The sequence below is a fragment of the Rhodococcus sp. JCM 9793 genome (assembly GCF_055380405.1).
In genome coordinates this window covers 114467-170911 of sequence record NZ_AP043721.1, presented here as the reverse complement: position 1 = coordinate 170911, position 56445 = coordinate 114467, and the positions used below count along the sequence as shown (strand labels likewise).

Annotated in this window: 53 protein-coding genes, 2 tRNA genes, 2 rRNA genes, 1 other RNA gene, 1 pseudogene and 1 riboswitch (2 of these 60 only partly in view); of the genes and pseudogenes, 37 read left to right on the top strand and 22 right to left on the bottom strand. The window is 64.9% G+C overall.

The genetic code is table 11. The features are described from left to right. Both ACZ46K_RS02930 and rrf read left to right on the top strand, forming a co-directional pair. Nucleotides 1-1999: ribosomal RNA gene (locus ACZ46K_RS02930) — 23S ribosomal RNA — on the top strand; it begins 1138 nt to the left of the window's first position. 68 nt (nt 2000-2067) lie between these two features. Continuing rightward, a 5S ribosomal RNA gene (gene rrf / locus ACZ46K_RS02925) occupies nt 2068-2184 on the top strand. 135 nt (nt 2185-2319) lie between these two features. Here rrf and ACZ46K_RS02920 read toward each other — a convergent pair. Further along, on the bottom strand, nt 2320-3504 hold the full coding sequence (locus tag ACZ46K_RS02920; protein WP_054807726.1) for a hypothetical protein: 1185 nt from the start codon (nt 3502-3504) through the stop codon (nt 2320-2322). A gap of 280 nt (nt 3505-3784) precedes the next feature. Here ACZ46K_RS02920 and ACZ46K_RS02915 point away from each other — a divergent pair, with 280 nt between their 5' ends. After that, nucleotides 3785-4396, top strand: a complete 612-nt coding sequence (locus tag ACZ46K_RS02915) for a putative glycolipid-binding domain-containing protein (protein WP_464746579.1) — start codon at nt 3785-3787, stop codon at nt 4394-4396. Here the strand turns inward: ACZ46K_RS02915 and ACZ46K_RS02910 are convergent. Beyond that, nucleotides 4393-5736, bottom strand: coding sequence for an amidase (locus tag ACZ46K_RS02910; RefSeq protein WP_464746577.1), 1344 nt, complete (start codon nt 5734-5736; stop codon nt 4393-4395). The genes ACZ46K_RS02915 and ACZ46K_RS02910 overlap by 4 nt on opposite strands. After that, nucleotides 5727-6686 carry a prephenate dehydrogenase gene (locus ACZ46K_RS02905; RefSeq protein ID WP_464749220.1) on the bottom strand — a complete coding sequence of 320 codons (960 nt, stop codon included), beginning with the start codon at nt 6684-6686 and terminating at the stop codon, nt 5727-5729. Before ACZ46K_RS02905 ends, ACZ46K_RS02910 begins: the two co-directional genes overlap by 10 nt. A gap of 48 nt (nt 6687-6734) precedes the next feature. On the opposite strand from ACZ46K_RS02905, the gene ACZ46K_RS02900 reads away from it, so the two are divergent. From ACZ46K_RS02900 to ACZ46K_RS02890, 3 genes are all read left to right on the top strand, one after another. Then, nucleotides 6735-7271 (top strand): tRNA adenosine deaminase-associated protein, encoded by a 537-nt coding sequence (locus tag ACZ46K_RS02900; RefSeq protein ID WP_054808013.1) that lies wholly within the window; start codon nt 6735-6737, stop codon nt 7269-7271. Then, a complete protein-coding gene (locus tag ACZ46K_RS02895; protein ID WP_464746575.1) occupies nt 7272-7748 on the top strand; it encodes a nucleoside deaminase in 477 nt (158 codons plus the stop codon). It abuts the gene before it with no gap. A 46-nt stretch (nt 7749-7794) separates the two neighbouring features. Continuing rightward, a tRNA-Ser gene (locus ACZ46K_RS02890) sits at nt 7795-7885 on the top strand. Between the two features lie 141 nt (nt 7886-8026). On the opposite strand, the gene ACZ46K_RS02885 is transcribed toward ACZ46K_RS02890, so the two are convergent. Both ACZ46K_RS02885 and ACZ46K_RS02880 read right to left on the bottom strand, forming a co-directional pair. Then, on the bottom strand, nt 8027-8653 hold the full coding sequence (locus ACZ46K_RS02885; protein ID WP_054805741.1) for a maleylpyruvate isomerase family mycothiol-dependent enzyme: 627 nt from the start codon (nt 8651-8653) through the stop codon (nt 8027-8029). 84 nt (nt 8654-8737) lie between these two features. Beyond that, entirely contained in the window at nt 8738-9277 is a 540-nt protein-coding gene (locus ACZ46K_RS02880) for a TetR family transcriptional regulator (RefSeq protein ID WP_464746573.1), read from the bottom strand. 175 nt (nt 9278-9452) lie between these two features. On the opposite strand from ACZ46K_RS02880, the gene ACZ46K_RS02875 reads away from it, so the two are divergent. Further along, a complete protein-coding gene (locus ACZ46K_RS02875; protein ID WP_464749219.1) occupies nt 9453-10943 on the top strand; it encodes an MFS transporter in 1491 nt (496 codons plus the stop codon). A gap of 11 nt (nt 10944-10954) precedes the next feature. On the opposite strand, the gene ACZ46K_RS02870 is transcribed toward ACZ46K_RS02875, so the two are convergent. Together ACZ46K_RS02870 and ACZ46K_RS02865 are read right to left on the bottom strand one after the other, a co-directional pair. Then, nucleotides 10955-12112, bottom strand: a complete 1158-nt coding sequence (locus tag ACZ46K_RS02870; protein ID WP_054805749.1) for a hypothetical protein — start codon at nt 12110-12112, stop codon at nt 10955-10957. After that, the gene (locus tag ACZ46K_RS02865) at nt 12112-13047 is read right to left on the bottom strand and encodes a metal-dependent hydrolase (protein WP_464746571.1); all 936 of its coding nucleotides are present in this window, start codon (nt 13045-13047) and stop codon (nt 12112-12114) included. The genes ACZ46K_RS02870 and ACZ46K_RS02865 overlap by 1 nt, the downstream gene beginning before the upstream one ends. Before the next feature lie 175 nt (nt 13048-13222). Between ACZ46K_RS02865 and ACZ46K_RS02860 the strand changes: the two are divergent. The 6 genes and pseudogenes from ACZ46K_RS02860 to ACZ46K_RS02835 form a co-directional block, all read left to right on the top strand. Then, nucleotides 13223-13840: pseudogene (locus ACZ46K_RS02860) on the top strand (TetR/AcrR family transcriptional regulator); the annotation flags it as partial. 25 nt (nt 13841-13865) lie between these two features. Next, nucleotides 13866-14044: riboswitch (cobalamin riboswitch) on the top strand. Nucleotides 14045-14199: 155 nt separating this feature from the next. Further along, nucleotides 14200-15282 (top strand): FecCD family ABC transporter permease, encoded by a 1083-nt coding sequence (locus ACZ46K_RS02855; protein WP_464746569.1) that lies wholly within the window; start codon nt 14200-14202, stop codon nt 15280-15282. Further along, nucleotides 15282-16082 (top strand): ABC transporter ATP-binding protein, encoded by an 801-nt coding sequence (locus tag ACZ46K_RS02850; protein WP_054805742.1) that lies wholly within the window; start codon nt 15282-15284, stop codon nt 16080-16082. The genes ACZ46K_RS02855 and ACZ46K_RS02850 overlap by 1 nt, the downstream gene beginning before the upstream one ends. Continuing rightward, nucleotides 16075-17151 carry an ABC transporter substrate-binding protein gene (locus ACZ46K_RS02845; protein ID WP_054809976.1) on the top strand — a complete coding sequence of 359 codons (1077 nt, stop codon included), beginning with the start codon at nt 16075-16077 and terminating at the stop codon, nt 17149-17151. The genes ACZ46K_RS02850 and ACZ46K_RS02845 overlap by 8 nt, the downstream gene beginning before the upstream one ends. Before the next feature lie 15 nt (nt 17152-17166). Next, complete coding sequence (locus tag ACZ46K_RS02840; protein WP_464746567.1) at nt 17167-18021, top strand: (2Fe-2S)-binding protein; 855 nt, start codon at nt 17167-17169, stop codon at nt 18019-18021. An 82-nt stretch (nt 18022-18103) separates the two neighbouring features. Further along, nucleotides 18104-18793 carry a YceI family protein gene (locus ACZ46K_RS02835; RefSeq protein WP_464746565.1) on the top strand — a complete coding sequence of 230 codons (690 nt, stop codon included), beginning with the start codon at nt 18104-18106 and terminating at the stop codon, nt 18791-18793. Here the strand turns inward: ACZ46K_RS02835 and ACZ46K_RS02830 are convergent. Next, nucleotides 18771-19706, bottom strand: coding sequence for a sterol desaturase family protein (locus ACZ46K_RS02830; RefSeq protein WP_054809978.1), 936 nt, complete (start codon nt 19704-19706; stop codon nt 18771-18773). The genes ACZ46K_RS02835 and ACZ46K_RS02830 overlap by 23 nt on opposite strands. 142 nt (nt 19707-19848) lie before the next feature. Between ACZ46K_RS02830 and ACZ46K_RS02825 the strand changes: the two genes are divergently transcribed. The 5 genes from ACZ46K_RS02825 to ACZ46K_RS02805 all read left to right on the top strand — a co-directional run bounded on the left by ACZ46K_RS02825 (nt 19849) and on the right by ACZ46K_RS02805 (nt 27090). Next, nucleotides 19849-20310, top strand: a complete 462-nt coding sequence (locus ACZ46K_RS02825; protein WP_054805745.1) for an RrF2 family transcriptional regulator — start codon at nt 19849-19851, stop codon at nt 20308-20310. Nucleotides 20311-20406: 96 nt separating this feature from the next. Then, nucleotides 20407-21012 (top strand): TetR/AcrR family transcriptional regulator, encoded by a 606-nt coding sequence (locus tag ACZ46K_RS02820; protein WP_054805746.1) that lies wholly within the window; start codon nt 20407-20409, stop codon nt 21010-21012. Between the two features lie 64 nt (nt 21013-21076). Then, nucleotides 21077-23422 carry an MMPL family transporter gene (locus ACZ46K_RS02815; RefSeq protein WP_464746563.1) on the top strand — a complete coding sequence of 782 codons (2346 nt, stop codon included), beginning with the start codon at nt 21077-21079 and terminating at the stop codon, nt 23420-23422. 42 nt (nt 23423-23464) lie between these two features. Further along, on the top strand, nt 23465-25192 hold the full coding sequence (locus ACZ46K_RS02810) for an ABC transporter ATP-binding protein (RefSeq protein ID WP_464746561.1): 1728 nt from the start codon (nt 23465-23467) through the stop codon (nt 25190-25192). Next, nucleotides 25189-27090: an ABC transporter ATP-binding protein gene (locus ACZ46K_RS02805; protein WP_464746559.1), complete on the top strand. Its 1902-nt coding sequence runs from the start codon at nt 25189-25191 to the stop codon at nt 27088-27090. The genes ACZ46K_RS02810 and ACZ46K_RS02805 overlap by 4 nt, the downstream gene beginning before the upstream one ends. A 4-nt stretch (nt 27091-27094) precedes the next feature. On the opposite strand, the gene ACZ46K_RS02800 is transcribed toward ACZ46K_RS02805, so the two are convergent. After that, nucleotides 27095-27682: a DUF1707 SHOCT-like domain-containing protein gene (locus ACZ46K_RS02800; RefSeq protein ID WP_464746556.1), complete on the bottom strand. Its 588-nt coding sequence runs from the start codon at nt 27680-27682 to the stop codon at nt 27095-27097. Between the two features lie 36 nt (nt 27683-27718). After that, nucleotides 27719-28606 (bottom strand): LysR family transcriptional regulator ArgP, encoded by an 888-nt coding sequence (locus ACZ46K_RS02795; protein ID WP_054805747.1) that lies wholly within the window; start codon nt 28604-28606, stop codon nt 27719-27721. 72 nt (nt 28607-28678) lie between these two features. Between ACZ46K_RS02795 and ACZ46K_RS02790 the strand changes: the two genes are divergently transcribed. Beyond that, nucleotides 28679-29281, top strand: coding sequence for a LysE/ArgO family amino acid transporter (locus ACZ46K_RS02790; RefSeq protein WP_464746554.1), 603 nt, complete (start codon nt 28679-28681; stop codon nt 29279-29281). An 8-nt stretch (nt 29282-29289) separates the two neighbouring features. Here ACZ46K_RS02790 and ACZ46K_RS02785 read toward each other — a convergent pair whose 3' ends face one another. Together ACZ46K_RS02785 and ACZ46K_RS02780 are read right to left on the bottom strand one after the other, a co-directional pair. Continuing rightward, nucleotides 29290-30168 carry a cation diffusion facilitator family transporter gene (locus ACZ46K_RS02785; RefSeq protein WP_054810912.1) on the bottom strand — a complete coding sequence of 293 codons (879 nt, stop codon included), beginning with the start codon at nt 30166-30168 and terminating at the stop codon, nt 29290-29292. Between the two features lie 37 nt (nt 30169-30205). Then, a complete protein-coding gene (locus ACZ46K_RS02780) occupies nt 30206-30625 on the bottom strand; it encodes a pyridoxamine 5'-phosphate oxidase family protein (RefSeq protein ID WP_054807472.1) in 420 nt (139 codons plus the stop codon). A 123-nt stretch (nt 30626-30748) separates the two neighbouring features. Between ACZ46K_RS02780 and ACZ46K_RS02775 the strand changes: the two genes are divergently transcribed. The 5 genes from ACZ46K_RS02775 (at nt 30749) to tgt (ending at nt 37799) form a co-directional block, all read left to right on the top strand. Further along, nucleotides 30749-33481, top strand: coding sequence for a calcium-translocating P-type ATPase, PMCA-type (locus ACZ46K_RS02775; protein WP_464746552.1), 2733 nt, complete (start codon nt 30749-30751; stop codon nt 33479-33481). A 41-nt stretch (nt 33482-33522) separates the two neighbouring features. Next, nucleotides 33523-34425: an amidohydrolase family protein gene (locus ACZ46K_RS02770; RefSeq protein WP_464746550.1), complete on the top strand. Its 903-nt coding sequence runs from the start codon at nt 33523-33525 to the stop codon at nt 34423-34425. A 179-nt stretch (nt 34426-34604) separates the two neighbouring features. Next, nucleotides 34605-35108, top strand: coding sequence for a cysteine dioxygenase (locus tag ACZ46K_RS02765; protein WP_054806530.1), 504 nt, complete (start codon nt 34605-34607; stop codon nt 35106-35108). Nucleotides 35109-35250: 142 nt separating this feature from the next. Continuing rightward, nucleotides 35251-36471: an MFS transporter gene (locus tag ACZ46K_RS02760; RefSeq protein ID WP_464746548.1), complete on the top strand. Its 1221-nt coding sequence runs from the start codon at nt 35251-35253 to the stop codon at nt 36469-36471. A 53-nt stretch (nt 36472-36524) separates the two neighbouring features. Then, nucleotides 36525-37799, top strand: a complete 1275-nt coding sequence (gene tgt / locus ACZ46K_RS02755; protein WP_464746546.1) for a tRNA guanosine(34) transglycosylase Tgt — start codon at nt 36525-36527, stop codon at nt 37797-37799. On the opposite strand, the gene ACZ46K_RS02750 is transcribed toward tgt, so the two are convergent. The 5 genes from ACZ46K_RS02750 to ACZ46K_RS02730 all read right to left on the bottom strand — a co-directional run bounded on the left by ACZ46K_RS02750 (nt 37775) and on the right by ACZ46K_RS02730 (nt 42070). Next, on the bottom strand, nt 37775-38518 hold the full coding sequence (locus ACZ46K_RS02750) for a queuosine precursor transporter (RefSeq protein ID WP_054806535.1): 744 nt from the start codon (nt 38516-38518) through the stop codon (nt 37775-37777). The genes tgt and ACZ46K_RS02750 overlap by 25 nt on opposite strands. A 99-nt stretch (nt 38519-38617) precedes the next feature. Continuing rightward, nucleotides 38618-39439: an RDD family protein gene (locus tag ACZ46K_RS02745; protein WP_464746544.1), complete on the bottom strand. Its 822-nt coding sequence runs from the start codon at nt 39437-39439 to the stop codon at nt 38618-38620. A gap of 99 nt (nt 39440-39538) precedes the next feature. After that, a complete protein-coding gene (locus ACZ46K_RS02740) occupies nt 39539-40456 on the bottom strand; it encodes a DUF2189 domain-containing protein (RefSeq protein ID WP_054806531.1) in 918 nt (305 codons plus the stop codon). Nucleotides 40457-40551: 95 nt separating this feature from the next. Continuing rightward, nucleotides 40552-41463, bottom strand: coding sequence for a tRNA glutamyl-Q(34) synthetase GluQRS (gluQRS, locus tag ACZ46K_RS02735; RefSeq protein WP_054810237.1), 912 nt, complete (start codon nt 41461-41463; stop codon nt 40552-40554). A gap of 28 nt (nt 41464-41491) precedes the next feature. Beyond that, entirely contained in the window at nt 41492-42070 is a 579-nt protein-coding gene (locus tag ACZ46K_RS02730) for a TetR/AcrR family transcriptional regulator (RefSeq protein WP_054810236.1), read from the bottom strand. A gap of 110 nt (nt 42071-42180) precedes the next feature. On the opposite strand from ACZ46K_RS02730, the gene ACZ46K_RS02725 reads away from it, so the two are divergent. From ACZ46K_RS02725 to ACZ46K_RS02710, 4 genes are all read left to right on the top strand, one after another. Further along, nucleotides 42181-42681: a nuclear transport factor 2 family protein gene (locus ACZ46K_RS02725; RefSeq protein ID WP_054810239.1), complete on the top strand. Its 501-nt coding sequence runs from the start codon at nt 42181-42183 to the stop codon at nt 42679-42681. Nucleotides 42682-42785: 104 nt separating this feature from the next. Further along, entirely contained in the window at nt 42786-43217 is a 432-nt protein-coding gene (locus ACZ46K_RS02720; protein ID WP_054810235.1) for a MarR family winged helix-turn-helix transcriptional regulator, read from the top strand. Continuing rightward, entirely contained in the window at nt 43210-44514 is a 1305-nt protein-coding gene (locus tag ACZ46K_RS02715; protein ID WP_464746542.1) for an MFS transporter, read from the top strand. Before ACZ46K_RS02720 ends, ACZ46K_RS02715 begins: the two co-directional genes overlap by 8 nt. 89 nt (nt 44515-44603) lie before the next feature. Beyond that, complete coding sequence (locus ACZ46K_RS02710; protein ID WP_054806532.1) at nt 44604-45500, top strand: alpha/beta fold hydrolase; 897 nt, start codon at nt 44604-44606, stop codon at nt 45498-45500. Here ACZ46K_RS02710 and ACZ46K_RS02705 read toward each other — a convergent pair. Continuing rightward, nucleotides 45488-46138, bottom strand: coding sequence for a YoaK family protein (locus ACZ46K_RS02705; protein WP_054806533.1), 651 nt, complete (start codon nt 46136-46138; stop codon nt 45488-45490). The genes ACZ46K_RS02710 and ACZ46K_RS02705 overlap by 13 nt on opposite strands. A 116-nt stretch (nt 46139-46254) precedes the next feature. Here ACZ46K_RS02705 and ACZ46K_RS02700 point away from each other — a divergent pair, with 116 nt between their 5' ends. Continuing rightward, nucleotides 46255-47370 (top strand): GmrSD restriction endonuclease domain-containing protein, encoded by a 1116-nt coding sequence (locus ACZ46K_RS02700; RefSeq protein WP_464746540.1) that lies wholly within the window; start codon nt 46255-46257, stop codon nt 47368-47370. A 3-nt stretch (nt 47371-47373) separates the two neighbouring features. Here ACZ46K_RS02700 and ACZ46K_RS02695 read toward each other — a convergent pair whose 3' ends face one another. Beyond that, nucleotides 47374-48147 (bottom strand): TetR/AcrR family transcriptional regulator, encoded by a 774-nt coding sequence (locus tag ACZ46K_RS02695; protein WP_464746538.1) that lies wholly within the window; start codon nt 48145-48147, stop codon nt 47374-47376. A gap of 89 nt (nt 48148-48236) precedes the next feature. On the opposite strand from ACZ46K_RS02695, the gene ACZ46K_RS02690 reads away from it, so the two are divergent. Both ACZ46K_RS02690 and ACZ46K_RS02685 read left to right on the top strand, forming a co-directional pair. After that, complete coding sequence (locus tag ACZ46K_RS02690; protein WP_464746536.1) at nt 48237-49226, top strand: ABC transporter ATP-binding protein; 990 nt, start codon at nt 48237-48239, stop codon at nt 49224-49226. Continuing rightward, a complete protein-coding gene (locus ACZ46K_RS02685) occupies nt 49226-50053 on the top strand; it encodes an ABC transporter permease (protein WP_464749218.1) in 828 nt (275 codons plus the stop codon). The genes ACZ46K_RS02690 and ACZ46K_RS02685 overlap by 1 nt, the downstream gene beginning before the upstream one ends. A gap of 7 nt (nt 50054-50060) precedes the next feature. On the opposite strand, the gene ACZ46K_RS02680 is transcribed toward ACZ46K_RS02685, so the two are convergent. Further along, the gene (locus tag ACZ46K_RS02680) at nt 50061-50315 is read right to left on the bottom strand and encodes a hypothetical protein (protein WP_054806455.1); all 255 of its coding nucleotides are present in this window, start codon (nt 50313-50315) and stop codon (nt 50061-50063) included. Between the two features lie 205 nt (nt 50316-50520). Further along, a tRNA-Ser gene (locus tag ACZ46K_RS02675) sits at nt 50521-50608 on the bottom strand. A 116-nt stretch (nt 50609-50724) separates the two neighbouring features. Between ACZ46K_RS02675 and ffs the strand changes: the two genes are divergently transcribed. From ffs to ACZ46K_RS02650, 5 genes are all read left to right on the top strand, one after another. Further along, nucleotides 50725-50819, top strand: an RNA gene (gene ffs, locus ACZ46K_RS02670) — signal recognition particle sRNA small type. Between the two features lie 48 nt (nt 50820-50867). Next, the gene (locus ACZ46K_RS02665; RefSeq protein WP_054810554.1) at nt 50868-52157 is read left to right on the top strand and encodes an aspartate aminotransferase type Ic; all 1290 of its coding nucleotides are present in this window, start codon (nt 50868-50870) and stop codon (nt 52155-52157) included. 207 nt (nt 52158-52364) lie between these two features. After that, nucleotides 52365-53786: a hypothetical protein gene (locus tag ACZ46K_RS02660; protein ID WP_464746534.1), complete on the top strand. Its 1422-nt coding sequence runs from the start codon at nt 52365-52367 to the stop codon at nt 53784-53786. Nucleotides 53787-53807: 21 nt separating this feature from the next. Then, on the top strand, nt 53808-54389 hold the full coding sequence (locus ACZ46K_RS02655; RefSeq protein WP_054806454.1) for an HhH-GPD-type base excision DNA repair protein: 582 nt from the start codon (nt 53808-53810) through the stop codon (nt 54387-54389). Further along, entirely contained in the window at nt 54386-55129 is a 744-nt protein-coding gene (locus ACZ46K_RS02650; RefSeq protein WP_054806453.1) for a chymotrypsin family serine protease, read from the top strand. The genes ACZ46K_RS02655 and ACZ46K_RS02650 overlap by 4 nt, the downstream gene beginning before the upstream one ends. Before the next feature lie 25 nt (nt 55130-55154). On the opposite strand, the gene ACZ46K_RS02645 is transcribed toward ACZ46K_RS02650, so the two are convergent. Then, nucleotides 55155-55559, bottom strand: coding sequence for a hypothetical protein (locus ACZ46K_RS02645; RefSeq protein ID WP_464746532.1), 405 nt, complete (start codon nt 55557-55559; stop codon nt 55155-55157). A 533-nt stretch (nt 55560-56092) separates the two neighbouring features. Here ACZ46K_RS02645 and ACZ46K_RS02640 point away from each other — a divergent pair. Then, nucleotides 56093-56445: the 5' portion of a LuxR C-terminal-related transcriptional regulator gene (locus ACZ46K_RS02640; RefSeq protein WP_464746530.1), read on the top strand. The gene runs 2326 nt beyond the window's last position; only the first 353 of its 2679 coding nucleotides appear in the window; it begins with the start codon at nt 56093-56095; the stop codon falls past the right edge of the window.

Below are 56445 nucleotides of genomic sequence, written 5' to 3'. Positions count from 1 at the left end.
TGGGATCGCTGAGACAACCAGGAGGTTGGCTTAGAAGCAGCCACCCTTGAAAGAGTGCGTAATAGCTCACTGGTCAAGTGGTCCTGCGCCGACAATGTAGCGGGGCTCAAGTACACCGCCGAAGCCGCGGCATTCGCATAACACACGCATTGTCCTGCGGGATGGTGTGCAGTGGTGTGGATGGGTAGGGGAGCGTCGTGTGGCCGTGGAAGCAGCAGTGTGAACTAGTTGTGGAGGCCACGCGAGTGAGAATGCAGGCATGAGTAGCGAAAGACGAGTGAGAAACTCGTCCGCCGAATGACCAAGGGTTCCTGGGCCAGGTTAATCCGCCCAGGGTGAGTCGGGACCTAAGGCGAGGCCGACAGGCGTAGTCGATGGACAACGGGTTGATATTCCCGTACCCGTGTGAACGCGCCCATGATGAATCACCGGTACTAACTGTCCTGAAGCAGGTCTGTTCCCTTCGGGGGATGGGGTTGTGGATGCATGGGACCTTCGGTGGTAGTAGTCAAGCGATGGGGTGACGCAGGAAGGTAGCTGGGCCGGCTGGTGGAGTAGCCGGTGTAAGCCTGTAGGGCGAGTGGTAGGCAAATCCGCCACTTGTGAAGCCTGAGAGGTGATGCGTAGCCGTTGTGGTGAATTCAGTGATCCTATGCTGCCGAGAAAAGCCTCTAGCGAGCTTTCACATGGCCCGTACCCCAAACCGACACAGGTGGTCAGGTAGAGAATACTAAGGCGATCGAGATAACTGTGGTTAAGGAACTCGGCAAAATGCCCCCGTAACTTCGGGAGAAGGGGGACCTTGTCTGGTGATGAGTCTTGCACTCTGAGCTGGGTGGGGTCGCAGAGACCAGAGAGAAGCGACTGTTTACTAAAAACACAGGTCCGTGCGAAGTCGTAAGACGATGTATACGGACTGACGCCTGCCCGGTGCTGGAAGGTTAAGAGGACCGGTTAGCTGCACTTGTGTGGCGAAGCTGAGAATTTAAGCCCCAGTAAACGGCGGTGGTAACTATAACCATCCTAAGGTAGCGAAATTCCTTGTCGGGTAAGTTCCGACCTGCACGAATGGCGTAACGACTTCTCTGCTGTCTCGACCACAGACTCGGCGAAATTGCATTACGAGTAAAGATGCTCGTTACGCGCGGCAGGACGAAAAGACCCCGGGACCTTCACTATAGCTTGGTATTGGTGTTCGGTTCGGTTTGTGTAGGATAGGTGGGAGACTGTGAAGCGGGCACGCCAGTGTTTGTGGAGTCGTTGTTGAAATACCACTCTGATCGTATTGGATGTCTAACCTCGGACCCTGATCGGGTTCAGGGACAGTGCCTGGTGGGTAGTTTAACTGGGGCGGTTGCCTCCTAAAATGTAACGGAGGCGCCCAAAGGTTCCCTCAGCCTGGTTGGCAATCAGGTGTTGAGTGTAAGTGCACAAGGGAGCTTGACTGTGAGACTGACAGGTCGAGCAGGGACGAAAGTCGGGACTAGTGATCCGGCACCGGCATGTGGAAGCGGTGTCGCTCAACGGATAAAAGGTACCCCGGGGATAACAGGCTGATCTTCCCCAAGAGTCCATATCGACGGGATGGTTTGGCACCTCGATGTCGGCTCGTCGCATCCTGGGGCTGGAGTAGGTCCCAAGGGTTGGGCTGTTCGCCCATTAAAGCGGCACGCGAGCTGGGTTTAGAACGTCGTGAGACAGTTCGGTCTCTATCCGCCGCGCGCGTAAGAAACTTGAGGAAGGCTGTCCCTAGTACGAGAGGACCGGGACGGACGAACCTCTGGTGTGCCAGTTGTCCCGCCAGGGGCATGGCTGGTTGGCTACGTTCGGAAGGGATAACCGCTGAAAGCATCTAAGCGGGAAGCCTGTTCCAAGATGAGGTTTCTCACCCCCTTTGTGGGGGTAAGGCCCCCGGCAGACCACCGGGTTGATAGGCCGGATCTGGAAGCACAGTAATGTGTGGAGGTGACTGGTACTAATAGGCCGAGGACTTACCATGAAGGTGCTACGCGTCCACTGTGCGGTTTCTGAAACAGCACCCGTTTCGTCGGGATAGTTTCATAGAGTTACGGTGGTTATAGCGATAGGGAAACGCCCGGTCCCATTTCGAACCCGGAAGCTAAGCCTGTCTGCGCCGATGGTACTGCACTCGTCAGGGTGTGGGAGAGTAGGTCGCCGCCGAACACCCGTTCCGAAAGGGGACCCACTTGTATGGGTCCCCTTTCGTGTTTTCTATCGGTTTGTAGTTTCGGGTAATGCGATGGGGGTGGGGTCGGGAATTGTCCCGGCCCCGCCCCCATTTCTTTTATCGATTCTGATTTACGACCGGGACGTTTTCGGTCGCTGTGCCGGCTTCGAAATCGGATGGCCACCGGGCTTCGGGAGTGCACGAGTGAGTCGCGGTGCCCAACCACTCGTCGGCCAGCGTTTGAGACCCAGACGATCGGGCGTCAGACGCGTGTTGACGAAGGCCTTTTCGAGCTCGGGGTCGGCTTCTCCGCGGAATCGGTAGAGAATTGTGCCGCCGTTCTCTTCGGTGCGGGCACCCGCTTCCCATCCTGTGGCGCGATACACGCCGCGCACGATGTTGTCGGCGACGACGATGATCGGCAGTCCGTCGATTCCTCGGGCTGCGGTTCCGGCCGGCCAGGGGCGCGATGCGAGTTCGCGCACAGCCTCCGTCGAGGCCTTCTTCGCTTCGTTGATACGCAGAACCACGCACGGCGTGGGCGGTTCGGGCGCCGCCTGCGCCGAGTACTGGCGAACGATCTCCGAGATCGGGATTGCCGTGCGGTCGGCTTCCGACTCCTCATTGGTTCCGGCCAGGTTCGTCAGTACCGGTTCGCCGCGATGTGGTTCGAGTAGACCGAGCGAGCTGATGACTGCTTGCGCGACCTCGCCGGCTGTGTGTTCGGGATCGGCTGCGGGGCGCAGTGCGTCGGCGATGATGAAGTGCTCGACGGAGTAGCCGGAGTCGTATACCGCCTTTATTCGACGGAGTGCCGCCTCGGTCTCGGGCGTCGCGACCGGTGCCTTCTCCTTCGACTCTTCGAGCTTGTGGGTTTCACCGAGCGCAGTCCAGGTGAGTGTGAAGATGCGATTGGCACGACCGGTTCCGACGTAGACGATGCTGCGGTCGCGGGAGTCGACGATCGCGTAGACATATGCACCGAGTTGGTCGATCACGTTCTTCTGGAGAGGTCCGGGTGTCGGTGTCCTGTCGTCGACCTTGGTGACGATGGCGCGTAGAACAGTCAGGCGGAGAGATACGGGAACTGCACCTGCAGAGCCCCCGAACAGTTCGCGGTTCGCGGCGTCGACCGAGCCGAACGTGCGTCCGCTGTTGCGTGCCAGTGCGCTCAGCGCGAGCGTGAATTCGGAGAGTCTCTGCCGCGGATCGTCAGCGGTGTCCGGCAGCTCATTGCTGGTCAGGAACATCTGTATCTCCGGAGATTCCAGCAATGACTGGGCGATGTTCAGAGGAACTGTCCACACGGTGCGCATGAAGCGACTCTAGGCCAATATAGGGCGAAGGAACCGATTCCGAGGCGGCGGCGTCGTACAGTTTTCGATCTTCGTTACACGATCAGCATCCGTACGGACGACGTCGGGATTCGGTGGGTGGACCGATCGGAATAGAAGAGGTATCGATGCAGGTAGAAGTGGTGCAGGTCGTCCTGCTCATGAAAATCGGTACGGCGCTGTGAGACGTCTCCGTACCGGAGGGTCTCCAATACCGGCACCGATGCCCCTCGGCCGTGACTTGTCGCATACGGTATAGATCGTGAGCAGCCCTGACTCTGATGCCGTTCGTCCCGCGGCAACCCCAGCGTCCAACTGGCCCGCGCTCCTGACCTGGCGGTCGCTGGACGCGCCCAGGATGGAATCGGTACGCGTGCAGTTGAGCGGCCAGCGCATCAAGGCGACAGGTCGTATCGTCGGAGCCGAATGTTCCGAGCATCCGGCGTTCAGCGCCTCCTACGACCTCGTGACCGACGAGGACGGAGTCACGCGCCGGCTGTCGGTGCGCACCACCATGGCGGCCGGCGAGCGACACATGTCGATCAGCCGTTCCGGCGAGGGCATCTGGATGGTCGACAGCGGAACCCACCACCAGCGAGCATCTTTCGGTGGGGCGCTCGATGTCGACGTGATCCTCAGTCCGTTCTTCAATGCGCTGCCGATCCGGCGCTACCGTTTGCAGGAAGGTGCCGACGAACTCGAGGTTCCTGTCGTCTACGTCAGCCTGCTGGACCTCACGGTGCAGGAAGCTCTGGTGACGTACAGCAGCGCAGCCGACGGGATCCATGTTCTGTCGCCGGTGTCGTCGTCCTCCGTGACGGTCGACGAAGACGGATTCGTCGTCACCTACCGTGGGTTGGCCGAACGCATCTAGTTGTCGCCGACACCTTCCACTGCCAGCGCGACCGCGAGTGCCGCAGACTCTGCCGGGTGGCTTCCGTGACCCCCGGTACCGGCGGTGAGTCCGACGATCTGAAGCCCGATGCCGACGTCACCGGGTGCGGGCACCGAGATCGCAGGTACGCCGAGCACACTGAACGGGATGCACAGTTGCAGTAGGGGCGCTCGCAGGTCGGCCGGGTCGCTGCCGAGGGGCGCGGATCGGATGCTCGTGGTGGCGGTGAACAGTGCGTCGAGGTTCTCGGTGCGTCGCCACCGCTCGAGGACGTGGTGTCGGAGCTTCTGAGCGGCCCGTAGCGCCCGGAGGTACTCGTGGGCGGGGCGATCCCGCTGTGCCTCCAGGAGCGCCGCAGTGGGCGGCTGGTAGCGAGCAGGGTCGGCCTCGAACCTGTCGCGGTGCGTCTCGTACGCTTCGGATCCGGTGATGATCGGATACACGCCGAGCAGATCGTCGGTTTCGGGCAGTACGACATCGACTACCTCGGCACCGAGATCTGTGAGGGTTCGGCAGGCGAGGTCTGCTGCAGCGTCGAACTCTGTGCCGGTGAGGTCCCAGATCCCGCCGCGGAGCCGGCCGATCCTCAGTCCTTGCACCGGGGAACGCAGATGCGCGACCCCGGGCACCGCACCCCAGGCGAGTGCCGCGTCGAGGCTGTCGGTGGTGAGCAGGCCGATGTGATCGAAGGTCGTGGACAGCGGGAAGACGCCGTCGACGGGCAGTGCTCCGCTGCTCGGCTTGAATCCGGCGATGCCGCACAACGCTGCGGGTGTGCGGATGCTGCAGCCCGTGTCGGTGCCCACCGCGACCGGCACGATGCCCTTCGCGACGAGCACCGCGGAACCGGACGACGAGCCGCCGCTGATGAGAGTGGGATCGTGCGGGTGAGCGGCAGGGCCCGAGGCGTTGACGAGGCCTGTCGGTCCGTACGCGAACTCGTGCAGGTGCGTCTTCGCGACGATGATTCCGCCGGCTTCACGTAGTTTCTCGACGATGCGGGCGTCCCGGTCGGCGGCGGGTGCGTCGGCGAACACGTTGCTTCCGCAGCGGGTGGGTAGGCCCGCGACGTCGATGTTGTCCTTGACCGCGATTGCGACGCCGTGCAGGGGACCGATCCAATTGCCGGCGGCGATCTCGGCGTCGGCGCGCGCTGCGGCCTCGAGGGCCGTAGCGTCGTCGCGGGCAGCCACGATGTTGGACCAGGGCGTGCCGTCGAGCGCATCGAGATCTGCGAGGACCTGGCGGACGTGGGCGGTCGCGGTGAGCTTTCCGGTGGTGAGAGCGGCTGCGGTGTCGCGAAGGTTCGTCACGTCCACACACCTCCTTGCCTTCCGGCATCCCTGAGTCGTTCGATCCAATTGTCGTCGCCGGGGACAATGCCGGTGATCGGATGGCGTCGACGCTGTTCGTAGCGGGTGCGGGCGTCGTGGCCGCTGCGCGTGAGCTCGCCGGTGCTGCCGTCCGCGAGTTGCTCACGTGCCGCACGCAGGACGTCGAGGGTCTCGTCGAGGGCATCGAGTAGCGCGGTCGCGTTGCCCTCGCACATCGCGTCGACGAGGCCGGGCGCGGTTGCCGCGACACGCGTGCCGTCGCGGAATGAACCGGCGGCGAGTCCGAGCGCCAGATCGCCGCCGCCGGCCCCCGAGAGCGCGAGGGCTTCGGCGAGGATGTGCGGCAGATGGGAGATCCGCGCGACCGCGGCATCGTGTTCGCGGGACTCTGCGGGGACGACGACCGAACCGCAGTCGAGGGCGAGCCCGGCGACCTGCTGCCACACGTCGGGGTCGGTGCCGTCGTCGACGGTGACGACCCACACGGCGTCGCGGAAGAGGTCTGCGGATCCGGCATCCCAGCCGGACTCGGCGGTCCCGGCCATCGGATGTCCGCCGACGAAGCGTGCCGACAGGCCGCGTGCTGCGACCGTGTCGGCGATCTGACCTTTCACGCTCACAACATCGGTGAGGGCCACGTTCGGTGCGTGCTCGGTGATCGCCGCCAGAATCGAGTCGACGGCGGGCACCGGCACGGCGAGCACCACCAGGGCTCGAGCTTCTTCCGCACGCGCCAGTGTGGCTGCCAGGTCGGTGGATGCGTCGAACCCGTCTGCGACGGCGGACTCCACCGCGTGCGCGGAGCGGTTGTATCCCCAGGCTCGACGACCCGTCGCTGTCGCGGCCCGGAGGACGGATCCGCCGATCAGGCCGAGACCGAGAACACAGATGGGGGGCGCGGCAGCAGGTGTGGACACCGCTCCAGATTGGCATATTCACCGGTGGGCTTCATTCGTGGGACCGGGCCGACTACCGTTGCGCGCATGGCTGCACAGCGTGTCGGGGACAAGAGCCCCGCGGTGAGTTCGACAGAGGACTTCGAAGGTTTTGCCGTTGCAGTGACGCGCGAGGACGGACGCTGGAAGTGCCGTGCACTGTCGGCATCGGCATTGACGAGCCTCGACGCTGCCGTGACGGAATTGCGGGAGCTCCGGAGTTCCGGAGCAGTGTTCGGTCTGCTCAATGTGGACGACGAGTTCTTCATCATCGTCCGCCCTGCTCCGGCAGGCACTCAACTGTTGTTGTCGGACGCGTCGATGGCGGTGGATTACGACGTCGCGGCCGACGTGCTCGATGCACTGAACGTCGAAATCCCGGACATCGATCCAGATGAGCTCGACGACGTGGAGCCCTGGGAAGAAGGAGACCTCGCGATCCTCGCCGACATGGGATTGCCGGAGCCGGTGCTCGCCGTGATCTTGTCGGAGACGGACCTGTATCCGGACGAGCAGCTCGACGAGATCGCGCAGAGACTCGGATTCGACGACGTGTTGAGCTCGACGCTCGACAAGATGAACTAGATGGGTCTGCGCGACGACGAAAAGCTGATCCGGGTCGCGTTGGACGCAGCGGCCGCCGCACCTGCCGGGGACGTCCCGGTAGGTGCGGTCGTGTTCGCGCCGGACGGCACCGAGCTCGCTCGTGCCGCCAACTCACGTGAGGCGACCGGCGACCCGACTGCTCACGCCGAGGTCCTGGCCCTGCGCGCTGCCGCGCAGGTGTACGGGGACGGGTGGCGACTCGAGGGCACGACCCTCGCGGTCACGCTGGAGCCGTGCACGATGTGTGCGGGGGCGCTCGTGCTCGCCCGGGTCTCGCAGGTGGTGTTCGGTGCGTGGGAGCCCAAGACCGGTGCTGTGGGGTCTCTGTGGGACGTCGTGCGCGACCGTCGGCTCACTCATCGCCCCCAGGTTCGCGGCGGGGTGCTGGAAGCAGAGTGTGCGGCGTTGCTCGAAGAGTTCTTCCGTGACCAGCGAACGCCTTCATCCGGGTCGTGACCAGGCGATTTCGACACAGAGACCCGATCCGGTAAAGTCTTCTAGCGGTGGCGTGTCCGAGCGGCCTAAGGAGCACGCCTCGAAAGCGTGTGACGGGTAACCCCCGTCCGTGGGTTCAAATCCCACCGCCACCGCCAAGAGCGACGCCCTCGAACTTCGGTTCGGGGGCGTCATTCGTCTGTGATGCCTGCCGGGGGTATACGCGAATGAAAACGGTAGCTGCTCGCTGCTGACAACGCGGCTGTCCGTTCAGGATGCATTGCTGCGCCCGTCGGCCTTCACCCCAGTCTCTCGCTGAGGATCGCGGCACCCGGACCCGACAGTTCCTGCGCGACCCCTCGCCGTCCGGCCATGGTCATCAGCACGGCTTCTCCCAGGCCTCGTGCCTCGGGGCCTCGACCGTAGGTCCAGTCGAGGTCGGTCGCGATGAGCCGCACACCTCGCGCCTTCCAGAACCCACGCAGTGGGGGAGCCGTCACGGCGAAGGGCAGCGCGTAGCGAAGGCGCTCAGGTGGGGCCGTGCGTAGGAAACCGAGGGGACGACGGATGTCCTGGTGGTGGATCAGAGCGTCGACGAGTCCGACGCGCCCGCCGAATCGTGCGGTGGCGCCACACGGATCGAGGTGGGCACGCAGGAACTCGAGCAGTGCGGCAGGTTCGAGGTGGGCGTAGTCGGCGAGCGCAACTTCGTTGAGGTGCCACGGCCGGAACCGAGTCCGGACCACCCGTTTCAGCAGGTCCGGAGTGCTGTGCTCCTCGTAGCTGATCATGTGGGCGACTACGTCGCGCACCGTCCATCCCAGGCAGAGGCTCGGCTCCTGCCACTGCTGCGGCGACAGAGTCTCCAGGAAATCGGCGAGGTCGGCCCGTTCGTCGTGGGCCATGGCCATCACGGACCCGCTCATCTTCGTAGGGTACGACGGCGACCACGAGTGGAGAAGGCGCCCGCCCCGCCGACAACAATGTGTGGCTACTCGTGTGGGCGCGTATCAGTGCTCGTCGATCAGGCGCCGCACGACTTCGAGCAGTTCGTCGACGTCGTCGCTCGGTGTATCGCTCGTCTCGCCCGACATCGCGGCGTTGTAGTAGAGGCCGTCGCCCATCAGCATGACGGCGCGTGCGACGGCAGGGTCGCTGATCTCATCGACGAGAACGTCCATCCAGCCTCGATGAATTCTCTGGAGTGCCAGGCGTGCGCGTGGGATCGCGTTCTGGCTCAGGCGGGTCGTGGCGATGATGGCGCGGTCGATCGGGGTGCCCGCGTAGACGGAGGTGCGGATGTAGTACGCGGCCGGTCCCTCGGGGGCATCCCGCATGAGGTCGGCATCCGCCGCGGCGAGTTCTTCGACGTGCTCGGCCAGGCTTTCGACGAGAGCGTCCTTCGAGGGGAAGTGATAGAGCAGGCCGCCCTTCGATACGCCGGCGGCGGCGGCGACGGCGTCGAGGGTTGCGGCGCGTTCTCCTTGCTCGAGCAGGATGGTCACGAAGGCGTCGAGCAGTTTGGCGCGGGCGGCGGGAGGGGGTGGCACGGGCCGATGATACGGCCCTCGTTACTTTACCGTCCAGCTGGTACAGTAACGAGGGTTCGATCCCAACCTTCCCGAAAGCCCGATAAACGTGTCGATCACACCTGTCTCGAATTCGGATGCGAACTCCGCCGTTCCGAAGGCCGGCCCACGCGAATGGGTGGCCCTCGCGGTCCTCATGCTGCCGGTGCTGCTGGTGTCGATCGACAACACCGTGCTCGCCTTCGCGCTCCCCGAGATCTCCGCGTCGCTGCAGCCGAGTGGCGCGCAGCAGCTGTGGATCATCGACATCTACCCGTTGATCCTCGCGGGCCTGCTCGTCTCGATGGGCAGCTTCGGCGACCGGGTCGGACGACGACGACTATTGCTGATCGGCGCGACCGGATTCGCGGCCGTGTCGGTGATCGCTGCGTACGCGCCGTCGGCGGAAGCGTTGATCGCCTCGCGTGCGGCACTGGGCTTCTTCGGGGCCATGCTGATGCCGTCGACACTGTCGCTGCTGCGGAACATCTTCCTCGACGCGGCGCAACGCCGGCTCGCGATCGCGCTGTGGGCGTCGTGCTTCGCGGCGGGTGCTGCGCTCGGGCCCATCGTCGGTGGCTTCCTGCTCGAACACGCGTGGTGGGGTTCGGTGTTCCTGCTCGCAGTGCCGGTGTTGATCCCGCTGCTCTTCCTCGGCCCGATCTTCGTTCCGGAATCCAAGGATCCTGCTCCCGGCCGCATCGACGTGGTGAGCATTGCGCTGTCGATGCTCGCGTTGGCACCGCTGGTGTTCGCGATCAAGAACCTTGCCAACGGTGGCTCTGTGGCCGCTACGGTGATTCCCGCCGGCGTCGGGATCGTGGCGCTCGTGTCTTTCGTGCGCCGCCAACTGCGCCGCCCGGATCCGATGCTCGACGTGCGCCTGTTCCGTGTGCCCACGTTCAGCGGAGCGGTCGCGGTGAACCTTCTCTCGGTGTTCTCACTCGTCGGTTTTCTCTTCTTCGTCTCTCAGCACCTTCAACTGGTGATCGGGCAGAGCCCCATGCAGGCGGGGCTGAGTCTGGTCCCCGGGCTGGGCGTGATGGTGGTGTCGGGGCTGACCGTGGTCACTTTGGTGCGGTGGATACGGCCGTCGACGATCATCGTGTCGGCGCTGTTGCTCTCTGCTCTCGGCTACGCGCTCGTGTTGCTGCTCGCATCGCCGACTGCGGTGACGCCGATCATCGTGGCGTTCGCGGTGCTCGGAGCGGGGATCGGGGCAGCCGAGACATTGTCGAACGATCTGATCGTCTCGAGTGTGCCGACGGAGAAGGCGGGCGCGGCGTCAGCGGTGTCGGAGACTGCGTACGAGATGGGTGCGGTGCTCGGTACCGCGGTGCTCGGCTCGATTCTCACCGCGTCGTACGGTGCGAATCTGCAACTTCCGACCGGGCTCGACCCGGAAGCCGCAGCTGCTGCTCGAGAAACCTTGGGCGGCGCCCACGCTGTCGCGACGAGCCTGCCCGCAGAGCAGGCGAACGTCTTGCTCACGACCGCAGGCGCCGCATTCGACAGCGGCGTGACCATCACGTCGGGCATCGGGATGGTGCTCATGGTCGTGTCCGCGCTGCTGGCGGCGCGGATGCTCACCCGGAGACCGGCCTCGACCGACGCGGTCGAGGCCGTCCTGGAGAAGTCCGGTGCCTGACGAGTCGCTGCTTACTGCGGCGACGTCGTGTGCCGAACCGTGGGCGGCGCGGTCTCGGATGTGGCCCGGGCACGTGGAACGGTGAACGTCGCAACCACACTCAGGATTGCCACGACGAAGCACGCTACGACGTACCAGAGGCTTCCGATGGGGTCGTCGTTGTCGGTGACCCCATCGACCGCCGAGAAGTAGTCGGGCAACGCGGTGATCCAGAGGACGGCCAGCACACCGAGGTACACCAGCGAGAACCGCTGGACGAACACGTTCGTGTAGGCGGGGGCGTCGGAGTCGCCGCGACGCAACCGCGACCACTGGCGAGCGAGCACCCATGCCGCGACGACACACAGGACTGCGAGTTCGAGTGCGTACACGATTCCGCGCACTGTCGTGCTCCCCATTCCCAGAATCGTGGCGGGCAGGGGAAGGACGAACGTACCCACCGAGGCAAGGATGCCGATGACGACTGTGCGCCAAACCAATTGGAGCCCGGTGAACTTCTCGCCCCGGTCGAAGTGGCGACCGACGAAGAACTGTGTGCACAAGGCCAGGGACATCGGCCACAGTGCAGCGAACACCACGACGCTCGGCAACGGGACGGCGTCGAAGAACGGTTGGCTGATCGGATTCTCGAGAGACCATTCCCACCAGCGCAATTGCGGTCCGAGGTGGTCGAAGATCTCGTAGAAGGCGTGATGGACGAATCCCACGCACACTGCGCCGAGGAACACGCCGTACCTGCGGAACACGCCGAGCATCCGCACGATCTCGAACGACAGCGTAGCGAGCAGTGGATAGATCGCCACGATGTAGAGGGGCAGTCTGCCCCACATGAATTCGACCGTGAACACATTGTGCGCGAACATCGTGTCGACGTGCTGTTCGATTCCGAATGCGGCCGGGAAGTACAGGGGTGGCTCGATGATGAACAGATACGCGCACGCGCCGAACCACAGCACCAGATTGGTGGGATCACCGTGTCGGCGCAGTCGGAGAACGGCGTACGCGAGGGCAAGAACAGCGCCGACGACGATGGTCAGTTCGAGGACGGGGAGCGTCCAATTCTCCAAGGCCAGAGGATTGCGGAACTCGAGGAGCCCACCGGCCTCGTCGCAGGAGAAACCGAGCCTCGTCGCGAGGTCGTCGAAGGTGGGCGAACACAGATCCGACATCAATTGACCCCCGGTGCAGCGGTTTCCGCGGTGTACCACTTGGTGACGTCGTAGCCGGCGTCGAAGCGCTCGAACCACACGCCGGCCAGCTCGGGCAGGTCCTCGTGTTCGGGGTTGTGCTTCGGCATCTGGCTACGGATGATGCCCCGCAGTGCGACGAGCTGCTCCTTGAGTCCGAGGTCGTCGAAGGCTCGCGGCATCGGCCCGGAATTCGCGGCCTGCAGGCCCGGAATGAGCTCGAGCAGCTTCTGCTTACGGCGATACGACGCGAACATCGACAGAGCGTCGATCTTGCGGTCTTCGATGGGGACGTGCTTGTTGAAGCCCGCGCACGCGATCCGAATGACGTCGAGTACGTGCTTGAACACCGAGGCCGCCACGCGCATGCGGTAGACGTCGCTACCTACGACGGAGTCGAAGATGATCAGTGCGGAGCTGCGGTGCTCGACCTCTTCGACGAAGTGCCAGATGAACAGGGAGGCAACGCGGTCGTCGCCGGGGCGGAACAGCGACGCGTCGTTGTCGAGCATGAGCTTGAAGACGGGGGTGAAGGTCGCTTCGAGGTCTGCGGTGTAGGCCAGTCGGTACTTCAGCGACGTCTCGGCGGTGAGCTTGTCGTAGGCGCCGATCACCTCGTCGAGGGTTTCCTGGAGGCCCGGGTACCTCTTGATCAGGGCGCGGACGTGCTGGCGATGCGCGGTGGAATGCTGTCCTTCCTGGCGCATGAACGCGTCGGCTTCCTCGGCGACCGTGTCGTCGGCGAACTGCGGCTTCGCCTCGGTGATCATCTGGACGATCATCTTCTCGAATCCGACGGCGAGGAACGAGACGGCGTTGGCCATGCTCGAGAACCCGGGGTTCGCGGGATTCCACAGGAACGGCACGTCGTAGTCCTCGAATGCGAAACGCATCTTGCGGACGTGCAGGTTTGTCATGTCACACCTCGTTCTCGGGTTTGTCCGATGTAGTCAGGGCAGGTGGGGCCTGCAATCGGGCTTTATCATACGTACTTGAAGAGATATGTATGATGACTTTCGTGGAGATGTCCCGGCATACCCACTCCGAGATTGGGTTGCGTGATAATGTCGGCCCCTCATTTCAGGAGGCGGTGTGGCACGTAGGCGAGGGTGGGGCGGGAGTCCGCCCGACAGCGACGAAGAAGCAACTCGGCGCATCGTCGACACCGCGGTCGATCTCATCGCGCGGACCGGCGCGGCGATCAGCATCGCTGAGGTTGCAGAATCATTGGGCGTGATCCGGCAGACGGTCTACCGGTATTTCCCCAGCTCGGATGCGCTGATGACGGCGGCGGCAATCGCGTCGGTCGCCGGATTCCTCGACCGCCTTGCCGACCACGTCGCAGGAGTCGTCGACCCCGTCGACGCGACCGTCGAAGCCGTCGTCTTCACCCTCGCGGAGGTACGCCGCACGCCGCACCTCGGTCTCCTGCTGTCGAACTCGTATGCGAACGTCCACCCCGAGAATATGACGTCCGACGAGGCGCAGGCTTTCGGCATGACGATGATCAGGCGGTTCGACGTCGAGTGGGAGCGATACGGATACGGCGACGCCGCACTCAACGAACTGGTCGAATTTCTCCTGCGGACGATGCAGTCGTTCTTCGTCTCGCCGGGTAATCCACTGCGCACCGACGACGAGATGCGCCGGTACTTGCGTCGCTGGGTGGGTACGGCGGTGGCTGCGCAGTCCGGTGAAGCGGATGATCCGGGCGAATCGACACCTCGCGACTGTGCTAGGTTCACCACGAGCCAGACGCATCCGTATGCAAGGGAATCCGGTGAGACTCCGGAACTGTCGCGCAGCGGTGAAGGTGACTGACAGGGCACGTGCCACTGGACCGGAAACGGTCTGGGAAGGCGCACTGTCGGGTTGATCCTGAGTCCGAAAACCTGCTGGCTCGCCGAATTGCAGACGCGGGCCTCGCGATTGGGCCCCCGATACGAGAGACCGAGCGATGCGTGCCCAGGCCAGCGGCCCAACCATTCCCCTTCGTGTGCACAGACACCTTCGGGCGAAGACCCTTGTACCCCGACCGGGTGGGGAGCTGGAGTCGCCGGGTCGCTGACATGCTCGATGTCGCAAAACCGCGCCGGCGAACCACGAAGCCGCTTGCACAAAAACGAATTCCGGCGAGCCCGCTCCTGGCCGCACTTGTCATAGCGGTTGTCATCAGCGCTTTCCTTTCGCTGACTCTCGGGTCGGAACCGATACCGCTGTCGGCCACATGGGATGTGGTGCGTGCCCGTTTCACCGGGAGTGTCGGACCGGACCCGGTGTACGACACGATCATTTGGAACCTGCGAGCTCCCCGCATCTTGATGGCGCTCATCGTGGGTGCGGGCCTGGCCATGGCCGGCGCCACGATGCAGACCTTGGTGAGAAACCCGCTCGCGGATCCGTACCTTCTGGGAATCTCGGCCGGAGCCGGTGTCGGGGCGACCCTGGTCATCATGTTCGGAGTGCTTGCTTCGCTGGGTATCTGGGCGCTGTCGCTGGGCGCACTGATCGGTGCGATGGTCGCGGGTGCTGCCGTCTTCGGCGTCTCGATGGCGCAAGGGGGTCTGACTCCGCTACGTCTGATCCTCACCGGTGTCGTCATGGCCTCGGCGTTCTCCTCGGTGTCCAGTTTCCTGGTGTTCTTCAGTGACGACCGGGATTCGGTTCGGTCGGTCCTCTACTGGATGCTCGGAAGCGTCGCGGGATCGATGTGGGAGCAGATTCTGCCTGCACTGATCGTCGTGGCCGTGTCTGCCGGCATTCTTTTCGCCCTCCATTCCTGGCTGGATGCGCTGTCGAGCGGACCGGATGTCGCCCGCGCTCTCGGTGTTCCCGTGCGTGGCCTCCGGCTCGGGCTCTTCGCGTTGTCGTCGGTGCTGGTCGGAGTGCTCGTCGCAGTGTCCGGAGGAATCGGGTTCGTCGGCCTGATCATGCCCCACCTCGCCAGGATCTTGGTGGGTGCACGTCACCGCGTCGTCCTTCCGGTGGCGGCGCTCGGCGGCGCACTGTTCCTCTTGTGGATCGACGTTGCGGCCCGAGTGCTGTTGAGTCCGGAGGAACTTCCCCTGGGCGTGATGACAGGTCTCGTCGGGGCCCCGGTGTTCCTGTTCCTGCTCGGGCGGCGTCACTACAGCTTCTCGGATGGTGCCTGATGCATCTTCGGGCGCGTAATGTGCGCTGTCGGATCGCAGGGTCGGACATCCTTTCCGATATCGACCTCGACTTGACCCGCGGATCCATGGTCGCGCTGGTGGGGGTCAACGGAAGCGGGAAGTCGACGCTGCTTCGTACCCTCGCCGGACTCCGTGCACCCGCAGAGGGAACGGTCGAAATCGACGGCAAGGATCTGTACTCGCTGCCGCTCCGTGTGCGAGCGAGGGCGATCGCCTATGTCGGTCAGGAGGAGACTCCGCCGCAGGACCTTCTGCTCGGGGAAATGGTTGCCATGGGCCGAATTCCACACCGTCCGCCCTGGTCGCTGGGCGAGGAATCCGATCGCGCGGTCACGCTCCGGGCCTTGGACACCGTGGAACTGGCACACGCAGTCGACCGACGCTGCGATCAACTGTCGGGCGGTGAACGTCGTCGCGCCATGCTTGCTCGCGGCCTCGCGCAGGAATCGGGACTGCTGATCCTGGACGAGCCGACCAATCATCTCGACATCCGCCACCAGTTCCACCTCCTCGATACGCTGCGCGGTCTCGGATGCACAGTGATCGCGGCGATGCACGATCTCACTTCGGCCGCGTCGTATTTCGACCGGGTCGCAGTACTCCACGACGGCGCCCTCGACACCTTCGCCGACGCGGCCGACGCCCTGTCCCCGGATACGGTGAAGCGCGTCTTTTCCGTACCCGCAACACAACTCACCGATCCTGCGACCGGACGCGCGCACCTCGTGCTCGGCTCGGATTCTGCAGGAACACGAGCCCATTCGGAGAATCATGCCTGACCCCACACCGTCTCGTCCGAACGTCCCGGTTTCGCTGGCCACCGGTCTCCTCGTTGCAACCGCGGCACTGACCGGGTGCAGCAGTGCCGGCAATCAGGAAACAGCGTCGGCGGAGAGCACCGTCACGATCGAGAACTGCGGAGAGCAGCTCAGCTTCCCATCGCCGGCGACGAAGATCTTCGCCAACGACAGCCAGCTCGTCCTGAACCTGCTTGCACTCGATGCCGACGACCAGATCGCCGCGGTGAGCGGAATCCGCAACACCCGACTCGATCAGCTCAGCGACATGTTCGGTGCGGAGCGCATCGACGCGCTACCGGTGAAATCCGAGGCCTCTTTCAATCTCGAGATGATCCAAGCTCAACAGCCGGACGTGGTCATGGCCGGTCACGGGTGGGGATTCAGTGTCGAAAAGAACATCACACCCGAACGGCTGGCTGCCGACTTCGGAATCCCCGCATACACCGTCACCCCGACCTGCTTGACCGCCTCGAACGAGGCGGCGACGCCATGGGACGAGGCCTATGCCGACTTGTCGAACATCGGAGCGATCATCGGTCACGACGATCGTGCGCTGTCGAAGATCGACGAGCTCGAGCAACGTCGCGAACAGTTGGAGTCGGCTCCACAGGCCGAGGACAAGCCGAGCGTCATGTACGTGTCCGTGCTGTCGGACGAGGGAGTCTCCAGCGCCGGCAGGCCACACATGTTCGGGGCCATCATCGACGCTGCCGGGGGACGGAACTCGTTCGACGACGTCGAGCAGAAGACCGCCAAGATGTCCTGGGAGTCGGTGACCGCAGCAAACCCGGACTTCATCGTCCTGACCGACACGGGTGACGGTGCCGGGGCATTCGACACGAAAGTGCAACTGCTGAAGGAGAACCCCGCGACCAGGTCGTTGGACGCCGTAACCCAGGGGCGAATTCTCAATCTCCCCAGTGACATGGGCCGCAGTGGTGCATTGATGGTCGATACCGCTGAACACCTACGAAAGGCATTGGAGGGCGCAGCGCTGCTTCCACAGAGCGACATCGAGCCGCGTATGGATCCGAGCGCGTCGAATTAGTCGACGAAGGGCGGTATGGCAATGGTGAATTCGGGAGTATCGGCAGAATCCGTGCTGTCGGACGTGCTGGGCGCACTTCCGGTCGGTGAACGTGCTGCCCTGGTGCTGGACGGAGGCTCGCAAGAAGTTCCGGCATCGGCGATTCTCGATCCGGAATGGATCGGGGACGAACTGAGGTTGCGCGCCGCGCGATGGCAGGTCGACACACCGTTGATCCTGGGGACAGTGCTGTGGCGGGCGATCAGCAATTCACTCGTCCTACCGACCATTGCAAGCAAGTTCGTCACCGGAACAGCGCTCAGTCCTGCGCTGGCGGACGTCTATCTGCACCGTCGGGCACTGACCGGACGCGACACGGATTTCGTCGAACCGGGACGTGTCTCGACGATGGACGGCACGGCCACACCGAACCGAAAGATGTATGGACGCTTGGTCGGTGCAAGGTCGACCCGAGCCCTCACCGGGTCGGTCGAGGCGGCATTGCTCGAAGCACTGGGTGCCGGGATCGAGTATTTTGCTTCCGTCTGCGGTAAAGGGGAGCGCAGGCTGTGGGCCGTTTCGGTCGACTCGGTCGCCGCCCGTTTCCTCTGGGCAGGACAGGCCACAGGGCGGGTGGGCGAGGCCATGGATACTGCGCGGGCGACTGTGCAGGCGATCTCGGATCAACTGCCGGGTCCTCGATTGCCGGAGCCGCGATTCGTAGAGGTGGCACCCGTTCCACCGAGCTTGCCGCGGACCTTCGTGCACCGGGTCTCGTGTTGCCTGCTGTACAACGGACCGCATGGTGTGAAGTGCTCGACGTGCCCTCGACAGCATCCTGAGGTGCGGCTCGAACGGCTGGTCGAGCGGAGTCGTCGTCTCGGTCCGTAGCGGCAGATCCGCGTACTCGATTCTCAGGAAAAATTCACGTGCACAACCCCATCAGACTTGAAACGTCAACTAATCTCGCCGTATGCGAAAAGTCGTGTGGTCGATCGTTGTTCTGGTGGTTGTTGCGTTGCTGGGCTTCTTCGTTGCGCCATGGGTGTACGGCACGTTCATAGCCGAGGACGACGCACCGGCCGCATCGGTGTCGACGTCCGGTGTCGAGGCCGCAACCGGTGTGCTCGACGGAGAGTTGGCCGTCACCCCGGGCGCCGACCCCAACCGGACCGCAGCGGGATACACCGTGCACGAGATCCTGCGCGGCGCCGACGTCACCGTGGTGGGCAGTACCGATCAGGTGTCCGGTACAGCGACGATTGCCGACGAATCGCTGACCGCAGCCGAAATCACCGTCCAGGTCGAGGGGATCGCCACCGACAGCTCTCAGCGCGACGGCCAGTTCCGCGGCATGGTCATGGACACAGCGAACCACCCGACCGCGACCTTCAGGTTGACCGACCCCGTAGACCTGTCGTCGGTCCCCACCGACGGCACCGTCGCGACCGTGTCCGGGGCCGGCACCCTCACCTTGCGCGGCGAGGAGCGGCCCGTGACGGTGGACGTCGAAGTTCTGCGTAGCGGTGAGAACATCGTGGCGTCGGGAAGTATCCCCGCGACCTGGGCGGACTGGGGGATTCAGCCGCCGAACCTCGGATTCGTCGCTGTTGACGAGACCGGGAGTGTGGACTTCCTGATCACCCTCGAGCCGGTGAAGTGACCGTCTCCGGCTGTGTCGGAGCCCATCCGGGCGGGCCGAAAGAGTAGCCGAGTTTGTGACGCCAGGACGTTGCCGACCGCCAGTCGCGGGCGATCGCCTTGTACTCGTGGGTCTGCAGATCCCAGATGTCGAAGGTGCCGACGGGCGTGGTCAGTCCGTAGACGGGCCGCTGCTCTTCGGCCTTGAACGTGCCGAACATCCGGTCCCAGACAATGAGGATGCCCGCGTAGTTGCGGTCGAGATACTCGGGATCGGACCCGTGGTGAACTCGATGGTGCGATGGCGTGTTGAAGACGAACTCGATCGGTGCGGGAAACTTCCCTACTCGCTCGGTGTGGACGAAGAACTGATAGACGAGACTGAAAGAGAACCCCACGAACACCATCCACGGCGGGATGCCGATGAGGGGCAGCGGAAGCCACATGACGATCTCGCCGCTGTTGTTCCATTTCTGGCGCAACGCGGTCGCGTAGTTGAAGTACTCGCTCGAATGGTGCGCCTGATGCGTCGCCCAGACGAGACGGACCCGATGCGCCATCCGGTGATACCAGTACCAGAGGAAGTCGATCCCCAGCAGCAGGATCACCCACGTGTACCAGGCATCGGCGGGCAGATGCCATGGCGCGACGTAGACCCACAGTGCGGAATATCCGACGAGCGCGAGTATCTTCCAGCCGGCGCTCGTCACGATGGAGATCAGCCCCATGGACAGGCTCGCTCGCGCATCGCGCATCTCGTATCCACCGCGCGGCGGGCGGACGCGACCGTCGGTCCCCGGCTCGGCGCGCTCGAGCGCCCGGGCGGCGACCCACTCGAGAATCAGGAACAGCGCAAACGCCGGAATCGCGAGGGTGACGGGGTCCTGCAACGGTTCGAGCAGCGACCACCACGAGTCGCGCAGGGTCTCCCACATCGCGGGACCTCCGAAGTAGTACGTGAACGACGGGCCAGTGTACGTGACATATGGCGCCCGTCACTATCGGTGATCGACGGTGCCGATTTCTCCCTTGTTTGGTAGGAATTGGTCGGCCGGAAACGTCGGAGGAGGCACCGAAGTGCATATCAGTGCAAGGGTCGATTACGCAGTAAGGACGCTCCTCGAACTCGCCGCGTGCGGAGCAGGCCCGGCCAAGGCGGAAAGGCTGGCGACTGCGCAGTCGATTCCGCACAAATTCCTCGAGGCCGTGCTCGCCGATCTTCGCCGTGGTGGTCTCGTCCGGAGTCGGCGTGGTCCCGATGGCGGTTACTGGCTGGCGCGACCGGCCGACGAGATCTCCATCGCAGACATCATCCGCACCGTGGAGGGGCCGCTTGCATCGGTACGGGGGGAGCGGCCGGAAAGTGTGGAGTACACCGGCGCGGCCGAGCGCCTGCGTGACGTGTGGATTGCGGTGCGGGTGAATCTGCGCGCCGTCCTCGAGGACGTGACGCTCGCGGACATCGTTGCCGACGACCTGTCGGAGTTCGTGCGTGACCTGACCGCGGATCCGGGTGCGTGGGAGCGTCGCGGCGTGTGAGGTGCGTTACCCGTATCGACGCAGTGTGTCCGATCCCATAAAAGTGCAGAGTTCTGCAAAGTTACAGAGCTCTGCAAGATCTGTACCGTTGTTGAAGTGACCTCTGCGCCCGGACTACGTGACCGCAAGAAGGCCGCCACCCGCGCTGCCCTCGCGGAGGCGGCCGCCGAACTCGCGCGCGAACACGGCCTCCACGAGGTCACCGCCGATGCGATCGCTGCCCGGGCAGGAGTCTCGACCCGGACCTTCCACAACTACTTCACCAGCAAGGAAGAAGCGGTCCTCGTGCATTTCGAGGGTCTGATCGAAACATGGATCGACCTTCTGCGGCACCGCCCCGCCGGCGAGCCCATCATGGTCTCGCTCGAGGAATGCGCGGTCGGACTGTTGACCGATCCGCAATGGTCGTTCGACGACATCGGCACCTGCGTCGCATTCGTCGAGGAAGGGTCCGCGAACGAATCCCGGCACATCGACGTGGCGATGCGCTCATCGCAGTTGCTCGTCGAGGTGATCGCCGAACGGACGGCCACGGACCCGGTCACCGACATCTATCCCAACCTGGTGCACTACGCCAGCCTGGGCGCGATCAAAGCAGCCATCGAGATGTGCCTGCCCGATTCGGGGTCGCCGAATTCGGGGTCCTCGCCCGAACACCTCATTCGCGAAGCTTTCGCTCAGCTCCGGCGAGGATTCTCGTAACCCCCTGCACTGCAGTCCTGTCCGACCCGAGAAATTTCGTTCTACCAAAGAAAGGGTGTCCGCCGTGGCGACCTACCTCTACCGGATAGGCAAGTTCGCTTACCGGCGTAAGGGCGCAGTCCTGTCCTTCTGGATCGCAATGCTCGTCCTCTTCGGAGTCGGTGCTGCAACGCTGTCCGGGCCGACGACGGACTCGTTCACCCTGCCCGGCACTCCGGCGCAGCAGACGCAGGACCTGATGGCCGAGCGGTTCCCGACGGCCGAAGACCCGATGAACGCACTGAGCGCCCGGTTTGTCTTCGCCGCGCCCGACGGGCAGACACTCGACGATCCCCACGATCCCCAGAACATGGCTGCGGTCGACGAGGTGCTCGCAGCGATCCGCGGGATCGACACGGTCTCCTCGCCCGCGAAGGTCGACCCGGCCACCGCCTCACCCGAACAGCAGGCCGGCGCGCTGGTCGATCCCGTGCTGGCAGATGCCGGGCTGACCCAGCAGATGCTGGCGCTGGCCGCGCAGCAGGGCACCCCCGAAGAAGCTGCCCTCGCCGACGCACAGGCGCTGTCGCCGCTCAGCGCCGACCACACCGTCGGTTTCGTCACCGTGCCGTTCGACGGCGAGATGACCGACGTCGACCAGACCATGCGCGACCAGATCGACGCTGCCGCGGACATCGGCCGCGACGCAGGATTGACCGTGCAGGTCAGTGGTACCGCCGCAGCAGAGATGACGATGCCCGGCGGCACCGCCGAGCTCATCGGTATCGGCATCGCCGCGATCGTGCTCACCCTCACCTTCGGCTCACTCGTCGCAGCCGGTCTGCCGCTGATCACCGCGCTCGTCGGTGTCGGTATCGGAAGCATGGGCATCACCATCGCCACCGGCTTCTTCGACCTGAGCTCGATGACTCCGACGCTCGCGATCATGATCGGTCTCGCCGTCGCGATCGACTACTCGCTGTTCATCGTGTCGCGCTTCCGGCACGAACTGCTCAATACATCCGATCGTGCCGAGGCTGCCGGTCGAGCCGTGGGCACCGCGGGCTCCGCCGTCGTGTTCGCCGGTCTCACCGTCATCATCGCGCTCATGGCGCTCAGCGTCGTCGGCATCCCGTTCCTGTCCGTGATGGGTTACGCCGCGGCGTTCACCGTGCTGATGGCTGTGCTCATCGCGATCTCACTGCTGCCTGCGGTACTAGGACTCTTCGGTGAGAAGGCGTTCGCGGGCCGCATCCCCGGACTGAACAAGCGCGACCCCGAGGGCAATGAGCCGGGCGCCGCACAGAAGTTCATCGGCGTCATCACCCGGCGTCCGCTGATCCCGCTCGTCGCAGGCGTCGTCCTCCTCGGCGTCCTGGCACTCCCCGCCACCGGCCTGCGTCTCGCCCTGCCCACCGAGGCGACCGGCGACCCCGCCACCAGCGCACGGCAGGCCTACGACCTGATCGACGAAGGATTCGGACCGGGACGCAACGGCCCGCTGGTCGTCGTCGCCGACGCCCGCGACGCGGACGTTCCTGCAGAGGCCGCATTCGCGGCCGTCCTCGGTTCGCTGTACGAGCACGAAGAGGTCGCCAACGCGCAGATCGTCGCAGTGAACGAAGCCGGCGACACCGCACAGATCCTCATCACCCCGCGCAGCGGCCCGACCGATCCCGCAACGATGGATCTCGTCTCGGAGATCCGCGCCGACGAGGCAGCCTCGAGGGACGAATACGGCCTCTCGTACGGCGTCACCGGTCAGACCGCGCTGGAAGGCGACGTGTCGGAGAGCCTGCAGAGCGCGCTCGTCCCGTACCTCGCGGTGGTCGTGGGTCTCGCCTTCATCCTGCTGATGCTCGTGTTCCGCTCGATCCTGGTGCCGCTCACCGCGACACTCGGCTTCCTGTTGAGTGTCCTGGCCACCTTCGGTGCGACCGTGGCGGTGTTCCAGGAAGGCTGGGGTGGGCTCATCTCGAACCCGCAGCCCATCGTGAGCTTCATGCCGGTCATCCTCATCGGCGTGGTCTTCGGCCTGGCCATGGACTACCAGGTGTTCCTGGTGACGCGTATGCGCGAGGAATATGTGCACGGTGCGTCCGCCCTGGACGCGGTGCGCAGCGGCTTCGCGCACGGCGCACGTGTGGTGAGCGCAGCGGCGATCATCATGATCTCGGTGTTCGCGGCGTTCATCGCCGAACCGGATTCGCTGATCAAGTCCATCGGTTTCGCACTCGCCGCCGCCGTCTTCTTCGACGCGTTCATCGTCCGCATGGTGATCATCCCGTCGGTGATGGCGCTGCTCGGCGACAAGGTGTGGTGGCTGCCGAAGTGGCTCGACAAGATCCTGCCCAACGTCGACGTCGAAGGCGAGAAACTCACGCGTGAGCTGGAAGCCGCCGACACGACCCCGGAATCCAGCCGGGTGTGAGGGTCGCGAGGTTCGTCCGGAGACGCAGGTAGCGTATTGCCCATGTTGGTTCGGCTGTTACGGCGCTTCCTCGTGCGCTACAAGGGTTCGCTCATAGTTGTGGTCCTGCTGCAGCTCGCGGCCACCACGGGCATGCTGCTGTTGCCGAGCCTGAACGCCGACCTGATCGATCAGGGCGTCGCGGTCGGCGATATCGACTACATCATGCGTACCGGGCTCCTCATGCTGGGGATCAGCGCGGTCGAGGTCGGCTGCTCCATAGGTGCCGTGTACTTCGCTGCGCGAGCCGCCATGTCGTTCGGACGAGACGTCCGGTTGGCGCTCGTCCAGCGGGTCGGTGGGTTCTCCGCCCGCGAGTTCGGCACGTTCGGAGCACCGTCGCTGATCACCCGCAACACCAACGACGTGCAGCAGGTGCAGATGCTGGTCCTGATGACCTGCACCATCGTGGTGACGTCGCCGATGATGGCTATCGGCGGCGTCATCATGGCGTTGCGTGAAGACGTCGGCACCTCACTGGTGCTCGCGGTCGCTGTGCCTGCGCTGATCCTGACGATGGTCGTCCTCATCGCGCTGATGCTGCCGGGATTCCGGGTCATGCAGATACGGCTCGACGGTGTCAATCGGGTGCTGCGCGAACAGGTCAGCGGGATCCGGGTCGTGCGGGCCTTCGTTCGCGACGACACCGAGAAGGCCCGCTTCGACCGGGCCAACGACGATCTCACCGCGACAGCGCTGCGCGTCGGCCGTGTCAACTCGGTGCTGTATCCGGCGGTGCTGCTCATCGCGAACCTCAGCACTGTCGCCGTGGTGTGGGTCGGCGGTTCCCGGATCGACTCCGGCGCCATGCAGGTCGGCTCCATCACCGCGATGATCACCTACGTCGCACAAATCCTGATGGCAGTCCTCATGTCGTCGTTCATCGCGATGATGATGCCGCGCGCAAGCGTGTGCGCCGGGCGCATCCTCGAGGTCCTCGACACCGAACCGACCGTGGCGGCGCCGACAGAACCGGTGCGCGACCTTCCCACCCACATCGACGTCGAACTACGAGGTGCCGGATTCTCCTATCCGGGCGCCGACGCGTCCGTTCTGCGCGACATCAGCTTCCGCGCGGAGCCCGGCACCACCACCGCGATCATCGGCGGCACCGGGTCGGGCAAGAGCACACTGATGCGTCTGATACCGCGACTCATCGACGTCACCGACGGACAGGTGCTGGTGTCGGGTGTCGACGTCAGGCGCCTCGACCCGGAGGTGCTGCGGTCACGGATCTCCGTGGTCCCGCAGAAGGCGTACTTGTTCTCGGGCACGATCGCCGACAATCTCCGCTACGGGCGCGCCGACGCGAGCGACGACGAACTGTGGCACGCGCTCGAGGTGGCCCAGGCCGCCGACTTCGTCCATGCCATGCCGGACAGGCTCGAATCGGTGGTGTCGCAGGGCGGCACCACCGTGTCGGGCGGGCAGCGACAACGACTCGCGATCGCCCGTGCGCTGGTCCGTAAACCCTCCATCTACCTGTTCGACGACGCGTTCTCGGCGCTCGACCCCGCGACCGATGCCCGATTGCGCGCGGCGCTGGAACCGGAAACGCGCAACGCCTGCGTCTTCATCGTCGCCCAGCGCGTCTCGACCGTGCAGGACGCGGATCGCATCGTCGTCCTCGACGGAGGTGCCATGGTCGCGTCCGGAACCCACCTCGGGCTGCTCGGTCGTTCCCAGACGTACACCGAAATCGTCGAATCGCAGAGAATGGCCGCCGTATGACGACGCCCGCCGCGGCCGAGAATCAGGCCGCTCCGCAGTCGCGTCTGCGCGTGATCGTCCGCATCCTCGGTCTGCTGCACCCGCATCGTTATGTCGTGTACTCGGTGATGATTGCGGCGTTGCTCGGTGTCGTGAGTTCGTCGATCGCGCCGCTCGTACTCGGCCGGGGCACCGACATCATCTTCAACGGTGTGGTCGGTATGCAGCTCCCGGCAGGGCTGTCGAAGGACGCCGCGATCGTGCAGCTACGCGCAGAGGGTCGCGATCAGTTCGCCGACATGGTCGCCGGTATGAACGTGATCCCCGGAGCGGGCATCGACTTCACGAGCCTGGCGCGGACCCTGGTCATCGTCCTCGCGCTGTATCTGTTGTCGTCCGCGCTGATCTGGGTTGCCGCGTACGGACTGAACGAGATCGTGCAGCGCACCGTGCGGGACATGCGTGCGAGCGTCGAGCGGAAGATCCACCGCCTGCCGTTGCGTTACTTCGACACACATTCGCGCGGTGATCTGCTCAGCCGTGTCACCAACGACATCGACAACGTGTCGACGGGCATGCAGGAGTCCATCAGCCAGCTGGTGCTTGCGGTGTTCACGCTCCTCGGGCTCGTGGTGATGATGTTCTGGATCTCGCCGTTGCTTGCTGTGATCGCGCTGCTGCTCGTCCCTGCGGCGGCCGTGGTGACGATCCTCGTGGCGAAGCGTTCGCGGAAGCATTTCGTGGCGCAATGGGATGCGACGGGCACGCTCAACGGGCAGATCGAGGAATCGTTCACCGGGCACGAACTCATCACCGCGTATGGCCGGACCGCCGAGATCGAGCGGCGGTTCACCGAAACCAACGATTCGCTGTTCCACGCCGCGTACCGTGCGCAGTTCGTGTCGGGCCTGGTGCTGCCGCTCGTGACGTTCCTCAGCAACATCGGGTACGTCGTGGTGGCAGTGATCGGTGGTCTGCGCGTGGCGTCGGGCACCTCGACGCTCGGTGAGATCCAGGCGATGATCCAGTATTCCCGGCAGCTGTCGCAGCCGCTCGCCCAGATCGGTGCGATGCTCAATCTGCTGCAGTCCGCCGCGGCATCCGCGACGCGAGTGTTCGCGGTCCTCGACGAGGAGGAGCAGGATCCCGAGCCTGCGGCCCCCATGATGCCGTGGAGTCGGCACGGCCTCGTCGAGTTCGAGAACGTGTCGTTCTCGTACACCCCGGAACGCCCGCTCATCGAGAACCTGACGTTGCGTGCAGAGCCCGGGCAGATGATCGCGATCGTCGGGCCCACCGGTGCCGGCAAGACCACTCTCGTGAATTTGATCCTGCGTTTCTACGAGGTGGATTCGGGCCGGATCCTCGTCGACGGTGTCGACATCACCGGGATGCTGCGGGAGGAGTTGCGCACCCGTATCGGCATCGTGCTGCAGGACACTTGGCTGTTCGGCGGCACGATCCGCGAGAACATCGCCTACGGCAACCCCTACGCGACCGAGAACCAGATCATGTCGGCCGCCCGGATGAGCTACGTCGACCGGTTCGTACGTGCCCTGCCCGACGGTTACGACACCATCGTCGACGAGGAGTCGGGAAGCCTCAGTGCCGGTGAGCGGCAGCTCATCACGATCGCCCGCGCATTCGTGTCGAAGCCGTCGATCCTGATCCTCGACGAGGCCACGAGCTCGGTCGACACCCGTACCGAGCTTCTCGTGCAGCAGGCCACGGCGCGGCTGCGCGACGACCGCACCAGTTTCGTGATCGCGCACCGGTTGTCGACGATTCGCGACGCCGATCGGATCGTGGTGATGGAGGACGGCCGGATCGTCGAGCAGGGGGCCCACGAGGAGCTGCTCCAGAGGGGCGGCGCGTACTCACGCCTGTACGAGGCGCAGTTCAAGGCTCTCGTCGACTGATCCTTCAGGTGTCGCGATCGTTGTTCTCGAGCTGCTTGATCCGGTCCGCGGCCTGTTTCAATCTTTTCTTGCGCTCTTCGTTCTCGGATTCCTTCAACTCTTCGTAGAGTTCCTCGTCCGAGTCGCTGTAGTTGAAGATCAACCGCGGTAGTCCCAGTGTCACGATCAGGCTGGGCCAGACCAGCCAGGCGTGGTCCCAATCGAACACGTTGTTCAGCACGAGGAATGTCACGAGGGTGATTCCGATGATCACCCAGTCGAGGGATTCGACCAGATTTCCTCTCCGAAGCAGCGACGACAGCTCTGCATCGGCGCTGTGTGACGGAGCGCCGGCGGGCGTGGTTTCGGCGATCTCGGTCGACACCTTCCGGATCCGGTTGTCGACCACTTCCAACGGTGCGCCGCCCGGAAGCCCGCGGAATGCATTGCGGAGTGGGTCGAGCGCGCGGGCCGCCGCGATCTCGCCGGAGCGCTCGTAGAACTCATCGGCGTCCAGCCTCCCTGCCGCGAAGTGCTCACTGATGACGTTCAAGGCGTGCAGCCGCTCGTCGTCGCTCAATCGCAGATCGTGTTCGTCGGGCCGGTTCGTCATGTCGTTCGCCTCCGCAGGATCGTATGCAGTCGAATTCTACGGCGCACGTAATACTTCCCGGGCCGTGCGACGCACCGCAGCGGTGAGTGCGTCGAGCACCGGGGAGTCGAGGCGCCAGCGCTGCCAGTACAGCGGGACGTCGAAGGGGTCGTCGGGGGCGAGGTTCACGAGATCGGTGGTGTCGGTGAGCATCGCGTCGGGCAGCATTCCCCAGCCGAGCCCGAGGCGTGCAGCATCGACGAATTCGAGTGCGCCGGGAACGTAGTTTCGGGGAACTGCGACTCGACGGCGGGTTCTCTTGCGCAGGAAGCGATCCTGCATGTCGTCCTTGCGGTCGAAGGTGAGCATCGGGGCCTCCTGGATCGCTTCGGCGGTCATGCCGTCGGGAAACCATCGTTCGGAGAAGTCGATGCTGGCCATCGCGTGATAGCGCATGGATCCGAGTTTCTCGGAGGTGCAGCCCTGCACGGGTTCGGGAACGGAGGTGACGGCGGCCATCGCGGTGCCGTCGCGGAGCAATGCAGTGGAATGATATTCGTCCTCGCGATGCAGTTCGAACAGCGCTCGATGGCGGACAGGCATGCGTGCGAGCGCGCGCAGCATCCACGTGGACATCGAATCCGCGTTGACGACCAGGGGAATCGTCACGAATGTGCGTTCGTCGGCTGTGAGGCCGAGCTCGTCGGAGGCGTCGTTCTCCAGACGCGCGACCTGTCGCGCAAGGCGCATGACCACTTCACCGGACGGTGTGGCCGACACAGGGCGGGTGCGGCGTAGCAGGACCCGGCCCACATGTTGTTCGAGTGCCTTGATGCGCTGGCTCACCGCCGACGGCGTGATCCGCAGGACTGCGGCGGCTCCGTCGAACGTGCCTTCGTCCAGGACCGCTGCGAAAGTCCGCAATTGGGAGAAGTCGATGTCCATATGAAGCAACTCTAATGCAGAGTTAGAGGAATCAATTTTCCTTATGATCGCCGGATTCCTAGCGTGGAGCGCATGTCCCTTCTCGCCGCCGGCTTCGTCACAGGTCTGTCGCTCATCGTCGCGATCGGTGCGCAGAACGCCTTCGTTCTGCGCATGGCCATCGCGCGACGACACGTGTTTCCTGTGATCGCGGTGTGCGCGATCTCCGACGCAGTCCTCATCACGGCGGGCATTGCAGGAATTGCGACGATCCTCGATCACGCGCCCGGCGTCATCGATGTGATTCGTTGGGCAGGAGCAGTTTTCCTCATCGGATACGGTCTTCTCGCGGCGCGGCGGGCACTGCGCCCCGAGGCGTTGTCGGCCGCGCCCGGCGGCGCCGTCACCATCGGCGCAGCGCTGCTGACCTGTCTGGCATTGACGTGGCTCAATCCCCACACGTATCTCGACACCGTGCTCATGCTCGGATCCGTCGCCAACAACTACGGAAACCCGGGACGCTGGTGGTTCGGCGCGGGTGCCATCGCTGCGAGCGGTGTGTGGTTCGTCGCCCTCGGATACGGTGCGCGCTACCTGCGCAGCTGGTTCGCCAAGCCCGGATCCTGGCGGATTCTCGACGGTGGCGTCGCGGTCCTGATGTTCGGCCTCGGTGCCGGACTCGTCGTGTCCTCCTGACGGTCGCGCTACGCGTGCGGAGCAGTGCCACGCTTCCGGTAACCCAGTGGCTCGAGGTGGGTGAACACCGTCACCCCGGGCAACGCGTCCTGAAGATCGGCTTCGAGCCGGTCGAGCAGATCGTGCCCGGCACGCACCGACCAGTCGCCCGGCGCCCGCACCGTCAGATACACGAAACGCTGGCGTCCCGACTCGCGCGTGCGCGGCGGTAGGAACTCCACCGGCTCCGACGCGCGGTACCGGTCGAGCACCCCGTTCACCACGGCGACATCCTCGGTGGGGAGCGCGGCATCGAGCATGCCCACGACGGACTGTTTCACCAGTCCGTACCCGATACGCAGGATGTTCAACGCCACCACGATCGCCACGATCGGATCGAGCACGTCCCACCCCGACAACGCGACCAGCGCGACACCCACCAGGACGCCGGCCGACGTCCACACGTCGGTGAGCAGGTGTTTGCCGTCGGCGACCAGCGTGATCGACCGGTGCTTCCTGCCTTCGCGGATCAGGACGAGTCCGACCGCGAGATTGATGACGGACGACCCGGCCGACAGTGCGAGACCGAGACCGGCCTCCTGGACCGGCTGCGGTGACAGCAGTCGGTCGATCGACGTCCACAGGATTGCGGTCGCGGCCGCGAAGATCATCGTGCCCTCGACAGCGGCCGACAGGTACTCGGCTTTGCCGTGGCCGAAATCGTGGTTGAAGTCGGCCGGTTTCGCGGACAAACGCAGCGCGAGCAGACCCACGATCGCCGCCACCAGATTGACGCCGGACTCCAGCGCATCGGAGAGCAGACCCACCGATCCCGTCAACCACGCGGCGAGCGACTTCAGGGCCATCGTCGCCAGCGCCGCAGCGACCGACAACCACATGAAGCGCATGAGCAGCCGATGCGACTGCGCCGAGGTCACCGTCGTGTCAGTTCTTGACGAGGTTGTACTGCAGTCCGGTGATTTCTGTTGCCCGGATCTCGACGTAATCGAACTTCGGCGTCGGAACCCATGGGGTCAGGCCCAGTGCATCGATCTTCGCGGCGTCGTCGAAACTCCGCAGCACATGGGCGCTGCCGTGCACGACGATGCTCCACGCGGTGTCCTCGTGGATGTGATCGACCTGGAACGCGACGTTCGCATGGACGGCCAGTTCGGACAGTTTGCTGCCCTCTCCGGTGCGGAAGTACACCTTGCCGTCCGTCACCACATAGTTGACGGGATAGATCTCGGGGCGGTCACCCACGACGGTGACGAGGCGTCCCACCTTCGCGGACGCGAGTCGCTCCCAAGCCTGTTCCTCGGTCAGACGAACGACAGGCTGATCGGATTCCGGGAACTCGCTCATCGGTGCTCCTCCTCGAACTTCGATGCTTCCCCTCCACCACATCACGAACGTACGCCCGGCGCAGGAGTACCACCTGCAGTTACGGTGAGAACGACCCACCCGCGCACGTGGATCGGAGTATCGATGAGTGTCGAGACCGCGTCGAGGTGGCACACCCGCCCCGCAGACGACGTCGCCGAGGCCTTCGATGTCGCCCCGGATCGAGGCCTGGCCGCAGGCGAGGTGGAGCGTCGCCGCGCAGAGCACGGACCGAACGTCCTCGACGAGGCCAAGAGCATCCCCGCGTGGCGGAAGGTGCTGTCGTTGCTCGCCGACAAGATGACGCTCGTTCTCGTGGTCGCGGCCGTCGTCAGCGCGACCGTGTCGCGGGAGTGGGAAACCCCCGTCGTCATCTTCGCGGTCATCGTCCTGAACACCGTCCTCAACTACGTGCAGGAAGCCCGAGCCGAGAACAGCCTGCAGGCACTGAAACAGATGTCGGTGTCGACCACGCGGGTCTTGCGTGACGGTCGCGGTGTCGAACTTCCCCGCGCCGATCTCGTCCCCGGCGACATCGTGCAGCTCGAGGCCGGCGACTCGGTGCCCGCCGACGGCCGCATCGTCGCTGCCGTGCGACTCCAGGTCGCCGAGGCCGCACTCACCGGCGAATCGCAGCCCGTCGACAAGACCGCCGATCCCGTCGACGACCCGCAAGCCCCACTCGGCGACCGCCACGACATGCTGTTCATGAACACCGAGGTCACCCGCGGGCGCGCCTCGATGATCGTCACCGACACCGGAATGCGCACCGAGATGGGAGCGATCGCCGCGCTGCTCGGCGCAGCCGGTGTCGAACAGACCCCGCTGCAGCGCCGCATCGGTCAGCTCGCACAGACCCTCACCATCATTGCGATCATCACGGTCGCGTCAGTGTTCGTCCTCGGTCTGCTGCGCGGGCAGACGTGGTCCGAACTCCTCGTCACCGCTGTGTCGCTCGCGGTCGCCACCATCCCCGAGGGACTCACCGCGGTCGTCGCATTCACCCTGGCGATGGGCGCGTCCCGGCTCGCGGCGCGCGGCGCGATCGTCAAACAACTCGCGGCCGTCGAAACGCTCGGAAGCACCACCCACATCGCGACCGACAAGACCGGGACGCTGACCCTCAACGAGATGACGGTGCGGCGGCTGCTGGTGCACGGGCGCAGCTTCCGCGTCACCGGTACCGGTTACGGAACCGACGGCAAGATTCTCGTCGGCGACGGTATGCCCGCGCCCGACCTCACCGACGCGCTGCTGGGTATGGCCATGTGCAACGACGCGACCGTGCGCGAGGGCACGCTCGTCGGCGATCCCACCGAGGGCGCACTCGTGGTGCTGGCCGAGAAGGGCGGCATCGACGTCGAAGGAAGCCGTGCGGCGCTGGCCCGGATCGAGGAGGTGCCGTTCGACTCGGACTACAAGTACATGGCGACCTTCCACGCACTCCCGAACGGCGGCTACCGGTGTTTCGCGAAGGGCGCACCCGGCGTGCTGCTGGACCGTGCGTCGACCACTCTCGGCGATGACGGCCCGATCCCGATCGACGACGTTGCACGCACGCGGATCCGCCGAGCGGTCGACGACCTTGCGTCCGAGGGTCTGCGTACGCTCATGATCGCCGGCCGTGCACTCGACGCAGTGCCCCGCGGCGACGCAGAGGCGCTGCAGAACAAGGTGTCCGATCTGACCGTGTACGCGATCGTGGGCATCGTCGACCCGCCGCGACCCGAGGCGAAGGACGCCATCGAGGTGGCGCACGGCGCGGGTATCGCGGTGCACATGATCACGGGGGACCACCTGGTCACCGCGTCGGCGATCGCGGACGAGCTGGGCATCCACGGCAAGGCCGCGGACGGCGCCGACCTCGATTCCCTCGGAGACGACGAATTACGCGATCAGGCAGCACAATTCGGTGTCCTCGCCCGCGTGGCGCCCGAACACAAGATCAGGTTCGTCAAGGCACTGCAGGCCGACGGTCAGATCGTCGCGATGACCGGCGACGGTGTCAACGACGCACCCGCGCTCGAGCAGTCCGACATCGGCGTCGCCATGGGTATCACCGGCACCGACGTATCCAAGGGCGCTGCGAACATGATCCTCACCGACGACAACTTCGCGACCATCGTCGCGGCGGTCTCGGAGGGGCGTGGAATCTACGACAACATCGTCAAATTCGTGAAATTCCAGCTCACGACCGCCTGGGGGTTCGTGCTGATCTTCCTCACTGCGGGTGTGCTCGGGCTGGCGGGCGGAGCGCCGTTCACCGCCCTGCAGATCCTGTGGGTGAACATCATCATGGACGGACCACCCGCGCTCGCGCTCGGAGTCGACCCCACCGAGCCGGACGCCATGAAGCGGCCACCGCGACCCGTGCAGGAAGCCCTGCTCACCCGTGAGCGCGTGCAGCGCATACTCGGGCTCGGTGTACTGATGACCGCGGGCACGATCGCTGTCCTGTACTACGGACCGAAATGGTTCCCCGACAGCGCATCCGACCCGTTGTTCGCGACCACCCTCGCGTTCACGACGTTCGTCTTCTACCAGGTGTTCAACCTGTTCAACGTCCGCTCCGATCTCGGCTCGGTGTTCTCGATGCGGACGTTGACCAATCACACGATCTGGATCGCGATCGTCGCGGTTGTCGTGTTGCAGATCTGCGTGGTGCAGACGAGCATGCTGCAGGGATTCTTCGACACCACGTCACTGACGTCGCAACAGTGGGCGCTCGCAGTTGCGGTCGGATCCACGGTGCTGTGGGCCGACGAAGCAGGCAAGTTCGTGGCCCGGCGACTCGAGGCTCGGAGGTCGGCGCGAGTCGAGACGCCCGTCCTGACCTGAACGGTTGACTCGACACAGCAGGGGAGACAACGCTGGACACCATGAAGCGACGATCCCGCGTCGACGTGCACCAGCACCTGTGGCCCTCGTCGTTCGTCGACGCTCTCCGCGACCGCAGCGGCCCGCCCCGGCTCGAAGGCTGGACACTGCATCTTTCCGGCGAGCCGCCGTATCAGGTCGATCCCGCCGATCATTCGGTCCGCGCGAGGGCGGCCCTTGCGGTCCAGGACGGAATCGACCTGGCCCTGGTGTCGATGTCGAGCGCGCTCGGAATCGAGACACTTCCCGCGGACGAGTCCGGCCCGCTGCTCGACGCCTACCACGAAGGTGCGCTGGCGCTACCGGCTCCGTTCGGGGTGTGGGCGGCCGCGAATATTGCCGAGCCCGACCCCCGGATGCTGCGCGACGTGCTCGCGGCCGGGTGCGTCGGTCTGCAGGTTCCGGCCACCGCGCTGGCCGATCCGGCGGGACTCGACCGGTGCGCGCCGTTACTCGCGGAACTCGAGCGTGCAGGCGCGCCGCTGTTCGTTCACCCGGGCCCGGCGGGGGCGCCCGATGCGCCGTCGTGGTGGCCGGCGATGGTGACGTACGTCGGCCAGATGCACACCGCGTGGTTCGGCTGGCACGAGTTCGGTGCGCGCCGATTCCCGAGGCTGCGGGTGTTGTTCGCCATGCTCGCGGGCCTGGCCCCGCTGCACGTCGATCGGATGGCTGCCCGCGGCGGGCCCGCCGGAGTGCCCGCGCCGGGTGTGTACGTGGAGACGTCGTCGTACGGGCGGGAGATCGTCGCAACGGTGATGGCCCACCTGGGCGAGGATCGGGTTTTGCTCGGGTCCGATCGCCCCTACGCTGAACCTCTCGCACTCGGTGGTTCCGCCGGGGTGCGATTGCGCACAGGCAACCCGGCACGATTCTTTTCGAATTGCATTGATCCGAACTCTTGACCTGCGGTTCCGAAGCGGGTGACATGGTCGTCGTGAACATTCCGGCCACTGCGCAGCATCGCGGTCTCCGCACGGACTCGACCCGTGCCGACGACGCGCGTCTGCACTGTTGTCACTGAAATCGCCCTCTCCTCTGCTCCGCCCGGGCACATCGGTGCCCCGATTTCGGGAAGTTCGCAATGCTCACTCAGCCAGACCTGCCCATCCGTGCCGACCTCGATCTCACCTCCCTCGCGCTGCAGATCGCACGCGATCCCGACCGATGGCTACCGGTCGTTCGATTCGACGAGCAGGAACGCTGGTACACCCGACTGACCGTCGCCGACGATCGCGAGGTGTGGTTGCTCACATGGCTCCCCGGTCAGCGAACCGAGATCCATGATCACGGCGGCAGCGCAGGTGCCTTCGCGGTGGCACAGGGGGTACTCACCGAGACCACAGTGCACGCGCCGGTCGACGCGATCCTGCCCGGATCTCAGGTATCGGTGTCGCGGAACGAAATTCGATCCGGCGAGGTGCGTGGTTTCGGTGCCCACCACATTCACGGGGTGACGAACGAGTCGGACACCCCCGCCGTCAGCGTCCACGTGTACGCGCCGTCGCTGTCGACGATGAGCCGGTATCGGGTCGATGACGGCACACTCCGGCTGCTCGCTTCGGAGCGAGCAGGCGCGGATTGGTAGTGCCCGGATCGATGGTGCACCGCATGGCGTAACTCACGCCGTCTCGAATCGTCGTCGGGGCGCAGGCGCAGGACAATGGAAGCTTGCCCGGTCCGCGGACGGGCCGGTTTCTGTCACTCGCCCAATCGAAGGTTCCACCTGCATGACCACCACGGCTTCCGACCGTCCACTCGATCCTGCGCCCACGACCTCGGTCGAGGCCGACAGCGCGACCACCGCGTACCCGGGGCGGGCGCTGGTGATGTGGGCGCTCGCGCTCGGCGGGTTCGGCATCGGAACGACCGAATTCGTGGCGATGGGTCTGCTGCCCGACATTGCCTCCGGGCTCGGTATCTCCGAACCCACCGCCGGGCACGTGGTGTCGGCGTATGCGGCTGGTGTCGTCGTCGGAGCTCCGCTGATCGCAGTGATCGGCGCGAAGCTACCGCGCAAAACGTTGCTGATCGCACTCATGGTGGCATTCACCCTCGGCAACGCGGCGACTGTGCTGGCACCGAACTACGAGCTTCTCATCGCGTCCCGGTTCCTCGCCGGGCTGCCACACGGCGCGTACTTCGGTGTCGCGGCGCTCGTGGCTGCGCATCTCGCGGGGCCGGGTCAGCGTGCTCGGGCGGTGTCGCTGGTGATGATGGGGTTGTCGGTGGCCAACGTCGTCGGGGTGCCTGCGGCATCGTGGCTGGGAATGGCGCTGGGCTGGCGTTCTGCATTCGTCCTGGTCGCAGTGATCGGCGTGGTGACCGTCGCGGCGATCGTCGCGTGGGTGCCGTCCTTGTCGATCCCCACCACCAGCGTGCGGATCGAACTCGGAGCTCTGAGGCGCAAGCAGGTGTGGCTGACGCTCGCGGTGGCGGTCATCGGCTTCGGCGGTGTGTTCGCGGTCTACACCTACATCAGCACCACCTTGACCGATGTCGCAGGACTGTCGAAGTCGCTGGTCCCGGTCGCGCTGATGCTGTTCGGTATCGGCATGGTCGTCGGAAACTTCGTCGGCGGCCTGCTCGCCGACCGCGCTCTGGTGCCGGGGATCTTCATGACGGTGACGTCGCTCGCCGTGTTGTTGGCGGTGTTCATCGTCGCGGTGCACAACCCGTATACGGCGCTGTTGCTGGTGTTCCTGCTCGGCGCGGGCTGCGCCGCGGTGGGACCGGGCCTGCAGGTCCGGTTGATGGATGTCGCGGAGGACGCGCAGACACTCGCGGCGTCGCTCCACCACGCGGCGTTCAATCTCGCGAACGCGTTCGGTGCGTGGATCGGCGGTGCCGTCATCGCGGCAGGCTTCGGATACACGGCTCCCGCGGCCGTCGGCGTGGCGCTGGCGCTGGCGGGTGTGGCGATCTTTGCTGTCGCCGTGCGGCTGCCCTGAACCGTGGGCATACGACAGCCGCGGTCCTCGGCCCGTCATGATTGGATGACGACGTGACCGACCCCAGCGCTACCGACACAACCGTGCCCACCCCGAACGACCCGTTCTTCACCATCGGGACCCGTCTCGACAACGGGTTGGGGCGCACAGGCACCATCCACACCCCGCACGGCGACATTCGCACGCCGGCGTTCGTGGCGGTCGGCACGAAGGCGACGGTCAAGGCGGTGCTGCCCGAGGCGATGGCCGATCTGGGGGCACAGGCGGTACTCGCGAACGCCTACCACCTGTATCTGCAGCCCGGCTCGGACATCGTCGACGAGGCCGGTGGGCTCGGCAAGTTCATGAACTGGCCCGGTCCGACCTTCACCGACAGCGGCGGGTTCCAAGTCATGTCGCTCGGTGTGGGGTTCAAGAAGGTCCTCGCCATGGAGTCGGTGGGCGTCCAGAACGACGACGTCATCGCCAAGGGCAAGGAACGGCTCGCGAAGGTCGACGACGACGGCGTGACGTTCAAATCGCACCTCGACGGGTCGAAGCACCGCTTCACCCCCGAGGTGTCGATGCGCATCCAGCATGAACTGGGCGCCGACATCATGTTCGCGTTCGACGAGCTGACCACCCTGATGAACACCCGCGGATATCAGGAGGAGTCACTGCGGCGCACGCAGGCGTGGGCGGTGCGATGCATCGCCGAGCACGAGAAGCTCACCGCGCAACGCACCCACCGCCCGTACCAGGCGCTGTTCGGTGTGGTGCAGGGCGCGCAGTACGAGGATCTGCGCAGGCAGGCGTGCCGCGGTCTCGAATCGATCCGCGGTGAAACGGGTCGCGGTTTCGACGGCTACGGCATCGGCGGAGCCCTCGAAAAACAGAACCTGGGCACGATCGTGCGTTGGTGCAGCGAGGAACTTCCGGAGCACAAGCCGCGGCACATGCTCGGGATCAGCGAGCCCGACGACATGTTCGTCGCCGTCGAACACGGCGCCGACACGTTCGACTGTGTCAACCCGTCACGGGTCGCGCGCAACGCCGCGATCTACACCCCCGACGGACGGTTCAACATCAACACGAGCCGTTTCCGTCGCGACTTCACGCCCATCGACGAGAACTGCGACTGCTATGCGTGCGCGAACTACACGCGCGCGTACATCCACCACCTGTTCAAGGCGAAGGAGATGCTCGCGTCCACGTTGTGCACGATCCACAACGAGCGGTACACGGTGCGCCTCGTCGACGACATCCGGCAGAGCATCGACGACGGCCGCTTCCCCGAGCACAAGGCCGAGACGCTGAGCCGGTTCTACTCGGCCAAGCGCGCGCCGTAACTCGGTTCGTGCTTCTTCACGTACGCGATAACGCGGTACGTGATGGGCATGACGACGATCTCGACGAGTGTCTTCCACAGGAAGCCGACCACCACGTAGTTCACGAAGTCCGCCCACGTCGAGATGCCGATCGCGCCGGCCGCGATCGCGCAGAAGATCAATGTGTCGGCGAACTCGCCGACCACAGTCGAGCCGATCAGTCGTGCCCACAGGTGCTTTTCCTGTGTGCGCTTCTTGATCCACACGAGCACATACGAATTGAGGAGCTGGCCGACCAGATATCCGGCCAGACCTGCGAGAAGCATGCGTGGTACCACTCCGAGCACGGCTTCGAACGAGTCCTGATGTTCGTAGAAGTCGGCGGCAGGCAGCGACCACGTGATCCAGAAGCACAGGGCGGACAGCGCGACCGCGCCGAATCCGAACAGCACTGCGCGACGGGTCGCGGCGAACCCGTACACCTCACTGAGTACGTCGCCGAGGATGTACGCGAGGGGGAACAGGAAGAACCCGCCGTCGGTGATGATCGGCAGGAACTGCAGCGGTCCGACGGCCCATTCACTGTCCCCGAAGAACGCGACACCTTTCGTCGCGGTGATATTCGAGATGATCAGCACAGTGCTGAACAGCACGAGGATTCCGGGATAGAAGCTGTGTCCTATCCGAGCGAAGGCGACTTGCTCGGATGCGGGTTTCGAGAGGTCGGATGCTTTTGTCACCTGGCCATCCAAGCACCCGACCCGGCCGATCGCGAAAGCTACGAACACGACAGCGGGCTCCGTTCCGGAGAACGGAGCCCGCTGTGTGATGCCGAAGCGTCAGGACTTGACGACCCGGGTTCCGCCGGCGAACTTGTCGTGGAAGCCCTGCTTGGTGCCGTCCTGTTCGATCGTCACGGCGATGCCGATGTACGCGGCCAGTGACGCCAGGCTTGCCAGCCACCCCAGGAACGGGATGCCGGTCAGTACCTGGAGCGCGACGAAGGCGTTGCGCTTGGCGGCCTCCTCGAGCGTGGGGTTTCCACCGTTCGGTCCGACCACGGACAGGCCGAGCAGCTTCTTGCCGAAGGTCGCGCCCTGCGTCGACTCGAGGTACGTCCAGTAGCCGAAGGCGACGACTCCCGTGAGTACCGACATGACGAACGACATGAACCCGCTGCCGCTGCCGAAGGCGACGATCGCGGTGAGGATGCCCATCGGGATTCCGACGATCAACCCGTCGATGATGCGAGCCCCGAGACGTGGCAGCAACTCCCCGGGCTGCGACGGACCGAATCCGGGTGTGGGGGAGGGGAAGCCGGGTGCCCCGCCGAACTGCTGTCCGCCGGGTGCCTGACCGTACTGCGGAGTGCCGTACTGAGGTGCACCCTGCTGCGGCGCACCGAACTGGTTGCCCTGCGGAGCACCGTACTGAGGGCTGCCGTACTGGCCGCCGCCGTTCTGGGGCGCACCGTACTGTGGGGCTCCGTATTGGCCTCCGCTATCGTGCCCGTAGCCATCGATCGGACCGGAGAACTGCTGGGTGTAGTCCGCCGGCTGCTGTCCGAAGCCCGGCTGAGTGCCGTACTGCGGAGCGCCGCCCGGGTACGCGCCCGGGTTCTGCGGATCGGGCTGTGGGGGTGGGTATCCACCGGATGTCATATAACTCCCTTTTGTGAGCAAGATGCAGTTGCGCCACCGTACAACGTTCCGGTGACGGACAGCCATACGGTGGCGCAACGATGTGGTGGCTCAGGGTGGTCAGGGAGCGACAGGGCCACCCGTGGTGATCCGGTAGGCGTAGGTCGAGGCGATGATCGCCACCGGGACGGAGACGAAGAGCCCCAGGCCGCACAACAGCGCGCCGACGATATTGATGCCGACGAGCGCCAGTGCGAGCAGTAGCAGGGTGCCGGCGTTGGACTTGATCGCGTTGAAACTCGATTTGATCGCGGTGATCGCGTCCTGGTTGCGGTCGACCACGAACTGCATCGTCCACCACGTCAGGAACGCGACGACAAGACCGGGGATGATGCACAGGAACAACCCGACCGTGGTCGCGATACCCACGAGCAGACCCGCGAGGATCACAGCGCCGACCGCGCCCACCTGCAAGAAGGTTCCGAAAGCGGGTTTCTGCCCGTCGACCTCGCTCAGCGCGCCGCGCACGAACGCCGCCTGGATCAGATAACCGACCACGGCCGTGACGAAGCTGCCGAGGATCGACCAGACGCCGAAGCCGGATGCCCCGTCATCGAGCGAGACCGAGAAGTCGAACCCATTGAAGATCCAGTTGAGGAGCGCCTGGATGACAATGGCCACCAGCATGACGATGATCCACACGCCGGGGTTCTGGCTGAACTTGCGCCACCCGTAGGAGATCGCGTCGCCGACGTTCAGCTGAGCGGGTCCGGCACCGCCACCGAAGCCTCCACCCGGAGGTGGGGGGTAGCTACCGGGCGGCGGCGGATAGTTTCCCGGTGGGGGCGGATAATTTCCGCCCGGAGGTGGCGGGAAGCCGCTGCCCTGCGAGGGCGGGGGATAGTTGCCTGACGGCGGTGGGGGATATCCGCCGGGAGGAGGGGTGGCACCGCCGGGTGGATTTCCCGGCCATTCCGGATTGGGATCGCCGCCCTGGTTCTGCGGGTCCTTGTTCGGGTCGTAACCGCCGGTCGTCATCGGATCCTCTCGCGGATGGATGGAGCACGAATTTTCGGTTTCACCGTGAGGCTACGGTGGTTCCATCCTCGATGCAGCCCTTCCGATCTTGTATTTCACTGTGGTCGGTACACCCAAGGATCTCTCGGCATACGCGTCGGATCCCATCGGTCGAGCAACAGAGGCAACGTTGCCGGTTCACCGGGATCGGCCAGATTCAGCGACACCGCGATCGTCGTGAGCACGTCGGTGGGCGTCTCCCCGAGCGCGACCCGGTCGGCGAGTGTGACGGCGCCATCCCGCTTGGCCAGGCGTTTCCCTTCGTCGTTCAACGCGAGGGGGACATGTGCGTAGCGGGGTATCGGAAGCTCCAGCAAGGAAGCGAGATACCCCTGGCGAGGTGCGGAAGCCAGCAGATCATCGCCACGCACCACCTGGTCGATACCTTGGTCTGCGTCGTCGACCACCACCGCAAGGTTGTAGGCGGGTTTTCCGTCCCCACGGCGCAACACCAGGTCGTCGACGATTCCGGTGAAGTCACCGTGTAAGACGTCGTGGATCGTGTAGTTCGCCTCTCCCGATCGCAGTCGGATCGCCGGTGGGCGGCCGTTGTCGCGTTTCGCTGTGCGTTCGGCTTCGGTGAGCTCTCGGCACGTGCCCGGGTATGCGCCTGCCGGGGCATGCGGAGCCGATGTGGCCTGTTGTATCTCGCGCCTGGTGCAGTAGCACTCGTACGTCAGGCCGGCGCGCTCGAGACGCGCGATCGCCTGGTCGTACAGGCGCAGGCGACGGGATTGGTGGACGACCTTGCCGTCCCAGTCGAGACCGAGCGCAGCGAGATCGTCGAGCTGGGACTGTTCGGCACCGGGACGTACCCGATCGAGATCCTCGACGCGCACCAGGAATCGGCGGTTCGTGGATCGGGCGAACAACCACGCCAGGACTGCGGTGCGGAGATTACCGAGATGCAGGTCGCCGGACGGGCTGGGCGCGAACCGGCCCGCGCCGTTGTCGGCCGAATGTGACACTCGTGCACCCTATCGGGCAGGGCGTGTGTCAGTTCGGGGTGTCGAGCATCAGATGGATCTGGGTGTGCAGCGCATGGGTGAGGTACTCACGCGGGTACAGGTCGGGGCTCGACGTCGCGTCCAACGCCAGGCCGTTGACGGCCGCGACGAGCAGGGCGGCGCGCGTCTCCGGATCGGGAGTGCCCATGCGGATCAGGACGATCGCGAGCCCCGTGCGGATCGTGAAGAGGACAGAACTGCGGATCGAACTCAACGACGGCGACGTTGCGGCGCGCACTGCAAACGCGGCCATCACATGCGCCTCGCTGCCGCGTTGGTCGTCGAGTGGCAGCAACTGGCTCAGTGCGGCGAACAGTGTGCGGGTGGGGTCGATGTCGGGGTCGACGGTGGCCAGCCGCGTGAGCACCCGGTCGGCGAGGGCCCGGAACGAGTACGCGAGCATCTCGTCCTTGGTCGGAAAATGGTGCTGGACAGCGCCGATCGACACGCCCGCCTGGCTTGCGACCTCTCGCACGCTCGCCGATTCGAGACCGCCGCGTGCGGCGACCTCGAGCAGTGCCGCAGCGAGCCTGGTGGGGCTGGTGGTTGCGTAGGGGCGGGCGCGCATGGGAGAACCGTAGCGGAGCGTGTGGGTCTCCTGATGTCACGGGTGACGACGTGCACACGACCGCGACCGGCGGGTGGCCGGACACGCACGACGACGCGGAGGGCAGTGCGATGGGGTGGAGCAAGGACGAGCTCGAGAAGGCGTACGAGAACTACCGGGACACAGTCGTGCGGGCGACACGGACTCGCGACTGGAATTGCTATGCCGATCAGTTCACGGAGGATGCCCGCTACGTCGAGCACGCGTACGGGACGATGAACGGACGTGAAGCCATCAGGAAATGGGTGACGCGGACGATGTCGGCATTTCCCGGCAGCCGCATGACGTCGTTTCCGCCGTCCTGGTACGTGATCGACGAGGAACGCGGTTGGGTGATCTGCGAAGTGCAGAACCCGATGGAGGACCCGGGTGACGGCACCGAGCACAACGCCCCGAACATCACGATCCTTCACTACGCCGGCGACGGGTTGTGGTCCTACCAGGAGGACGCCTACAACCCGATGAATTTCCTCGCTGCCACCAAGCGGTGGTGCGCTCATGCCGAGAAGTGCGGAAACCTTCCCGACGATGCGCGGGCGTGGCTCGAAAAGATGGCGAAGATGGGCGCCTGACCACCGTGTTCCACGATCGCTGGTGTCGCGGTCGGAGGGCGTCGTGGCGAAGAGGGGAGCAGTTAGTCAACTAGATTGATAAACCTAGTTGTAAACTAGTTCGAGTGACCACCGTCGAACGCAGCATCGCCCAGCAACTCCGGGAGGCGCTCCGTCCCTTCTGGCGACGGTTCAGCGCTCACCAATCCATCTCCGTCGGGAAGATGGGTGTGCTCGGTTACCTGGCGGATCATGGCGCCACCACGTCCTCGACCCTTGCCGCAGCCGAGCGGATCAGTCCTCAGGCGATCGCCACAGCGGTACGAGAGCTCGAGAGCCTCGGGCTCGTCGTGCGCACCCCTGACGACGAGGACCGTCGGCGCGTGTGGGTCGAGTTGACCGACATCGGACGGGACAGGCTGGCGCAGGAGCGCGCGACGAGCAATCTGTGGCTGGAACGCGCTATCGCGGATCGGCTTACCGCGGATGAGGTCGAGATGCTCGAGTCCGTCCTGCCTGTCCTGCGCAAATTGGTGAAGGCCTTGCCTGATGAGTGAGCCCACCGCGCGGTCATCGTTGTCTGTGTCTTCAGCTCCCGAGACCTCGGTTCCCGAAACCTCGCCGCAGCGGCATCGCCTGTGGTCTCGGGACTTCATCTTGGCGTCGCTGACCAATTTCCTCATAGCGATGGTCTTCTACTTGCTCATCACCGCGATGGCCCTCTACGCGGTGGATCGCTTCATGGCATCGGACGCCGAGTCCGGTCTCGCGGTGAGCGCGTTCGTCATCGGGTCTGTGGTGACGCGATTGTTCACCGGTCAGGCAATGGATCTGGTCGGTCGACGGAGGATCCTGATCGTTGCTCTTGTGGTGTTCCTCGGGGTCTCGGCGGCGTACATGGTGGCGGGATCCCTGTGGCTGCTGATCGCGGTGCGCTTCGTGCACGGTCTGGCTTTCGGTGCTGCCAACACCACATTGGCGGCGTCGGTCATCGGACTGATACCTCGCGGGCGGCTGAGTGAGGGCACGGGCTGGTTCGGTACGTCCACCACCGTGGCCACGGCGATAGGTCCTTTGCTCGCACTGCAGTTGACGGACCTCTTCGGCTACGACTCACTGTTCATCACGTGCACCGTTTTCGCCGTGGCGGCTTTGGTTGTCGGGTCGATCGTCCGTCTTCCGGAAGCACCCGGCCATCGCAGTGCGCGACGGTTCTCGATACGTGAGATGGTCTCTACCAAGGTCATTCCCATATCTGCGGTCATTCTGATCGGTGGTCTGGCGTACTCGTCCGTGCTGGCTTTCCTCAACGGCTATGCGCAGGACGAGAATTTGAGCGCGGCTGTTCCCAGCGTCTTCTTCCTGGTCTACGCCGCAGTGCTCCTCGCATCGCGGTTCTTCGCCGGTCCGTTGCAGGATCGGTGCGGCGACAATGCTGTGGTCTATCCGCTGATCGTGTGTTTCTCGGCCGGGTTGGCTGTTCTGTCGTTGTGGTCTGCCCCAGGTGGATTCGTGACTGCGGCAATCCTGTGTGCACTCGGCTTCGGCGCGTTGATGACGTCGTTGCAGTCTGTGGCGGTGTCCATCGTGCCGCGAGAAAAGGTCGGCACGGCCACCTCCACGTTCTTCTTGATGCTCGATGCCGGCGTGGGTGTCGGTCCGATCGTGCTCGGTGCGCTGTTACCGGCGACCGGTTATTCCGGAATGTATCTCGTCCTGTCCGGTGTGATGGTGGCACTGCTGGGTTTCTACTGGCTGGTGCACGGCCGCAGGGCTCGGCCTACTGCCGGCATGCGCTTCCCCGGACAGGCGGAGCATCTCGACGTCGCGACAGGTGCGCAGCCCCCGCACTGATCGATGCGTCATAGGGCGAGTCCGGTGAATGATTGTTCACCAGGTTGCATGATGAGTGATACGCAATTTCGATGATAGTGAGGGATTTCATGGATCCGGTAGTTTCACAGCCCGCATTTCACGGTGACGGTGTCATCCTTGCCGCAGACCGGTGGGATCCACGGACCCGCAGCGACGGCGGGTCGGGCGTCGACCGAAAAGGTGTGGTGCTGTTGCTGCACGGCGGCGGGCAGACGCGACATTCCTGGCGGAACACCGGCCGCAGCCTTGCGTCGGACGGCTGGTCCGCCATCGCTGTGGATGCGCGTGGGCATGGGGACAGTCAGTGGGCCCCCGACGGGGACTACGGCATGAATGCGTTGGTCGCCGACCTGACGGCGATCATCGGTGAGCTGGGGGAGAAGCCGGTTCTCGTCGGCGCGTCGATGGGTGGAATGACGTCGTTGATCGGGCAAGGTGAGAATTCCGAGCTCGCACGCGGTCTGGTCCTGGTCGATATCGCTCCGAAGGTCGAAACCGGCGGCACCGCGGAGATCATGTCGTTCATGCGCAGTGGCCTCGACGGATTCGAGAGCCTCGATGATGCTGCCGCGGCAATCGCGGCCTATACGCCGAATCGTGTTCGTAAGCCCAATCCTGAAGGTTTGCGCAAGAATCTTCGCTTGCGTGACGGCCGGTGGTACTGGCATTGGGATCCGGCGTTTCTTCGCGAGGGCGACGAACCCACTCGCCAATCCGACTCGATCGTGCGATACGAGCGCGCCCGGGACGCCGCAATCGCGATCGCCGTTCCCACGATGCTCGTTCGCGGTAAGCAGTCCGATGTGGTCAGCGAGGAAGGCGCGAAAGAACTGCTCGAGCTGATCCCGACCGCCACGATGATCGATGTTGCCGGGGCGGGTCATATGGTCGCGGGTGACGACAACGATGTCTTCAGTGGCGGGTTGAAGGGATTTCTCGATGACCGCGTCGTTCACGCTCGGTAGGGCAGGAACCGCACACCGACCGTGAGCGCGGCGGACACGGAGGTGGCGATCCACAGTGCGTGCAGACCGAGCACGTGGTGTGCGAGTGCTCCGAGAACCGCTCCGCCGACCAGCCCTGCCCACAGGGCGAAATAAGGAAGCCAGTTCCAACGGGGGCCGCCGAAGAACGCGGCAGCGATGCGTTGGCCGATCTTGACGAGCGCGCCGGTCATGTAGGTCAAGGCGATACTGACCTCGCCGTTGCGCCGGAACACGGAGTTCTCGGCACCCATGGCCAACGTCATCGCGATGACGGCAAGCGGGATCCATCCGGCGAGGACGCCGATCGAGCCGATCAGAAGCAGTCCGGTGACGAGGGCGAGCACCGAGCTCTTCCTCGTACGGCGGTCGTGATCGGTGAATTCCGCGACGACCCCGCCGAGTATCACCCCGACGACGAACAGTGCGAGGACACCCGCAACGAGGCCTGCGTGTTGCCACGCGCCTTCGGCGATCCCGACACTCAGTCGGGTGGAGTTCCCGCTCATGAACGACACGAAGACTCCGCCGAGTGTGATGAAGCCGAGGGCGTCCACGAAGCCTGCAAGTGAGGCCAGTGCAACCGCGAGTGCATGGAGTTTCCTGCTGTATCCGACCACGGACGAATGATAGGTGCGCCGACGACGTGGACGGTCCGGTAGTGAATGTAACGAACCGGACAGGACGCGGCGATACCGCTGGCAGTAGCTTTGTTCGCGCGCACAGGAGTGCTCCGTTGTCCCCATTGCACGTCACAACCCCCGTTCTTTCGCGCGCCCGCTGGGCTGCGGTGATAGCCGCCGCGGTGGTGTTCGTCGCCGGCTGCACCGACGTGGCCGGCGACGTCGCGCCGGACGTCGACCGTGCAGCAAGTACCGAAACCTCGAGCGTCGCGCGGACGACCACCCCCACCGTGGAGCGGTCGGCAGCGTCGCCGTCGTCGACTGCGGCCTCGCCCGTCGCTGAACTCCCGGCGGACATCGAGGTCAACGGGGGAGCGGGGGCCACGCTCGCGCAACTTTCGACGCTGCCGATCAAGGGCCGTGCACCGAAGACCGGCTACGACCGCGACCTGTTCGGCCAGGCCTGGAGCGACGACGTGTCGGTCGCGGGCGGGCACAACGGCTGCGACACCCGCAACGACATCCTTGCCCGGGACCTCGTCGATATCGCCTACAAGCCCGGTACCCGTGACTGCGTTGTCCTGTCCGGCACCCTGACCGACACGTACACCGGTACTTCTATTGCGTTCACCCGAGGTCAGGAAACTTCCACAGCAGTGCAGATCGACCATGTCGTCGCGCTGTCGGACGCGTGGCAGAAGGGCGCCCAACAGCTCGATGCGCAGACCCGCGCCGACTTCGCGAACGATCCGAGAAATCTCCAGGCGGTCGACGGGCCCACCAATCAGCAGAAGAGCGACGGTGACGCCGCGACGTGGCTGCCGCCCAACCATGCCTATCGCTGCACGTATGTGGCACGCCAGGTGCAGGTGAAGGCCGCCTACAACCTGTGGGTGACGCAGGCCGAACACGACGCGATGGTGCGGGTTCTCACCTCGTGCGGCGGGTCGGCGCCTGTCGCGCAACCGTCGGAGTCCGTGGTGGTTCCGACCACGACCACGACGATCCCTGCGCCGCAGCCGGTACCCGCTGCGACCACTGCCGCACCCCAGCGGGTCCAACCCCAGCCCACCCCGGAACCTGTTCCGGTCGTCGAGGCCGACACGGGCTCGGTGTACTACGAGAACTGCGCTGCCGCCCGCGCGGCAGGGGCGGCGCCGTTGTATGTGGGTGAGCCCGGGTACCGGCCGAAGATGGACCGCGACAACGACGGCGTGGCCTGCGAGTAGGCGTCAGGAACCGACGCCTGCCCGATCGACGGTGAGTTCGATCGAGTCGAGCAGGCGCTCGAGACTCGACTCGAACGGGCCCTGCGGTTCGTCGAACGCGCCCGCGTTCCAGATACGGGTCATCGTGGGGAACCTTTCGACGTCGAAGAAGTCCACCCAGAAGCTGCTCATCGACGACCAGTACGCGTCGCTGTCGAGTCCCGTGCTCTCCTTCTCGCGAGTCTCGGCGATCACGGTCCGCGCTTGTCCTTGGACGAAATTATCTACGACGCTGAGGATTTCGACCACCTGACGTTCGGTGGGTCCGGCGTCGATGAGGGTGCGCAGTCCTGCTTCCTGCGCGTCGAGGACGTGGGGAGCCAGGGGAGCCCGCCACATGTTGGTCTGCAGGATCCACGGGTGACGTTGATAGAGCGCCCAGTGCTCGCGGGCGTACTGTGCGAGCGCGGGCCGCCATTGCGCGCCTGCCTCGGGCAGATCCATCTCGGCGTAGACACGGTCGATCATGAGGTCGATCAATTCGGTGCGTCCGGGCACGTAGGTGTAGAGCGACATCGCGCCGACGTTCAGGGCCGACGCGACCCGCCGCATCGAAAGTGCATCGAGCCCGCCCTCGTCGGCGAGGGTGACGGCTGCGGTGACAACGTCGTCGCGGGTCAGGGTGGCTCTGCGTCCGCGGGTCTTCGGTTCGGGCGGGTCCCACAGCAGGGTGAGCCGCCGCGTGACCTCGGGGCTGCGTACAACCTCGTAGGGATCGTTCTGCTCGTCGATGGTCACGCGAGTTCCTTCCGGTGGGCGCCATTCCCGTACATCGTATGATAATCTGACCCGGCTCATTTCAGTACGTCGTACGAAAAGGGGATCCTGTGATCCGAGCACGTGGTCTGACCAAGACCTTCCATCGAAAAGGTGACACGATCCGGGCCGTCGAAAACGTCGATATCGACGTCGCAGAGGGCGAGCTGGTCGCATTCCTCGGCCCGAACGGAGCGGGGAAATCCACCACCATGCGGATGCTCACCAGCCTGCTCACTCCCACCTCCGGCACCGCCGAGGTGGCCGGCTTCGACGTGGTCCGCGAGCCGTCGTTCGTGCGTTCCCGCATCGGCTACATCGGGCAGGGTAACGGGGGCGGTTATTCGTACAAGGTGCGCGACGAATTGCACAACCAGGGGAGATTCTACGGACTTCCGAGTCGCGAATATCGGCGTCGTGCAGCGGATCTCGTCGATGCGCTCGAGCTCGGTGGGCTCGAGAAGCGGAGCATCTCGTCGCTGTCCGGTGGGCAGAAACGGCGCCTCGACGTCGCCCTCGGGCTCATGAATCACCCGCCACTGCTTTTCCTCGACGAACCCTCCACCGGTCTCGACCCGCACAGCCGAGCCAATCTGTGGGAACACATCTCGGCGCTTCGTGAGCGCACCGGAATGACCATCGTGCTCACCACGCACTATCTCGAAGAGGCCGACAAGATGGCCGAGCGGGTGGTCGTCATCGACCACGGCCGCATCGTTGCCGACGCACCCCCGGCCGATCTCGAGCGGGACTACGCGGACGACGTCATCACCGCGTCCGTGGCGATCGCAAGATCGGATTCCTTTGCCGCCGTGTCCGATCGAATAAGGAAGTGTCTGCCACCCGACGTCGGGGTAGTCGAGGTGACGCACGCGGCGGACAGGGCAGACACCGCTACCGTCACCATCGCCACCACATACGGAGCCGAACGACTACCCGCTGTGCTCGAGGCCCTACGGCTCGCCGGATGGACCGTGCAGTCCGCATCGCTGACGCAGGCAAGTCTCGACGACGTATTCCTCAACCTCACCGGTCGCAGCTTGCGAGAGGAGGTCGCGTGATGGGCGTGACCACCGACAACACCACCGCACCCACTGCGACGGACGTGCAGATTCCAGTGCGGACGGGCATCGCGAAGTTCGTCGCCGACACCGCTGCGGTCTTCATCCGAGAGATCCTCCTGCTTCTCAGGGATCCGTTCAGCCTGGTCTTCTCGCTGCTCCAACCGCTGGTGTTCCTCGCGCTGTTCGGACCGCTACTCGCCGGAACGCTCGGGGGAGGATCGACGGCAGAGACACTCCAGTGGTTCGTCCCGGGTGTGGTCGTGATGATCGCGTTGTTCGGCACGTCGATGACCGGTTCGAATCTGCTGTACGAACTCATGACCGGGTCGTACGAACGGGTTCTGGCGACACCGCTGAGCCGTTCGTCGCTACTGGTCGGCCGAGCACTCAAGGAGTTCGCGCCGCTTGTGGTGCAGGGCCTGCTCATCACCATCGCGTGCGTACCGTTCGGATTCGTTCTCCGTCCGCTGCACCTGCTGGCCGGCCTGGTGATTCTCGGAGTCTTCGGGATCGGCATCGGTGCGTTGTCGTGTGCGCTCGCGTTGGCGGCGCAGAACCGGGAATGGTTGTTCTGGACGGTGCAGCAGACACTGATTTTCCCGCTGCTGATCCTGTCCGGAATGATGCTCCCACTCGATACGGGACCTGCCTGGATGCGAACGGTGGCACTCGCCAACCCGTTGACCTACATCGTCGACGCTGAACGCGCACTGCTCGGCGGCTCGTTCGCCGACACGGACGTACTGCAGGGAGTCGTGGCGGCGCTGGTGACGTGTGTCGTCGGTCTGCTCGTCGGTATTCGTCAGACCCGCAGGACGGCATGACGTCCGGTCAGGCGAATCGGTCGGTGAGGTTGCGTCGCATCCGGTGAAGTTCCTTCAGTTCGATGCGGAGTTTCTCGCTGTCGGCATCGAACCTGCGCGCGCGATCGACAGCGCCGGCGCGGTGTTCCGCGAGGGCGCGCTTCTCGATGGCCTCGATCGCGGCCGAGACTTCGTCGATCTCCCGGTCCAGCATCTCGCGCCACTGGGCGGCCTGCTGTGAATCGGCCTGGTCGCGGATCGTGTCGTTGTGGTCGTTGAGCACGGTCTTCGACGAACTCCTTCGATCCCGACGGCGCCGCCGCCCCATTCCCAGGTGCACCCCGAGTCGCTCCCGGGGCCGTTCCAGTGTCCAATGCGTGCTGAGCTGGGACAAACGATGACACGGATTCGGTACGCGGTCTTGGTGGAGCGACCTGGAACGAGGAAAGCCCGTGACCAGCATTTCTGCTGTTCACGGGCTTTCCTGTTGGCGGAGGATAGGGGATTTGAACCCCTGAGGGCGTTAACCCAACCCGCGTTCCAGGCGAGCGCCATAGGCCACTAGGCGAATCCTCCGTGGGGAAGCATACCGAACCAACCCGCAGAGTTCCCAAACGGGCAGGTCGAAACACGAATCGGGACGCCTTGGAGGGGGTGGTGCGCGCCGGTGTGGGGAGTCCTCTAGACTTGCCGATGGATCCCGCGCGGCGCGCATCCTGTGAACTCCCCCAGGGCCGGAAGGCAGCAAGGGTCAACGGGCTCTGCCGGGTGCGCGGGGTCCCCTTATTTTTCCGCCGATGCCCGTGTCACCGTGCACGGTGAAAGGTCTCTCCGCATGCCTACGCAGACCCAGATCGGGTTGATGAGCCATGAGGAACTCGTTGCAGAGCACGAGCGCCAATCCGCGAATTACGAGCGGTTGAAGACCGAGAAGCTGACGCTGGATCTGACCCGCGGCAAGCCGTCCCCCGAGCAGCTGGACCTCTCTGCGGAGTTGCTGACGCTGCCTGGCGCGGACGATTACCGGGATGCCTCAGGCACCGACTGCCGCAACTACGGCGGGCTGAAGGGCCTGCCCGAGCTGCGCGCGATCTTCGCCGAATTGCTCGCCATCCCCGCCGACAACCTACTCGCCGGGAACAATGCGAGCCTCGAGATCATGCACGACCTCATCACGTGGTCGCTGCTGCACGGCACAGTCGATTCGCCGCGTCCGTGGTCGCAGGAACCGGTCGTGAAGTTCCTGTGCCCGGCACCCGGCTACGACCGTCACTTCGCGATCACCGAGCGCTACGGCATCGAGATGATTCCGGTCCGGCTGAACGACGATGGCCCCGATACCCGGGCGATCGCGGAGCTTGTCGCGAACGACCCGCAGATCAAGGGAATGTGGACGGTTCCGACGTACTCGAACCCGACCGGTGCGGTCTACAGCGAGGGCATCGCTCGCGCGCTGGTGTCGATGCCGACCGCGGCTCCCGACTTCCGGATCTTCTGGGACAACGCGTACGCGGTGCACCCGGTTCTCGGAGAGGTCGCCCCGGCGATCGATATCCTGGGTCTCGCCGCAGAGGCCGGGAACCCGAACCGTGTGTTCGCTCTCGCCTCGACGTCCAAGATCACGTTCGCGGGCTCGGGTGTGAGCTTCTTCGGTAGCTCCACCGCGAACCTCGACTGGTACGTCAAGCTGCTCGGGATCAAGACGATCGGACCCGACAAGATCAACCAGTTGCGCCACCTGCGTTTCTTCGGCGACGCGGACGGCGTGCGCGCGCATATGGCGAAGCACCGCGACATCCTCGCGCCGAAGTTCGCACTGGTCCGCAAGATCCTCGAAGACCGTCTGGGTTCGTCGAAGGTCGCATCGTGGACGGAGCCGAAGGGCGGCTATTTCATCAGCCTCGACGTCGTCGACGGCACCGCCAAGCGGGTCATCGCACTTGCGAAGGACGCGGGAATCGCGCTGACCGGCGCGGGATCGGCGTTCCCGTACAAGAACGACCCCGACGACAAGAACATCCGCCTTGCTCCGAGCTTCCCGTCGCTCGACGAACTCGTCAAGGCGATGGACGGCGTCGCAACCTGCGTCCTGCTCGCAGCGACGGAGAAGACACTCGGACACTGACATCCGGGGCCGCACCGGCCCCGGATGCCACATGTTCTCCCAAGCTGTGGACAAAGCTGTGGAGAACTGGTGGACCAACGGTGGACAACTTCTGGCACAGCGCTCTGAGCTCCGGAAACAGGAAGATTCGCTTTCCTGTGAATAAGTGCCATACTCCGATATCAGGGTCGCCGCGTTCCCGCGGCGGGTTCGGAAGTGGTGAGTGTGATGGAAGACCGCGCTCTCGTACGATCCGGAGCCGGCGCAGCCGTCGGTTCCGTCACGGGCTGTCACGGTGTACTGAAGGTTTTTCTCCTGGCTCTCGATATCGAGGCCTCGGCGGTGTCGCCGCCACCGATCGCGGCGGTGGGTGAGCTCGAGCCGTTCCTTCCTGCACGTATCGGCACGCTGCCCAGCACCGACCACGGCGTGCGACCGGCAAGCCTGCTCGCGTACCGGCAGATCACCGACCATGGGCGTGCCCCGCTGTCGTTCGGGGCCTCGACGGGTTCGTTGCGCACCGGCGCGGTACGTCCGTTCGTCGGATTGCCTGCGACCTGCTTGTCGCTGTGGGAGATCCCAGGACACGGGCTCGTACTTGCACTGGAAGCATTGACCGACGACACATCCCCGCTCATCGACTGGCGGGCCGACGCATTGCAGGACCGCGACGGTGCCGGATTCCGCCCTGCCGTCGACGAGTTCCTCGCACCGTTCTCGCTGAACAGCGACGCGTGTCTCAATGACCTGTTCCCGGGGTTGAACTGTCGGATGCCCGCACCGACCACATACCGTGCCCTGAGCGAGTCGGTGGTGCACCGGCATCGCGGCGTCGGCGACCGAGAGGTCATCGAGGCCCTGATGGTGGAGGTCGTGTCGAGCGGTGGCGACCGCGTGCGCGACCTCGTCGACGGACGACATACCGACTCCCAGGCCCGTGCCGCAGCGCAGATGTGGGGCGTGCTGTGGAACTGGGACCGGGTCCCGCTCGTGGACCGGCCCGCGCAACCGGGCGCAGCGATCGCAGTGCGAGAAGACTCCGGCGCGGTACTGCTCGATCTCGAAGCAACCCCGGTCGGCAGCGACTACGTAGGCAACGACACCGGTGAGATGATCTACGGACTGCTGCCGTGGGTGGCCGTGCGTGCCCACTCGTCAACCGATTTCTGGCGGGTTCTGGGTCACCTCCGCAGCCACGAGGATCTCACCGGCGACCGACTCGTCGAGGCGTTGGACGATATCGCCACTATGCAGGCACGGAAAATGGAACGGGCGCTGCTGCGTAAGGCCTCGCTCCACAACGACCGGTTCCATTCGTGGACGCAGCCGACGCAATTGCGGTCCTTGCTGGTCCGCAGGGTAGCCGACGAGATCGCCGACCTCGATGCAGAGCTTGCGAACGCGGTGGAGGTGATCGAGCACGCGGTACTGCGCAGCGCCGAGCTGCGCGGAGCGCGCCACTCCCGGCTCGCACACGGCTGGTCCGCCGCGGGTGGAGCAATCGCCGTCGTCGCACTGTTCGCGGCTCTCGCGGCGGTGCCCGACACATCGGAACCCACGCTCTTTCCGCACTGGATGTATGCGTTGACCGCCTCGATTGCACTCACGACGACGGTGATCGTGGGTGTCGTCCTGTGGCGGCGACAGTGATCCTGGGTGCATGATCGACCCATGGCAACGACGTTGAACCTGGTCGGGGATCCGGACGCAGACGCATTGCTTTCCGAGAACCCGCTGGCGCTTCTCATCGGAATGCTGCTCGACCAGCAGGTACCGATGGAAACGGCGTTCGCGGGTCCGAAGAAGATCGCCGATCGGCTCGGCGGAGTCGACGTGCACCGGATCGCGGAAATGGACCCGGACGAGTTCATCGAGGTGTGTTCCCGGCCACCGGCTGTGCACCGGTTCCCGAAATCGATGGGTCAGCGCATTCAGGCGCTGTGCACTGCGATCGTCGAAGAGTACGACGGCGACACCGCCGCGATCTGGACCTCCGGCGATCCGGACGGCAAGGAAGTGTTGAAGCGACTCAAAGCGCTTCCCGGGTACGGCGATCAGAAGGCTCGGATCTTCCTCGCGCTTCTCGGCAAACAGCGGGGCGTGCACCCCGCGGGTTGGCGCGAGGCTGCGGGAGCGTACGGCGACGAGGACGCTCGGCGTTCGATCGCCGATGTCGTCGATTCGCAGTCGTTGCACGAGGTGCGCGAGTTCAAGAAGGCATCCAAGGCTGCGGCCAAAGCCGGAAAGAAGTGAAGCGTGGCCTGACTGCGTCCGCCGCGGCTCTCGCCTTCGCAGTGACAATTCCGGGGGTTGCCGCGGCAGGCGGGGGAGACGACCGGGTCGTGCTTCGTCCGGGTGATGGCATCACGTTCTCGGCAGAGCCGGTACCCGGCTGGTGCTCTGTCGCTGCGGTGGGACGCGACGATGCGGACCGCCTCGTCGCCATCACCGCCGGCCATTGCAGACAGGACGGCTCATCCCAGGTGTGGAAGGTCGGCGAGCAGCATCGCGGACCGCTCGGCGTCGAGACCGATGTCGCCAGCACGGGCTCGGTGGACCCCATCGGCTTCCCCACCGACGAAGCACCCGACTACGCCGTCCTCCTGCTCGACGAGACGAAGGTACGCGGCTCGAACACCTCGCTGCCGAACGACCGTGGAGATCGAGTCGTCCTCGAATCCATCGGATCGCTGCAACCCGGTGGCAGCGCCGTCGGAGTGCAGTGCGCCGCGGGTCGTACCAACGGGGTGGCCTGTACCTCCGGTGACGTGCTCGTCGACTCGAACCTGATGTCGTCCGCACTGCTGATGAAGCCGGGGGATTCGGGGGGCCCGCTGGCCCGGGCCGACACCCGCGAGTGGATCGGGCTCTCCGTCGGGTACCGGCCGACCGGCCGAGGGCTCGCGGCCTACCAGCGGGCGGATCGGATCGTCGAGGAGATCGACGCGCAGGGAGGAGTCGGCGCGGGCTTCACCCTCGTCGATACACCCTGAGGTCGATACACCTGAGAACGTCGGCTCAGCTCGAACCGGTTTCCAGCAGGTCGATCAGCTGATCGATCAGTGAAGGTGGCACGTTCACCTGCTCCTGCTTGACGTTGTGCCATTCGGCGCTGCCGTCGGCCTTGCAGTTCAACGTGGCCGTGTACGTACCCGGAGCCACCCACACGGTGATCATCGTGTCGCTCGACCAGCCCGAATCGGGCGCGTTGTCGGGGTGCCCGTCGTTTACGAAGAGCGCGCAGTCGGTGATGCCGCGGCTCGGATCGATGTGAGCAGTGATCGAGTCCGAGTTACTGGTGAAGTAGACCGAGCCAGGCAGTGCTCCGCCCATTGCGTGTGCGATGCCGGACCCGGCGAGCACGAGGGGAACGGTCGCGACCGTCGCGACCGAGTATCCGAGGATCTTCCGGAACGTTGTCATGGTCTTCTCTGGACTTTCCTGGGTAGTACGGAACACGGTGGGTTCCGAGCGAACGGACATCCGGTCGGGGGGCGAGGTCCGTTCGCTCGGAGTTCGGCGGCGATGCCGTCGACTGTCGATGACGATGGACATCGCCGATCGGCAATCGCGGAACATCCTCAGGCGAAGCCTCTCTCGATGAGGTCGATCGCGCTCTTGTGCAGCCCGGAGGCGTGTTCACCGACTCGTGCCACACGATCCACCCGTCGGGGCCGGTCATGTCCCACCTACACAACACCGTCGGATCGCAGTCGCGACGCCGGTGCCGGCCAGTACGAGGGGGACGTCAGCAGGTGCCACCGTCGCGCATCCGAGAATCCTTCGGTAGGTCATGATCGAGTCCCTGTCGGTCGGTTCCGGCGTCGATGTCGCCGAAGTGCAGAGTGGGATGGACTCATCGTCGCCCCGGAACGCGTTCGAAACATCCGTCGAACGACGTAGTCGGTTCTCGCGTATCGGCCTGCAACGGACATAACCGACCTAATCTTGATCTCATGGAGGAAGATCGGACACCTCGTGCGGATCTGGTCCGATCCCTCGCCGACGATGTGCGCCGATACGTTCGGTGCACCGAACACGGCGCGCTTGCGCTGGTCGGTTCGATCGGTCTCGGAAAGACCACGGTCCTTCGTGAAATCGCCTGCATACTCGACGATGTCCGTGTCGTGGCGACAACAGCAGACGAGTTGGATTCGCGCTCACCTTTTTCCGTAGTCGGTCGTCTCTTCCTTGTGGGTGCCGGTGCGACACCCGACATGAAAATCCTCGGATACAACGTCGACGATCTCGATGCGATCTACGCAGACGGACCTGTCGTGCTCGTCGTCGACGACGCGCATCTCGCCGA

Bases quoted from the DNA above. Each gene is read 5' to 3' on its own strand.
- ACZ46K_RS02895 (WP_464746575.1), top strand. From the start codon at position 7,272: ATGGGTCTGCGCGACGACGAAAAGCTGATCCGGGTCGCGTTGGACGCA.
- ACZ46K_RS02655 (WP_054806454.1), top strand. From the start codon at position 53,808: ATGGCAACGACGTTGAACCTGGTCGGGGATCCGGACGCAGACGCATTG.
- ACZ46K_RS02745 (WP_464746544.1), bottom strand. From the start codon at position 39,439: ATGACATCCGGTGGATACCCACCCCCACAGCCCGATCCGCAGAACCCG.
- ACZ46K_RS02885 (WP_054805741.1), bottom strand. From the start codon at position 8,653: ATGAGCGGGTCCGTGATGGCCATGGCCCACGACGAACGGGCCGACCTC.
- ACZ46K_RS02830 (WP_054809978.1), bottom strand. From the start codon at position 19,706: ATGTGGGAGACCCTGCGCGACTCGTGGTGGTCGCTGCTCGAACCGTTG.
- ACZ46K_RS02855 (WP_464746569.1), top strand. From the start codon at position 14,200: ATGCTCGATGTCGCAAAACCGCGCCGGCGAACCACGAAGCCGCTTGCA.
- ACZ46K_RS02715 (WP_464746542.1), top strand. From the start codon at position 43,210: ATGAGTGAGCCCACCGCGCGGTCATCGTTGTCTGTGTCTTCAGCTCCC.
- ACZ46K_RS02730 (WP_054810236.1), bottom strand. From the start codon at position 42,070: ATGCGCGCCCGCCCCTACGCAACCACCAGCCCCACCAGGCTCGCTGCG.
- ACZ46K_RS02920 (WP_054807726.1), bottom strand. From the start codon at position 3,504: ATGCGCACCGTGTGGACAGTTCCTCTGAACATCGCCCAGTCATTGCTG.
- ACZ46K_RS02845 (WP_054809976.1), top strand. From the start codon at position 16,075: ATGCCTGACCCCACACCGTCTCGTCCGAACGTCCCGGTTTCGCTGGCC.
- ACZ46K_RS02870 (WP_054805749.1), bottom strand. From the start codon at position 12,112: ATGTCGGATCTGTGTTCGCCCACCTTCGACGACCTCGCGACGAGGCTC.
- ACZ46K_RS02685 (WP_464749218.1), top strand. From the start codon at position 49,226: ATGGGCGTGACCACCGACAACACCACCGCACCCACTGCGACGGACGTG.
- ACZ46K_RS02660 (WP_464746534.1), top strand. From the start codon at position 52,365: ATGGAAGACCGCGCTCTCGTACGATCCGGAGCCGGCGCAGCCGTCGGT.
- ACZ46K_RS02835 (WP_464746565.1), top strand. From the start codon at position 18,104: ATGCGAAAAGTCGTGTGGTCGATCGTTGTTCTGGTGGTTGTTGCGTTG.
- ACZ46K_RS02765 (WP_054806530.1), top strand. From the start codon at position 34,605: ATGCTCACTCAGCCAGACCTGCCCATCCGTGCCGACCTCGATCTCACC.
- ACZ46K_RS02800 (WP_464746556.1), bottom strand. From the start codon at position 27,682: ATGACGAACCGGCCCGACGAACACGATCTGCGATTGAGCGACGACGAG.
- ACZ46K_RS02770 (WP_464746550.1), top strand. From the start codon at position 33,523: ATGAAGCGACGATCCCGCGTCGACGTGCACCAGCACCTGTGGCCCTCG.
- ACZ46K_RS02665 (WP_054810554.1), top strand. From the start codon at position 50,868: ATGCCTACGCAGACCCAGATCGGGTTGATGAGCCATGAGGAACTCGTT.
- ACZ46K_RS02785 (WP_054810912.1), bottom strand. From the start codon at position 30,168: ATGCGCTTCATGTGGTTGTCGGTCGCTGCGGCGCTGGCGACGATGGCC.
- ACZ46K_RS02775 (WP_464746552.1), top strand. From the start codon at position 30,749: ATGAGTGTCGAGACCGCGTCGAGGTGGCACACCCGCCCCGCAGACGAC.
- ACZ46K_RS02810 (WP_464746561.1), top strand. From the start codon at position 23,465: ATGTTGGTTCGGCTGTTACGGCGCTTCCTCGTGCGCTACAAGGGTTCG.
- ACZ46K_RS02780 (WP_054807472.1), bottom strand. From the start codon at position 30,625: ATGAGCGAGTTCCCGGAATCCGATCAGCCTGTCGTTCGTCTGACCGAG.
- ACZ46K_RS02900 (WP_054808013.1), top strand. From the start codon at position 6,735: ATGGCTGCACAGCGTGTCGGGGACAAGAGCCCCGCGGTGAGTTCGACA.
- ACZ46K_RS02795 (WP_054805747.1), bottom strand. From the start codon at position 28,606: ATGGACATCGACTTCTCCCAATTGCGGACTTTCGCAGCGGTCCTGGAC.
- ACZ46K_RS02865 (WP_464746571.1), bottom strand. From the start codon at position 13,047: ATGACAAACCTGCACGTCCGCAAGATGCGTTTCGCATTCGAGGACTAC.
- ACZ46K_RS02725 (WP_054810239.1), top strand. From the start codon at position 42,181: ATGGGGTGGAGCAAGGACGAGCTCGAGAAGGCGTACGAGAACTACCGG.
- ACZ46K_RS02645 (WP_464746532.1), bottom strand. From the start codon at position 55,559: ATGACAACGTTCCGGAAGATCCTCGGATACTCGGTCGCGACGGTCGCG.
- ACZ46K_RS02850 (WP_054805742.1), top strand. From the start codon at position 15,282: ATGCATCTTCGGGCGCGTAATGTGCGCTGTCGGATCGCAGGGTCGGAC.
- ACZ46K_RS02710 (WP_054806532.1), top strand. From the start codon at position 44,604: ATGGATCCGGTAGTTTCACAGCCCGCATTTCACGGTGACGGTGTCATC.
- ACZ46K_RS02840 (WP_464746567.1), top strand. From the start codon at position 17,167: ATGGCAATGGTGAATTCGGGAGTATCGGCAGAATCCGTGCTGTCGGAC.
- ACZ46K_RS02805 (WP_464746559.1), top strand. From the start codon at position 25,189: ATGACGACGCCCGCCGCGGCCGAGAATCAGGCCGCTCCGCAGTCGCGT.
- ACZ46K_RS02740 (WP_054806531.1), bottom strand. From the start codon at position 40,456: ATGACGACCGGCGGTTACGACCCGAACAAGGACCCGCAGAACCAGGGC.
- ACZ46K_RS02760 (WP_464746548.1), top strand. From the start codon at position 35,251: ATGACCACCACGGCTTCCGACCGTCCACTCGATCCTGCGCCCACGACC.
- ACZ46K_RS02790 (WP_464746554.1), top strand. From the start codon at position 28,679: ATGTCCCTTCTCGCCGCCGGCTTCGTCACAGGTCTGTCGCTCATCGTC.
- ACZ46K_RS02875 (WP_464749219.1), top strand. From the start codon at position 9,453: ATGCTGCCGGTGCTGCTGGTGTCGATCGACAACACCGTGCTCGCCTTC.